The 57038-nt window shown below is 50.7% G+C and carries 57 protein-coding genes and 1 other RNA gene (2 of these 58 only partly in view); 36 read left to right on the top strand and 22 right to left on the bottom strand.

Annotation, left to right across the window (positions count from 1 at the left end; all coding sequences use genetic code 11):
- Together RNAN_RS11490 and RNAN_RS11485 are read right to left on the bottom strand one after the other, a co-directional pair.
- On the bottom strand, positions 1-96 hold the beginning of the coding sequence (locus RNAN_RS11490; protein WP_008221925.1) for a GGDEF domain-containing protein. The gene continues 804 nt to the left of window position 1, outside the view; only the first 96 of its 900 coding nucleotides appear in the window; it begins with the start codon at positions 94-96; its stop codon lies beyond the left edge, outside the window.
- Between the two features lie 136 nt (positions 97-232).
- Complete coding sequence (locus RNAN_RS11485) at positions 233-1372, bottom strand: patatin-like phospholipase family protein (RefSeq protein WP_040552040.1); 1140 nt, start codon at positions 1370-1372, stop codon at positions 233-235.
- A gap of 114 nt (positions 1373-1486) precedes the next feature.
- Here RNAN_RS11485 and RNAN_RS11480 point away from each other — a divergent pair, with 114 nt between their 5' ends.
- Both RNAN_RS11480 and ffs read left to right on the top strand, forming a co-directional pair.
- Positions 1487-2338, top strand: coding sequence for a DUF3014 domain-containing protein (locus RNAN_RS11480; protein WP_008221921.1), 852 nt, complete (start codon positions 1487-1489; stop codon positions 2336-2338).
- Positions 2339-2433: 95 nt separating this feature from the next.
- An RNA gene (ffs, locus tag RNAN_RS18940) (signal recognition particle sRNA small type) lies at positions 2434-2530 on the top strand.
- 13 nt (positions 2531-2543) lie between these two features.
- On the opposite strand, the gene RNAN_RS11475 is transcribed toward ffs, so the two are convergent.
- Both RNAN_RS11475 and RNAN_RS11470 read right to left on the bottom strand, forming a co-directional pair.
- Complete coding sequence (locus RNAN_RS11475) at positions 2544-2723, bottom strand: YbaM family protein (protein WP_040552039.1); 180 nt, start codon at positions 2721-2723, stop codon at positions 2544-2546.
- A gap of 17 nt (positions 2724-2740) precedes the next feature.
- Positions 2741-3001 carry a late competence development ComFB family protein gene (locus RNAN_RS11470; RefSeq protein ID WP_008221917.1) on the bottom strand — a complete coding sequence of 87 codons (261 nt, stop codon included), beginning with the start codon at positions 2999-3001 and terminating at the stop codon, positions 2741-2743.
- Positions 3002-3130: 129 nt separating this feature from the next.
- Between RNAN_RS11470 and RNAN_RS11465 the strand changes: the two genes are divergently transcribed.
- Complete coding sequence (locus RNAN_RS11465; protein WP_008221916.1) at positions 3131-4228, top strand: tryptophan 2,3-dioxygenase family protein; 1098 nt, start codon at positions 3131-3133, stop codon at positions 4226-4228.
- Here the strand turns inward: RNAN_RS11465 and RNAN_RS11460 are convergent.
- The 4 genes from RNAN_RS11460 to dinG are packed head-to-tail and all read right to left on the bottom strand — an operon-like array spanning position 4199 to position 8509.
- On the bottom strand, positions 4199-5140 hold the full coding sequence (locus RNAN_RS11460; RefSeq protein WP_008221914.1) for a histone deacetylase family protein: 942 nt from the start codon (positions 5138-5140) through the stop codon (positions 4199-4201). The genes RNAN_RS11465 and RNAN_RS11460 overlap by 30 nt on opposite strands.
- On the bottom strand, positions 5137-5676 hold the full coding sequence (priC, locus tag RNAN_RS11455; protein ID WP_008221912.1) for a primosomal replication protein PriC: 540 nt from the start codon (positions 5674-5676) through the stop codon (positions 5137-5139). The genes RNAN_RS11460 and priC overlap by 4 nt, the downstream gene beginning before the upstream one ends.
- Positions 5676-6458 (bottom strand): sulfite exporter TauE/SafE family protein, encoded by a 783-nt coding sequence (locus RNAN_RS11450; protein WP_008221910.1) that lies wholly within the window; start codon positions 6456-6458, stop codon positions 5676-5678. The genes priC and RNAN_RS11450 overlap by 1 nt, the downstream gene beginning before the upstream one ends.
- 11 nt (positions 6459-6469) lie before the next feature.
- Positions 6470-8509 carry an ATP-dependent DNA helicase DinG gene (gene dinG / locus RNAN_RS11445; RefSeq protein WP_008221908.1) on the bottom strand — a complete coding sequence of 680 codons (2040 nt, stop codon included), beginning with the start codon at positions 8507-8509 and terminating at the stop codon, positions 6470-6472.
- Between the two features lie 162 nt (positions 8510-8671).
- Here dinG and RNAN_RS11440 point away from each other — a divergent pair, with 162 nt between their 5' ends.
- From RNAN_RS11440 to RNAN_RS11350, 19 genes are all read left to right on the top strand, one after another.
- Positions 8672-9238: a 2OG-Fe(II) oxygenase gene (locus RNAN_RS11440; RefSeq protein WP_008221906.1), complete on the top strand. Its 567-nt coding sequence runs from the start codon at positions 8672-8674 to the stop codon at positions 9236-9238.
- A gap of 377 nt (positions 9239-9615) precedes the next feature.
- Positions 9616-12471 (top strand): TonB-dependent receptor plug domain-containing protein, encoded by a 2856-nt coding sequence (locus RNAN_RS11435; RefSeq protein WP_008221904.1) that lies wholly within the window; start codon positions 9616-9618, stop codon positions 12469-12471.
- 53 nt (positions 12472-12524) lie between these two features.
- Positions 12525-13202: a putative 2OG-Fe(II) oxygenase gene (locus RNAN_RS11430; RefSeq protein ID WP_008221901.1), complete on the top strand. Its 678-nt coding sequence runs from the start codon at positions 12525-12527 to the stop codon at positions 13200-13202.
- Between the two features lie 8 nt (positions 13203-13210).
- On the top strand, positions 13211-13939 hold the full coding sequence (locus RNAN_RS18725) for a 2OG-Fe(II) oxygenase (RefSeq protein WP_008221899.1): 729 nt from the start codon (positions 13211-13213) through the stop codon (positions 13937-13939).
- Positions 13940-13948: 9 nt separating this feature from the next.
- A complete protein-coding gene (locus RNAN_RS11420; RefSeq protein ID WP_008221896.1) occupies positions 13949-15226 on the top strand; it encodes a 2OG-Fe(II) oxygenase in 1278 nt (425 codons plus the stop codon).
- A gap of 158 nt (positions 15227-15384) precedes the next feature.
- The gene (locus tag RNAN_RS11415) at positions 15385-15843 is read left to right on the top strand and encodes an HvfA family oxazolone/thioamide-modified RiPP metallophore (RefSeq protein ID WP_008221894.1); all 459 of its coding nucleotides are present in this window, start codon (positions 15385-15387) and stop codon (positions 15841-15843) included.
- 54 nt (positions 15844-15897) lie between these two features.
- A complete protein-coding gene (locus RNAN_RS11410) occupies positions 15898-16749 on the top strand; it encodes an HvfB family MNIO-type RiPP peptide maturase (protein WP_008221893.1) in 852 nt (283 codons plus the stop codon).
- Positions 16750-16752: 3 nt separating this feature from the next.
- Entirely contained in the window at positions 16753-17514 is a 762-nt protein-coding gene (locus RNAN_RS11405) for an HvfC family RiPP maturation protein (protein ID WP_008221891.1), read from the top strand.
- A gap of 233 nt (positions 17515-17747) precedes the next feature.
- Positions 17748-18296: an adenine phosphoribosyltransferase gene (apt, locus tag RNAN_RS11400; protein WP_008221887.1), complete on the top strand. Its 549-nt coding sequence runs from the start codon at positions 17748-17750 to the stop codon at positions 18294-18296.
- A gap of 41 nt (positions 18297-18337) precedes the next feature.
- Positions 18338-20524, top strand: coding sequence for a DNA polymerase III subunit gamma/tau (gene dnaX, locus RNAN_RS11395; protein WP_008221886.1), 2187 nt, complete (start codon positions 18338-18340; stop codon positions 20522-20524).
- A 135-nt stretch (positions 20525-20659) separates the two neighbouring features.
- Positions 20660-20986 (top strand): YbaB/EbfC family nucleoid-associated protein, encoded by a 327-nt coding sequence (locus RNAN_RS11390; protein WP_008221884.1) that lies wholly within the window; start codon positions 20660-20662, stop codon positions 20984-20986.
- Positions 20986-21588, top strand: a complete 603-nt coding sequence (gene recR, locus RNAN_RS11385; protein ID WP_008221883.1) for a recombination mediator RecR — start codon at positions 20986-20988, stop codon at positions 21586-21588. Before RNAN_RS11390 ends, recR begins: the two co-directional genes overlap by 1 nt.
- Before the next feature lie 114 nt (positions 21589-21702).
- Positions 21703-23637 (top strand): molecular chaperone HtpG, encoded by a 1935-nt coding sequence (htpG, locus tag RNAN_RS11380; RefSeq protein WP_008221881.1) that lies wholly within the window; start codon positions 21703-21705, stop codon positions 23635-23637.
- 272 nt (positions 23638-23909) lie between these two features.
- Positions 23910-24554 carry an adenylate kinase gene (gene adk, locus RNAN_RS11375; RefSeq protein ID WP_008221877.1) on the top strand — a complete coding sequence of 215 codons (645 nt, stop codon included), beginning with the start codon at positions 23910-23912 and terminating at the stop codon, positions 24552-24554.
- 185 nt (positions 24555-24739) lie between these two features.
- On the top strand, positions 24740-25075 hold the full coding sequence (locus tag RNAN_RS11370) for a hypothetical protein (RefSeq protein WP_008221875.1): 336 nt from the start codon (positions 24740-24742) through the stop codon (positions 25073-25075).
- Between the two features lie 105 nt (positions 25076-25180).
- A complete protein-coding gene (locus tag RNAN_RS11365; protein ID WP_040552037.1) occupies positions 25181-25747 on the top strand; it encodes a hypothetical protein in 567 nt (188 codons plus the stop codon).
- Positions 25744-26868, top strand: a complete 1125-nt coding sequence (locus RNAN_RS11360; protein ID WP_040552036.1) for an efflux RND transporter periplasmic adaptor subunit — start codon at positions 25744-25746, stop codon at positions 26866-26868. Before RNAN_RS11365 ends, RNAN_RS11360 begins: the two co-directional genes overlap by 4 nt.
- A gap of 12 nt (positions 26869-26880) precedes the next feature.
- The gene (locus tag RNAN_RS11355) at positions 26881-29991 is read left to right on the top strand and encodes an efflux RND transporter permease subunit (RefSeq protein WP_008221871.1); all 3111 of its coding nucleotides are present in this window, start codon (positions 26881-26883) and stop codon (positions 29989-29991) included.
- A 65-nt stretch (positions 29992-30056) separates the two neighbouring features.
- Complete coding sequence (locus RNAN_RS11350; RefSeq protein WP_008221869.1) at positions 30057-30428, top strand: hypothetical protein; 372 nt, start codon at positions 30057-30059, stop codon at positions 30426-30428.
- Positions 30429-30506: 78 nt separating this feature from the next.
- Here the strand turns inward: RNAN_RS11350 and RNAN_RS11345 are convergent, their stop codons facing one another.
- Positions 30507-30974, bottom strand: a complete 468-nt coding sequence (locus RNAN_RS11345) for an Hsp20 family protein (RefSeq protein ID WP_008221867.1) — start codon at positions 30972-30974, stop codon at positions 30507-30509.
- Between the two features lie 193 nt (positions 30975-31167).
- Positions 31168-31800 (bottom strand): thiol peroxidase, encoded by a 633-nt coding sequence (gene tpx / locus RNAN_RS11340; RefSeq protein WP_008221865.1) that lies wholly within the window; start codon positions 31798-31800, stop codon positions 31168-31170.
- Between the two features lie 102 nt (positions 31801-31902).
- Here tpx and RNAN_RS11335 point away from each other — a divergent pair, with 102 nt between their 5' ends.
- On the top strand, positions 31903-32943 hold the full coding sequence (locus RNAN_RS11335) for a response regulator (RefSeq protein ID WP_237739913.1): 1041 nt from the start codon (positions 31903-31905) through the stop codon (positions 32941-32943).
- Positions 32944-32945: 2 nt separating this feature from the next.
- Complete coding sequence (locus RNAN_RS11330; RefSeq protein WP_008221861.1) at positions 32946-33920, top strand: sensor domain-containing diguanylate cyclase; 975 nt, start codon at positions 32946-32948, stop codon at positions 33918-33920.
- On the opposite strand, the gene RNAN_RS11325 is transcribed toward RNAN_RS11330, so the two are convergent.
- From RNAN_RS11325 to sodB, 4 genes are all read right to left on the bottom strand, one after another.
- A complete protein-coding gene (locus tag RNAN_RS11325) occupies positions 33915-35435 on the bottom strand; it encodes a SpoVR family protein (protein WP_008221859.1) in 1521 nt (506 codons plus the stop codon). The genes RNAN_RS11330 and RNAN_RS11325 overlap by 6 nt on opposite strands.
- 39 nt (positions 35436-35474) lie before the next feature.
- Positions 35475-36740 carry a YeaH/YhbH family protein gene (locus RNAN_RS11320; protein WP_008221858.1) on the bottom strand — a complete coding sequence of 422 codons (1266 nt, stop codon included), beginning with the start codon at positions 36738-36740 and terminating at the stop codon, positions 35475-35477.
- A gap of 21 nt (positions 36741-36761) precedes the next feature.
- Complete coding sequence (locus tag RNAN_RS11315) at positions 36762-38684, bottom strand: PrkA family serine protein kinase (protein WP_008221857.1); 1923 nt, start codon at positions 38682-38684, stop codon at positions 36762-36764.
- Between the two features lie 228 nt (positions 38685-38912).
- Entirely contained in the window at positions 38913-39497 is a 585-nt protein-coding gene (sodB, locus tag RNAN_RS11310) for a superoxide dismutase [Fe] (RefSeq protein WP_008221855.1), read from the bottom strand.
- Between the two features lie 239 nt (positions 39498-39736).
- Here sodB and RNAN_RS11305 point away from each other — a divergent pair, with 239 nt between their 5' ends.
- Positions 39737-40078 carry a Grx4 family monothiol glutaredoxin gene (locus RNAN_RS11305; protein WP_008221854.1) on the top strand — a complete coding sequence of 114 codons (342 nt, stop codon included), beginning with the start codon at positions 39737-39739 and terminating at the stop codon, positions 40076-40078.
- Positions 40079-40124: 46 nt separating this feature from the next.
- Here the strand turns inward: RNAN_RS11305 and rnt are convergent, their stop codons facing one another.
- Complete coding sequence (gene rnt / locus RNAN_RS11300) at positions 40125-40811, bottom strand: ribonuclease T (protein WP_008221853.1); 687 nt, start codon at positions 40809-40811, stop codon at positions 40125-40127.
- A 114-nt stretch (positions 40812-40925) separates the two neighbouring features.
- On the opposite strand from rnt, the gene RNAN_RS11295 reads away from it, so the two are divergent.
- Complete coding sequence (locus RNAN_RS11295; protein WP_008221852.1) at positions 40926-41813, top strand: flagellar protein MotY; 888 nt, start codon at positions 40926-40928, stop codon at positions 41811-41813.
- 7 nt (positions 41814-41820) lie between these two features.
- Here RNAN_RS11295 and RNAN_RS11290 read toward each other — a convergent pair whose 3' ends face one another.
- From RNAN_RS11290 to mnmC, 4 genes are all read right to left on the bottom strand, one after another.
- Positions 41821-42144 (bottom strand): hypothetical protein, encoded by a 324-nt coding sequence (locus tag RNAN_RS11290; protein ID WP_008221851.1) that lies wholly within the window; start codon positions 42142-42144, stop codon positions 41821-41823.
- Between the two features lie 68 nt (positions 42145-42212).
- Complete coding sequence (locus RNAN_RS11285; protein WP_008221850.1) at positions 42213-42638, bottom strand: response regulator; 426 nt, start codon at positions 42636-42638, stop codon at positions 42213-42215.
- The gene (locus tag RNAN_RS11280; protein ID WP_008221849.1) at positions 42625-43263 is read right to left on the bottom strand and encodes a response regulator; all 639 of its coding nucleotides are present in this window, start codon (positions 43261-43263) and stop codon (positions 42625-42627) included. Before RNAN_RS11280 ends, RNAN_RS11285 begins: the two co-directional genes overlap by 14 nt.
- 24 nt (positions 43264-43287) lie before the next feature.
- Positions 43288-45153, bottom strand: coding sequence for a bifunctional tRNA (5-methylaminomethyl-2-thiouridine)(34)-methyltransferase MnmC2/FAD-dependent 5-carboxymethylaminomethyl-2-thiouridine(34) oxidoreductase MnmC1 (gene mnmC / locus RNAN_RS11275; protein WP_008221848.1), 1866 nt, complete (start codon positions 45151-45153; stop codon positions 43288-43290).
- A 175-nt stretch (positions 45154-45328) separates the two neighbouring features.
- Between mnmC and fabB the strand changes: the two genes are divergently transcribed.
- The gene (gene fabB / locus RNAN_RS11270) at positions 45329-46543 is read left to right on the top strand and encodes a beta-ketoacyl-ACP synthase I (RefSeq protein ID WP_008221846.1); all 1215 of its coding nucleotides are present in this window, start codon (positions 45329-45331) and stop codon (positions 46541-46543) included.
- 52 nt (positions 46544-46595) lie between these two features.
- Here the strand turns inward: fabB and RNAN_RS11265 are convergent, their stop codons facing one another.
- Both RNAN_RS11265 and RNAN_RS11260 read right to left on the bottom strand, forming a co-directional pair.
- Positions 46596-46802 (bottom strand): PA3496 family putative envelope integrity protein, encoded by a 207-nt coding sequence (locus tag RNAN_RS11265; protein WP_008221845.1) that lies wholly within the window; start codon positions 46800-46802, stop codon positions 46596-46598.
- A gap of 86 nt (positions 46803-46888) precedes the next feature.
- Positions 46889-47929: a glutathione synthetase gene (locus RNAN_RS11260; protein ID WP_008221843.1), complete on the bottom strand. Its 1041-nt coding sequence runs from the start codon at positions 47927-47929 to the stop codon at positions 46889-46891.
- Positions 47930-48108: 179 nt separating this feature from the next.
- Between RNAN_RS11260 and RNAN_RS11255 the strand changes: the two genes are divergently transcribed.
- The 8 genes from RNAN_RS11255 to RNAN_RS11220 all read left to right on the top strand — a co-directional run bounded on the left by RNAN_RS11255 (position 48109) and on the right by RNAN_RS11220 (position 55891).
- Positions 48109-48663 (top strand): sigma-70 family RNA polymerase sigma factor, encoded by a 555-nt coding sequence (locus RNAN_RS11255; protein WP_008221841.1) that lies wholly within the window; start codon positions 48109-48111, stop codon positions 48661-48663.
- The gene (locus RNAN_RS11250; protein WP_008221840.1) at positions 48660-49337 is read left to right on the top strand and encodes an anti-sigma factor; all 678 of its coding nucleotides are present in this window, start codon (positions 48660-48662) and stop codon (positions 49335-49337) included. The genes RNAN_RS11255 and RNAN_RS11250 overlap by 4 nt, the downstream gene beginning before the upstream one ends.
- Positions 49338-49467: 130 nt before the next feature.
- Positions 49468-51048: a DUF4331 domain-containing protein gene (locus tag RNAN_RS11245; protein ID WP_008221837.1), complete on the top strand. Its 1581-nt coding sequence runs from the start codon at positions 49468-49470 to the stop codon at positions 51046-51048.
- A 10-nt stretch (positions 51049-51058) separates the two neighbouring features.
- Complete coding sequence (locus RNAN_RS11240) at positions 51059-51541, top strand: Ig-like domain-containing protein (RefSeq protein WP_008221836.1); 483 nt, start codon at positions 51059-51061, stop codon at positions 51539-51541.
- A 53-nt stretch (positions 51542-51594) separates the two neighbouring features.
- Positions 51595-52665, top strand: a complete 1071-nt coding sequence (locus RNAN_RS11235; protein WP_008221834.1) for a tetratricopeptide repeat protein — start codon at positions 51595-51597, stop codon at positions 52663-52665.
- A 17-nt stretch (positions 52666-52682) separates the two neighbouring features.
- Positions 52683-53165, top strand: coding sequence for a hypothetical protein (locus tag RNAN_RS11230; protein ID WP_148275716.1), 483 nt, complete (start codon positions 52683-52685; stop codon positions 53163-53165).
- A 141-nt stretch (positions 53166-53306) separates the two neighbouring features.
- A complete protein-coding gene (locus tag RNAN_RS11225) occupies positions 53307-55226 on the top strand; it encodes a TonB-dependent receptor (RefSeq protein WP_202802295.1) in 1920 nt (639 codons plus the stop codon).
- 80 nt (positions 55227-55306) lie between these two features.
- Entirely contained in the window at positions 55307-55891 is a 585-nt protein-coding gene (locus RNAN_RS11220; protein ID WP_008221828.1) for a glutathione peroxidase, read from the top strand.
- Positions 55892-55941: 50 nt separating this feature from the next.
- Here RNAN_RS11220 and rnhA read toward each other — a convergent pair whose 3' ends face one another.
- A complete protein-coding gene (rnhA, locus tag RNAN_RS11215) occupies positions 55942-56424 on the bottom strand; it encodes a ribonuclease HI (RefSeq protein ID WP_008221825.1) in 483 nt (160 codons plus the stop codon).
- Between the two features lie 65 nt (positions 56425-56489).
- Between rnhA and dnaQ the strand changes: the two genes are divergently transcribed.
- Positions 56490-57038, top strand: partial view of a DNA polymerase III subunit epsilon gene (gene dnaQ, locus RNAN_RS11210; protein ID WP_008221823.1) — the 5' portion only. The gene runs 153 nt beyond the window's last position; only the first 549 of its 702 coding nucleotides appear in the window; it begins with the start codon at positions 56490-56492; the stop codon falls past the right edge of the window.

Genomic DNA, 57038 nt, shown 5'->3' with positions numbered 1-57038 from the left:
GCATGGCGGCAGCTCAGGCCAGTGCTGGCGCTTGGTGACGCTGGCATAACAAGGCGTATTGCCAAGCGCCACTTCGTGTACTAACAGGTATTCCATACAGACATCCGTTAATGCTTTTCAGGCTATTAAGCAAATGCTGTGCCACTATAAAAACTGCTGTGTTGTCAGCGAGCTAAGGATTTAGCGTCAAGGTGTTGACAACCTAAGCCAGTGTGAAACGGTTAGCGCGGCCTTATTCGGCTAAAAACGCCATGATGGCGTCCATTTGTGCCATAGCGTCGTCATAACCCAGCTGGATCAGCCTACGGGTGTAATCTTGCTCAAACAACAGATAACTGGCCAGGCTGGAGTCAGAATGCTGGCGAATACCGGTAATCCGCAGCATGGTACGTACTGCCAACGGCAGCGATAAAAAGTGTTCACTGGCCAGTTGGCCAAAGTTCTGGCTGGGGTTGATCAGCAGGCTGTTGATTGGCTTTAAATTGGTCGGCACGCCATGCTCTGTCATGGTATTAATGGTGTTATTCACCCGCTGCATCCGCTCTAAGTCTGAGTTAAGCGTATCGGTAAAGACCGTATCGAGCAGATGACCGGCAATGGTTGCCAGATCCGGATGATGCAGCATACGCTGGCTCGGCTCGTTCTTGCGCGGATCGGCCACGCCGACAATCAAAATTTTGTCGGCGCCCAGATGAATAGGGGCGCTCAGCGGTGCCAGCTGATTAACCGAGCCATCGCCAAAATATTGCTGATGGATCCGTACTGACGGAAATACCAGCGGTATAGCGGCCGAAGCCATCAAATGATGCACGCCTAACAAAGTGCGCTGGCCGCAGCGTTTGGCGCGGCGCCACTCTTGCGCGCTGTCAGACTGAAAAAAGCTGATGGAGTCACCATTGTTATAACAAGATGCTGTCACTGACACGCTGGATAAATAGCCGCCCATAATATTGCGGTCGATACGTTTTAAGTCCAGCACCTTAGTCAGCAGCTGTTTTAGCGGTTTATTATCGAATAGGCTCACCGGTTGTTTATTGGCATAGTCAGCCTGAAAGGCACTAAAAATACCGCGCAGTAACTGACGGAACACGCGGATATAGTCGGAGTAATACACCTGGTTGGTATGAAAATTACGCCAGATCCATTCCAGCTTTTTTACCCCTAAGTGAAAGCAGGACGCGTAACAGGCCATGGCCGCGCCATTGATGGCGCCGGCAGAGGTGCCGCTAATAATCTGAAATGGCAGCTTGCTGCTGCGCGGATATTGTTGGGCAATGGCTTTCAGTACGCCAACCTGATAGGCCGCGCGCGCGCCACCGCCGGTTAGCAGCAGGGCTGTTTTTCTATTTGCAGAGGGTGTAGGTTCAGTCATAACGGGGGTTGAACTTTTTCCGGACAACAGGCTCATTGCTTAGTATATTGCTTTAACGCCAACAGAATGCAACGCTTAATCTCCTTGCTATGCTATTAGATGAAAGAGGTCCGTATGACAGAACAAAAAAGCAACAATCAGCAGCAGCTGTATTATGCCGGTATTGCCGCCGTTGTCGTGGTCGTGTTGCTGGCGCTGTGGTTGCTGTTTAGCAAAGAAGAAACGCCAGAGCCGTTAAAGTTATTGCCACCTGAGTTAAGTGAGCCAGTGCAACCGACAGCGCCGGCAACACCGGTTACTACCGAGCCTGAATCCGCTCAGGCGCCGGCAGAGCCTGAACCTGAGCCAGTGCCTGAACCTGAACCGGTAACAGCCCCCGAGCCGCCATTGCCGACGCTGGACCAGTCTGATGCCGAGGTAAAACAGCGTTTGTTGGCGCTAAACTGGCGCACCGGCCTGGCGGGGTTATTTGTCACCGAAGAGATGCTGCGTAATTTTGTGGTACAAACCGATAATATCGCCCAGGGGCAGCTGGCAGTGGGCCATCCGTTGCTGCAACCGCTGGAGCAAAAATTTGCTCTCTCTGACGGCGCCCCCATGCAGCTGGATCAGCAACATTTTGCCCGCTATGAGCCGTATATTCAGTTGTTAGAAAGCGTGAGCGCCGCGCAGTTAGTGCCGCTGTTTAACCGCTATGAGCCCTTGTTGCAGCAAGCGTATGCCGAGCTTGGATATCCGGACCAGCTATTTAAAAAGACCTTACTGACCGCCATTGATATGTTGTTGGCGACGCCTGACGTGAGCTACCCGTTGCAGCTGGAGCGCCCGGCGGTGATGTACGTGTTTGCCGATCCGGCCATCGAGCAGCTACCGCCGGCTCAAAAGCAGATGATCCGGCTGGGGCCGGATAACCAGCAACGTGTTAAAGCAGTATTACGCGAGTATAAGCAGGCATTACAACCTTAGTTTACCCGTCGTTTTAGCGCCGGCAGGCTTGCAACAACGCCTGCTTTTGCGCATAATGCGCGCCTGCTGAGGATTTGGCAGTTCAATGGTAGCCCCATTGGTCCTCTCGCAATACTAGTAAGCGAACCTGGTCAGGTCCGGAAGGAAGCAGCCACAGTTTATGACGTATGTGCCGGGATGTGGCTGGTGGGGTTGCCACCCAACGTTACTCACACCCGCTTTGTTGTTGCTGCCTTTGCTTGGCAATATAATCCTGCTTAACCAAGGCTAATGCTTTTAACACGATATCCGGCGGCAATTGATGCTGCTCCAGCAGCATAATCAAATCCACCGCCAGCTTGATGTGCTCGGGCGCTTGCTCAAGAGACGTCTTCGCGCTGCTCAACGGTTAAAGCGCCAAACTCACTGATTGCTGTCCAGGAACTGCCGGGCCCGGGCTACCGCTTCTTTTACTTTCATTTGCATTTCAAAGCGCTCGCTTTGTGGCAGATAAAACGCCATATCAACTTCATAGCGAATATAGCGTGGTGGTAGCAAATTTAACGAAATACAGCATAAATCGGCCAGGTATTCAGCGTCTTTTTCGCTGTCTAACCCCAACTCAACAATATGATCCAGTGTCAGCTTCTCATAATAGTTATGAATATCGTCGTCCAGCTTCATGTTGGCCCTGCCAGGTAATGTGTGTCACCAAAGCATAATCAGCTTTAACGCAAAACTCCACCGAAAGATTGAGTTAGTGCAGCCCCCTGCTACAATGCCGGCGTCAACGGCAAGATAAGAACACCGACCATGCAAAAGAACACCACCCCCTGTTACTACGGCGACTATTTACAGCTGGATAAAATTTTAACCGCCCAGGCGCCGGAGAGCGCTAAATATGCTGCTGAGGCACATGACGAAACGCTGTTTATCATAGTGCACCAGGTGTACGAATTGTGGTTTAAGCAAATTCTGCACGAGTTAAAAGCGGTCATGGCAGTATTTGCCGCCGATGAAGTAAAAGACGAGCAGCTGACCGGCATAGTACATAAGCTTAAGCGGGTGATTAGCATACAACAGCTGTTAAACCAGCAAATCGCCATTATCGAAACCATGACGCCGCAGGATTTTATGGCGTTTCGCGACTACCTGGTGCCAGCATCGGGCTTTCAGAGTATTCAGTTTAAGATGCTGGAAATTGGTTTGGGGTTAAAAAGTGATTTTCGCATCGACTTTGATAAAAACTCGTTTTACAGCCGCTTAAATGAAACAGACCGGTTGTTCTTACAGGGGCTAGAGCACCAGCCAAGCTTATTTGAACGTATTGAAAAATGGCTGGAGCGGATGCCATTTTTAGAGCAGGAAAATTTCAGTTTCTGGCAAATGTATCAGGACGCCACCCAAGCAATGCTGGCCAATGATAAGGCAACGGTTGAATCTATAGTGCAGATCGCCGAGCATGAGCGGCAGCTGCAACTGGCCGAGATTGGCCGCACAGCTGAGAAATTCGCTGCTCTGCTCGATAAAGATAAGTATCAGCAGCTGCAGCAAAACGGTGTATTTCGCTTAAGTCAGCGCGCTATGCTCTCGGCACTCTTTATCAGCCTGTACCAGGAAGAGCCGGTGTTTAACCTGCCGTTTCAGCTGCTAACCTGCCTGACCGAAATTGATGAGCAGCTGACAATATGGCGCTATAAGCATGCGATGATGGTGCAGCGCATGTTAGGCAGTAAAATTGGCACCGGCGGCTCGTCTGGCCATGACTACTTAAAACGCACCACTGAGAAAAACCGCATCTTTACTGATCTGTTTAATATGGCCACCTTCTTATTGCCCAAAAGCGATTTGCCGGTATTGCCGCCAGCAGTGAAAAAGCGTTTAGGTTTCTATTTTGCCGGCGAACTCTGAGCCATAAAGGCTAAAAGCGGCTTTAAACAGCTGCAAGTGCAGTTTTACCAGCGCAGCGACGTTGCGCTGGTAACCGCCACCAATCACTGCCGCCACCGGTATGCTACGCTGTTGGCACTGTTGCAGCACCTGCAAATCACGCTGATAAAGCGCGGCTGTCGAGATGTTGAGCAGGCCCAGTTCGTCGTCGCGGTGAATATCCACCCCGGCGTCATACAGCACTAAATCCGGCTGATGCCAGTTTAGCAGGCTGCTCAGGCTTTGCCCGACGGCGGTCAGGTATTCATCATCACTGCAGTCTTTAGCCAGTGCGATATCCCAGTCTGATTGTTGTTTGCGATAAGGAAAGTTTTTTTCACAGTGCACTGAGCAGCTGATAATACGCGGCTCGTCGGCAAGCAGTAGCGCACTGCCATCGCCCTGATGTACATCTAAATCAAGCAGTAAAATTTTATCCAGCCCCTGCTTTAGCAAGGTTTTTGCCGCTACCACTAAGTCATTAAACAGGCAAAAACCAGAGCCCTCGGCATAAAACGCGTGGTGATAGCCGCCACTTAAATGCAGTGCTATGCCGCCGGTATCAACTGCCGCCTGAGCGGTTTGCACTGTACCACCGACTGAACACAGTGAGCGTTGATATAGCTGTGCCGACCAGGGAAAGCCAATACGGCGCATAGCTTTGGCATCAATGCTGCCATCCTTAAGGCTTTGGATGTACGTTGGGCAATGCACCTGGCTTAGCGCGGCTTCGCTTACCGGCTCTGCTAACTGAAAAGCACCCTCAGGCACGCCAAGACTTAACAGCTGTTGGTGCAGGGCCCTATATTTCATAATCGGGTAGCGGTGCTGCGTGGGTAACTCAAGCGCACTGTAACAGGGGTGATACAGCATGGCAGGTAACTTGAGGCTCATGCGCCGCGCTGTTCCAGTTGCTGAATTTGTAGCTCTAAATCTGACAACGCTCTGCGGCAGCGACCCAGCCGCGCATGCAGCGCTAAAGTGCGCGCTACGGCCTCTGCAGAGTTGTCGCGACTGGCCAGTGCTATCATATCTAACAAGCGGCGCTCAAATTGCTGCACTTCACTAAGCTGCTGATACAGTTGCTGGCTGCTGGCGCTGACCCGTTGCACCAGTGCTTTTACTTTTGCTTTGCTGGTGGTTTTTTGTCGGGTATCCACATTACGAAAAGCACGGGTGAGCGCCGCGGTTTGCTCGCTTAAATGCCGTACCAGGCGCTGCTGTGCTGTTGTGGTTAAACGGTTTTGTTGTAAATGGGCCAGATTGCGCTGGGCTTCTGCGACATAATCGGACAATTCGGCCGAGCGGCAACTAAACAAAGCGCTGTCAAACCAGTGTTGTGGCTTGCCACTGTGCTGCTGCCGGTCTATCTGCTGTGCCCGGCGTTTAAGCTCTGCTAATTGCTGCGTCAGTGTGGCCAGTAAGTCCATCAGCTACTCCAGGCTTGCCAGGCTAACCTAAGCGCAATGGCAATAACGACGCAAATAAACACCGGGCGGATAAAGCGGCTGCCAAATTTAATTGCCGAATGGGCGCCCAGCCAGGCGCCCAGCATTAAGCACAGCCCCATCGCGATACCCAGGGCAAAATTAACATGGCCCAGTGCGATAAAAGCCACCAGCGAAAAGCCGTTACTGACAAAGTTCATTGTGCGGGCGACACCACTGGTAAGCAACAAATTAATGCGGTACAGCGCCATGGTTGACACCATCCAGAACGCGCCGGCGCCGGGGCCTGCAATGCCGTCATAAAAACCCAGTGTTAGCCCCTGGGCGCGCTGTTGCCAGAACAATTTGCGGTTTTGTGGCGGCAAGCTTAAGGCGTCATCGGGCTGCATGCGGTTAAATAAGGTATAGATAGCGGCTAATAAAATCAGCAGCGGCAAGACTTTTTCCAGCGTTTCGGTAGTTAAATGATCAACCACCAAAGTGCCCAGCACGGCGCCCAGAGCGGTATAGCCTAAACTGCGGCGCCAATACAGCGGGTTAAACAGTTTTTTGCGGTAATAAGTGAGTGAAGCGGTAAAAGAGCCGAAAGTTGCAGCCAGCTTGTTAGTGCCCAGCACCACGTGGGGCGGCAGGCCAGCAGTAAGCAGTGCCGGCACCGTTAGCAGGCCGCCGCCGCCGGCAATGGCATCAATAAAGCCGGCGCTGAAGGCTACCAGGCAAAGGATCAGTAAAACCGATGGCTCTACAGCCAAGTCAACAAACACAGCGCTTCCTATTAGTAATCAATCTGGCGGCGAAAAGGCGGCAAGGCGTTTAACATAGCGCTGCCATAGGTTTTCGTCACCAGGCGTCGGTCCAGAATCACTATCCGGCCCTCGTCCTGCTCCTGGCGCAGCAGTCTACCACAGGCTTGCACCAGTTTCTTCGCCGTGGCCGGAATAGTCAGCTGTACAAAGGCATTACCGCCTTTTTTACTGATCGCCTCCGCCAAAGCTTCTTCCAGTGGCGAGGTAGGCACGGCAAAGGGTAATTTGGTGATCACCAGATTCGTTAATAACTTGCCGGGTAAGTCCAGCCCTTCAGAAAAGCTCTGGGTGCCAAATAAAATACTGCTGCGGCCATGCTGACAATTTTCGCTATGTAATTGCAGCAAGGCCTGGCGTGACGCTTCGCCCTGTACCAGCAAAGAAAAGCCTTTCGCGCGCAACTGCTCTGCCACCTGCTGCATTTGCCAGTATGATGCAAACAGCACCAGACTGGCCTGGTTATCAGGCAAGTACTGTGGCAACACTCTTGCCAGCTCATCGGTAAAACGGGCTTCGGTAGGTTCAGCCTGCATTTTGGGCAAGAGGATCTGGCCTTTTTCCGCATAGGCAAAAGGCGAGGCTACCTGTAGCGTTTGTACGCCGTCAAACTGCGTAAGCCCCAAGTCATACTTAATGTAGTTAAACGAGTTCAGTGCTGTCAGCGTAGCCGAGCACAGCACCACGGCAAAGGCATCATCAAATAGCAGCTGGGCTAATTTGCCGGCCACGCCCAGTGGCGTGGCGTGCGCTATCACATACTGGCTGGTGCTGTGAAGCGCTACCCAGCGGGCTTGCTGTACGGTTTTATCCTGCGGCTGGGCATACAGCTGCCATAGGTTTTGTTGTTGCTCCAGCTTTTGGTACAGGTAACTGAGCTCCTGTAGCAGGGCCAGGCTTTGTTTGCTTGATAGTGACTGCTCACTGCTATGTTCCTGTAACTGCTGCTGTACTTTTTCCAGTTGCTGCAATGCTTTTTGGCTAGCCTGCGCTAATGGCTCGGCTTGCTGCTGCAATAATTTAGGCAGGGCGGCGTCGCTAAAACGATATTCAGTTTTATCGCTAAACCAGCGCGGTTTAAACTCCTCTATGCAGCGTTCCACCGGCTTTAGCAGGCTTTGCAGTTCATTACAGCTATCCTGCAACCGTATCAGATCTTTCATCACCGTGGCCGGTAGCAGTTGAATTAATTGCTGCAGCGTTTTGCCGCCTTTTTCCAGCCACTGGCTGTTATGGCTTAGCTGCGCCTGGGCAGCGAAAAATTCTCTGGCGCTGTCGGGCAAATGATGCGCTTCATCGATCACATAAATACAGTCGGCAGGCTTTGGCAGCACACTGTTACCGCTGGCCAGGTCGGCCAGCAACAGTGCGTGGTTTACTACCAGCACATCGGCGTGCTCAACCTCGGCACGGGCTAAATGAAATGGGCAATTTAAATGGCGCCGGTCAGCTTTGTGGCAGTGCAGTGGGTCGGCGACAATCTGTTGCCAACTCTGCTCGTCCAGGGTGATATTTAAGCTGTCTTTATCGCCCAGCCAGTAACGATTAGCCCAGCTGTCTAATAAGCCCTGCCAGTCAGTAGCGGCAGTGTTGGCGCTGGCAAACAGTTCAGGATGACGCTGCTGCTGGCGCAGCCGCTCGATACAGGCATAGCGTGCGCGGCCTTTTACCAGACTAAACTCAAACAGTAACTTACTATGCAGCTGAAAAAACGGCAGATCTTTATTCACCAGCTGCTCCTGCAGCGCCACAGTAGCGGTGGCAATCACCACTTTTTTCTTTTGCGCCAGCGCGTAAGGAATAACGCCCAGCATATAAGCCAACGACTTACCAGTACCGGTGCCAGCCTCAATCAAACCAATGCGCTCGTGGCGGTGATAACTGCCCGAGACAATTTTAGCGATTTCAGCCACCAGCTGGTTTTGCCCAGCGCGTGGTTGGTAATTGGGCAGGCTGTCTTTAATCCGGCCATGGATAGTGCGGATCTGACTTTTAATCTGGTCGCTTAGCATAAGGGTATGGGTTTTTATACAGTTGCTTTAGTTTACCTGCGGTAGTCAATTTAAACAAACTGGCGTAAGTCGATAGGACAAACATTTTTCACGCATTGCAAATACACCGCTTTAACGGTAAAACATTTGTCCTAAATAGTGCAGATTTCTGAGCGGGAGATTATGAAGTACCAACCAAAATATGAAACTTCAATTGAAGGCAGAAAAATATGGGTTTTTGATAATCTGTGCTCACCGGAAGAGTCCGGTGTGATTGCGATGAATCTGGAGAATAGCCCTTTCGTACGCAGTGAAGTCGCCAGGCCAGATACGGCCGCTTTTAGGCATTTTGTGCTTAATTTAAATGCGAACCAACTATCAGCGCTACCTGTTTATTATCGCAGTCTTGAAGCTGTTCTTGGTGTAACCGGCATTCGCTATAAAGCTTATCGTGCTTATTGTAATTTGGCCTCTTATGGCGACATGTTATTTACTCATACCGACTGCCTGCCTGAAAGCAAAGAGTTAACAGTTCTAATGTACGCCTGCCACAAATGGGATGTTGAATGGGGTGGCGAGACCATGTTTTATAACAGAGAAGATGACTGTGTTTACGCCTGCACACCCAAGCCTGGCAGGGTTGTTATTTTCGACGGTGCTATTAAGCATGTTGGCAGACCGCCAAACAGAGTGTGTTATGCCTCGCGCTTTACATTAGCGTTTAAATTAGAAGTTGATGCCAGTAATTAGTCGGTATAGTCAACATTGACACACACCCAGGTCAGCTGAAATTGATGCTCTGTAACTGAATCTTTACGATTTGGTTTGCTTGTCTCTGGCTGATTTAGCGTGCTTTTGACGCTAATTGGATAATAAAACGGTACTTTTTGTACTGTTCGCTGTCATTGCAGTGCCAATCTTCCCGAGTTAACAGCATCGGGGCTTGCCAGCGGACAATCTAAATTATCAAATGTTCCGCAAAAGCTGTTGACCCTGCCGAAAAATTGCGTTTATTATCAGCAGGCGACAAATCGGAGGTAATCCGAGATAAACGGAGTGCCAAGCGCCGTAAAAGGTTGGTAACTGTTAAAAATAGAATCACTAGATAGTGGTCCAGGGAGAAATACATGTATACGAATAATAAATTAAGCAAAGCCGTGCGCTTAGCGATTGCTTTCGGTGCTGCATCGGCAACCGCATTCACTGCCCAGGTTACAGCAGCTGAAGAAGAAACAGCCAAAGTTGAACGTATTGAAGTTACCGGTTCTCGTATCAAACGTACTGATATGGAAACGTCAAGCCCGGTGTTAGTGCTTGACCGTGCAGCAATTGATGCTTCTGGTCTGTTAAGTATCGGTGATATCCTACAAGATATTCCGGCTGCAGGTGCGGCGCTGAACACCGCGTTTAATAATGGCGGTAATGGTGCAACTAATATCGACTTACGTAACTTAGGCGCTCAGCGTCTTTTGGTATTGGTTAACGGCCGCCGTTGGATCTCTTCTTTAGGCTCGACAGTTGATTTAAACACTATCCCATCTGCTGCCGTTGAGCGTATTGAAGTTCTGAAAGACGGTGCATCAGCTGTATATGGTTCTGATGCGATTGCAGGTGTAGTCAACATTATTACCCGCAAAGATTTTGAAGGTGTTGAGCTGTCAGTTTATGGCGGTGAGAACGCCAGTGAGGGTGATGGCCGTCAATACTCAGCTGAGTTGACATTTGGTATTACCAGTGCCAAAGGTGGCTTACTGTTTAATATGAGCCATGTAACCCAGCAGCCAGTTTGGGCTGGTGACCGTGACATTTCGGCTTTCGGTAATAGTTCTACTACTGAAAAAGGCCGTATTCAGGTGTATAACAACCAGCTAAGTCAGGGGACAATCGATACGTTGCTAGACAATGGTTACACTAACCTGGGTACAACTAATACCAACCCAAATGATGACCGTTTTGATTTGGTTCCTCAAGCTGGTACAGGTGCGAGTGTAGGTTTAGACACTTGGGAAAACCGAAATGCCGCTGTAAACGGTTTGTATAACTACGCTCCAGATAACTACTTAATTACTCCGCAAAATCGTAACTCTTTCTACGTTCAGGGTTACTATGACCTGGCAGATGATTTACGTTTGGTGTCAGATTTCGTAATTACTAACCGTAAATCAGCCCAAGAGCTTGCTCCTATGCCGGTAACATTGGGTTCTGCGTTTGGCGCTGCGGCAAGCCGTGTAGACATCCATGCAAATAACATCTACAACCCATTCGGCACCACCTTGTATGGTGACGTGTCACGTGCAGCCGCTGCAGGTTTTGATCCGCAGGCTTACACGCCATACGCCGCTCAACGTCGTTTCGTAGAAGCAGGCCCGCGCCGTTATGAACAAAACGATACTACTTACCGTGCAATGATCGGTTTAGAAGGTTCACTGGGTGATGCTTGGACGTGGGATGCGCACTACATCTACGGTCAGAACAACCAGGATGAGATGACAACGGGTCTGTTGAACTTAACACGGATTAACCAGGCGCTGGGTGATAACTGTAACGCTACAACAAACTGCGTTCCATTAAACCTGTTTGGTGGTTTTGGTTCAATCACGCAAGAGATGATCGATTACGTGTCATTCGATAGCGTTGCCCGTTCAGGCTTAACACTGAAAGACTACGCGTTCAATGCTGGTGGTGACCTGTTCGAATTACCAGCAGGCATGGTGGGTATGGCCGTTGGTATCGAGCGCCGTGAAGAAACCGGTTATGATACTCCGGATCCATTAACCGTTACGGGCGAATCTTCTGGTAACCAGCGCGACGCAACAGAAGGCGGTTTCCGTTTGGATGAAGCTTATGTTGAATTCTCAATCCCTGTATTGGAAATGTTGACATTAACTCCAGCCATGCGCTTCTCTGACCACAGTACTTTCGGTAATGAGTCAACGGCTAAGGTGGGTCTGGAATTACGTCCAATGGATGACTTATTAATCCGTGGCACCTGGGCTCAAGGTTACCGTGCACCTTCGATCTCTAACTTATTTGCTGGTAACGCGGATTCATACCCGACGTTAACTGACCCCTGTAATACTGTTACCGCAACTGGTGCACAAATATTCATCGATGTGAATGGCGTGCCAACTCCAGTTCAACAAGCGTTACCGGGTTGTGCTGGTGTTCCACAAGGCTACCGTCAATCTAACACGCAGATCCGTATTACTCAGGTTTCTTCTCCTGACTTAAGCCCAGAAACCTCTACTTCTAACACTATCGGCTTTGTATATAACCCAAGCTGGGTGGAAGGCTTAGAGATGACTGTGGATTACTACAGCATCGAAGTTGAAGATTCAATCGGCCGTTATGGTGCGCCTCGTCTGTTAACTGAGTACGCGGCTGGCGATGCTTTCGCTGCTCAGTTTATTGACCGTGACCCTAACACTGGTTTTATAACTGATATTCGCAACTTCCTGCAAAACTCCGGTAAATACGAAGTTGAAGGTGTGGATGCTTACTTCGCATACCGCATGCCTGAGACTGAGTTTGGTACTTTCAAGTTCGCAGTTGATATTGCGCACGCCATCACTAACAAGTTTGATGGTGAAGAGCAATTAGGTGTTCAGTACGGTGATGCGGGTTACCCTGAATGGAAAGGTACTTTCTCTATCGACTGGATGATGGGTAACTGGGATGCTCACTGGGATACCCGTTGGGTTGATAAGATGGACAACTACTACACAGTTGCCTTCGGTCTGACTGCAGAAGACGGTGTAACAGAAGTATTACCATCATACTTTGTACATGATGTATCTGTTGGATACACCATGGACGAATACAATACTCGATTCACTTTCGGTATTGAGAACCTGTTCGCCAAGGAGCCAAGAGCTGAGTACTTGAATAACGACTTAGCTGTGTCTACCAACAACTTCTCGGTAACAGAATACGATCCGAACATGGACCGCTATGTGTACTTCCGTGCTACTGTGAAGTTCTAATAGTTGTAGAATGAACAAAGCCCCCTTATGGGGGCTTTTTTATAGGTAAATCTATGACAGAAAAAAAGCCGCTTGAGCCGGTGATTTATCCGGCCTTTTCCACACCTTTTGCTCAGATACTGTATCCTGATTGTGAGCAGTTAAACGCCGAGCTGGAACGTTTTTTTGATGTGTTGACGGCGCAGGGCGATAAGTATCGCAATCCACATTTACATAATTACGCCCAAGAGGCGTTGTTTGAAAGTAACTTCGATTTGTTCAAGTATGACAACCCAGCAGTGCAACGCTTACGTGGTTTTGTGTTGCAGTCGGTAGCATGGGTTATGGCCCGATTAAATGGTTATAGTCACGATGAGTTAAGTCGGCTGCAACTTAACGCGGATGCCTGGTTTCACATTACCGAGTTTGCTGGCTATTTTTATACACACAACCACCCAATGGCGTCATGGTCGGCTGTGTACTGCGTAAACCCGGGAACTTCGCCTGATAATAAACCCGACAGCGGTGTATTGCGTTTTCATGACCCAAGACCCCACGCTAATAGCTACCTGGATGCCGGTAATGTGCGGTTAAATGGTCAATATGGAGTTGGCAATCATAATTTTAAATTACAGGCTGGTCAGTTAGTCATTTTCCCTTCATACCTACAGCATGAAGTTGCGCCCTTTATGGGGCAGGACAGGCGGATTACCGTTGCGGTAAACTGCTGGTCAAACCGTTACGGCGGCTAGGAGTTTAGATGCAACAACATTTTTTTAATTTGCCAACCGATACGCAAGCGCTACGGCAACAGCTTGCAGCAAACGGAGTGGTCCAAGTTAACGATTTTCTTCGTGCTGAAATTGTTGCGCAAATGGAGGCTGAGCTCAGCGTATTACCGTGGGATATGGCTTATATCATTAATGGGAGAGGGGCTAAAAAGCCCATATCCGAAGTGATGGCCTTATCGGCGCAACAGCAGCAACAATTATTTGCTAGTATTACTCGGCAGGCGGCTGAAAACCAATATGCGTTCTGTTATGACAGTTATATGCTTGTTACGCATTACTTGCAGCAAACCAATCCAAGCAGCGTGTTTCACCACTACGTTGAACAAATTTGTCATCCACAAACAGTGGCTTTTATGCGCGCATTAACTGGAAATCAAACAATTGTAAAGGCAGACGGCCAAGTATCCCGATACTTGCCAGGGCATTTTTTAAGATCTCACGATGATAATGGTGCACCTGTTGGGCAGGTGCGTGCAGCAGCATATACTATTGGATTATCACGACATTGGCAGCCAGACTGGGGTGGTTTACTGCACCTGCAGGAGAATGATGGCCGTATCAGGCAATCTTTGTTACCTTCATTTAACACTCTGACCGTTTTTTCGGTGCCGCAACACCATTTTGTCTCTCAGGTAGCAAATTATTGTCCGGCAGCACGTTATAGCATTGTCGGCTGGTTCCGTTCAGATGCGCAGTAGGGGAAACATATGGAACAACCATTAGCACAATTAGAAAATTCAGCTAGGGCTGGCGATGCCCAGGCCATGTACCAACTGGGGTTGTATGCGCTACGCCACGGCGAGGTGAAAACGGCGTTTGACTGGCTACATAAAGCTGGCGAGAAGAAACACACGCGGGCAATTGAATTGTTGGGTGTATTAATCCTACAAGGACATGGAGTCAAAGCTGATCCTGCGTTGGCCTTCGAATATTTCCGCTCTGCGGCTATGACAGGCGATGCCCAAGCACTGATGCGCTGTGCTGAATTAATGTTTAGCGGTAAAGGAGTGAATAAAGATCAGGCGGGCGCACTTAGTTGCGTGGTGGAGTCAGCTAAACAAGGCTATCCAATAGCACTTCGAACACTCGGGTTTATTCTGCTCAGACAAGGTGATAGCTGCCGGGATGCCGCTAAAACAGCATTCAAAATAGCAGCATATGGTGGTGATCCACATTCTCAATATTATATGGCGCGCAACGCTTCGTCTGTAGCTGAGCAAAATGCTTGGATGGCACATGCTGCACAAAGTGGTTTATATCTGGCGAAGCAGCATTTCAAGTCTGAAAGTGCGCAGGCAAACCTTGTCGACCTCAAGGGAGATTTAAGAGCCTGTTTAGACGCACTGGTGCCGGTCTTAGATAGTTTTACAGACTTGGCTGCGGTTTCTGATAGCAAGGTTTTACTATCAGATATAGCCGACATATATGTGATGGATGAGTTGTTGTCGGTCGCAGAGGCTGAGTATCTAATTAATGCTGCTGCACCTATGTTACATCCGGCTAAAGTGGTACACGCTAACGATACAGTGGAAAATGAACAAGTTAGGACGGGTATGACGGCATCATTAGGCAAGGTCCTAGATGTTGTCGTAGATTGGCTGGTACTTCGCATTTCAGCGGTGACAGGCCAATGCCCGTTGCGTGCGGAAGTGCCATCAGTTATTTGCTACCGCCCAGGGCAAATGTATAAGCAGCATGGTGATTATCTGCCCGCTGGATCAGAACTCGCTGCTGAAGGCTATGGTGGTCAGCGAACTCATACTGCGTTGGTCTATCTAAATGATAACTTTATAGGCGGATCTACTACTTTTAATTTGCTTGGACTCAATGTTACCCCTCAGCAGGGTAAGCTGTTGACATTTACCAATGTGACAGATAAAGCTGAGCCATTAGAACTATCTCAGCATACTGGTGAGGCGGTTGAGTCGGGAGAGAAATGGTTATTGTCCATATGGTACAGGCAGATGCCGGCTAAAACACACTAGTGGTTAGAAGAACGCTTAGTGTTGTCTTGAATAGACATCGCATTTTGCTTAATGCGCTGTCGTTAGCTAAGTTAAGTCTGGTATTTTTAATCGGGTAATGAAAGCAAATTATGCTTATCCGGGTCTGTTAATCGGTAACTAACACAACAGGTGAAACCATGAAAACAGTAAAACAATCTAATGTAGCAGTTGCAGTAGGTGCTTTGGTATTAGGCTCTTTAGCCAGTGTTGCTACGACGGCGAATGCTAATCCCTTTACGGCCGTTGAGCTGGCCTCTGGCTATGAAATGGTGGCCAGTGAAGGCAAATGTGGTGAAGGTAAGTGCGGAGAAGATAAAGCGAAAAAAGCCAAGGAAAAGATGAAAGAGGGTAAATGTGGCGAGGGTAAATGCGGCGAAGAGATGATGAAAGACAAAGCCGCCAAGATGAAAGAGAAAGCCAAAGAGGGTAAGTGTGGCGAGGGCAAATGCGGCGAAGGCAAATGCGGTAGCGACATGGCCAAAGAAAAAATGAGCGATAAAGCCAAAGACGCCAAAGCCAAAATGCAGGAAAAAGCTAAAGAGGGCAAATGTGGCGAAGGTAAATGCGGTGAGGGTAAATGTGGTGGTAGCCACTAAGCACACTGTTGCCGGGGCCTGCTGCGGCAGGCCTGTTGTCTGGCAGAGTAATGTATGATGACGTCTGGTAACCCCTTAACCGGCTCTGGCCTTGGCCTTAGACGTGAAATGCTGCCACAGTTACTGCAGTCTGTGCCAGCTGATATCGATTTTTTCGAGGTGGCACCGGAGAACTGGATCCCCTTTGGCGGCAAGCTGCAAAAGCAATTTCGTCAGCTCACCGAGCAGCATCGTTTTATTTGTCATGGCTTGTCGTTATCCATCGGCAGCCCGGATCCGCTGGATGTTATTTTTCTTAAGCAGGTGAAGCAGTTTCTGCGCGAGCATAATATCCTGCTGTATAGCGAGCACTTAAGCTATTGCTCCGGTGGTGGCCATTTGTATGATTTAATGCCTATTCCGTTTACCCAGGAGGCAGTGCAGTATGTGGCAAAACGGATCCGCCAGGTGCAGGATATTCTGGAGCAACCGCTGATACTGGAAAATGTGTCTTACTATGCCGCGCCGGGCCAGCAGATGTCAGAGCAGGACTTTACCCTGGCGGTGCTCTCTGAGGCGGATTGTCAACTGCTGCTGGATGTTAACAATATCTATGTGAACTCGGTAAATCATGGTTATAACGCCGAAGCATTTTTGCGGGCAATGCCCGCCAACCGTATCGCCTATTACCATATTGCCGGCCACTTTAAACAAGCTGAGGATTTGCTGGTTGATACGCACGGTGCAGCCGTTATCGACCCGGTATGGCAGTTACTGACCAAGGCATATCAGCAACATGGTGTAAAACCGACTTTGCTGGAGCGTGATTTTAATATTCCAGAGTTAGCTGAGCTTGGCCGGGAGTTATCACAGATCAAAGTGTTACAGCACGCCGCGCAGCAGCAAACGCTGCCATTACGGGCTTAACGCATGCATTTTCAGCAAGTACAACAGGCCTTTGTTGCCCATATTAAAAACCCCGAGCTGCCAATGCCTGAGGGCATAGCTGAAGATCGGATGGCGGTGTATCGCGAGCTGTTTTTTAATAATGTGCAGGGCTTTGTCAGCAGCGCCTTCCCGGTATTAAAAAGCCTGTATCCGCAAGTACGTTGGCAGGCATTAGTGCGGCAGTTCTTTATCCACTTTGCCTGCACCAGCCCATACTTTTTGCATATTGCTGAGCATTTTCTGCATTTTTTACAGCAGGATTATCAGCCCCAAGCTGAAGATCCGCCTTTTTTACTGGATTTGGCCCATTACGAGTGGGCGGAACTTTATCTTGCGACTAAACAACTGCCGCAGCAAGAGCAGCCATTAGCCGCTGCGCAGTTAACTGAAGTGCCGCTGGCGCTGTCGGAGTTGACTATGCTGCTGGCTTATCCGTATCCGGTGCATCAGATCAGTAGTGAGTTTCAGCCACAAGCGGCTGGCGAGGTGCAGTGTTATCTGCTGTATCGTAACCGCGATGATGAGGTGAAGTTTGTGCTGATAAACCCGTTAACGGCAGCACTGCTGAATAACCTGCAACAGGCGCCTGGCAGTAGCCTTATGCAGTTAGTCAAGGCGCTTGCGCCTTTAGTGCCGCAGCTGGACAGCGACACCTTGCTAAGCGGTGCCAGCGCTATATTGCAAGACTTTGCCGCAAAAGGCCTGTTGGTGTCTTTTCAAGCAGAGCAAAATTCATTACCATAAGCGCCCTTAATTCCACTGATGTCAAAAGAGTAGTGCAATGGCTGACGAGAAGTTTAAAGAGTCGTTTAACCTGTGGCAGTTTCTGGCCCTGGTAGCAGTGTTTGTGTCATTGCTGTGTTTAGCGCCAATAGTGCGTTGGCTGCAAATTCTGGCGTAAGCTGGCAGTAGTGTCGAAGGCCGCCCAAGGGCGGCTTTTTTGTCCCGCCGGGACCCTAACTTAAAAGGTTTGTAACATGGATAAGCAGGCGTTAGCAGCTGAATTAAAACAGGTTATTAAAACGGTTGTCGACTACCCCAAGCCGGGCATAGTGTTTCGTGATGTCACCAGCTTAATGCAGGATGGCCCCAGTTTTAAAAAAGTGATTGATGCCTTTAGTCACTTCTATGCCGATAAAGGTATTACCAAAATTGTTGGTACTGAGTCGCGCGGCTTTATCTTTGGTGCGCCGCTGGCTTATGCCTTGGGCATCTCTTTTGTGCCGGTGCGCAAACCGGGTAAACTGCCACGTGAGCGTATTTCACAGCGTTACCAGCTGGAATACGGTGAAGATGCCTTAGAGCTGCACGCGGATGCGATTGCTCCGGGCGATAAAGTGTTACTGGTAGATGATTTGCTGGCCACTGGCGGCACTATTGATGCCACGGCTAAGTTAGTGCGTCAACTGGGTGGTGTGGTAGAAGATGCTGCCTTTGTTATCGCGCTGCCAGAGCTGGGCGGGGTAACGCGCCTTGAGCAAGCCGGGTTAAATATTTTAAGTCTGGTTGAGTATAGCGGCGAATAAGTTTAGTCTGTCAGCCTAATCCGAGAAAGACAGCAGCCGTTATGAGTTATCAGGTTTTAGCCCGCAAGTGGCGCCCGCAGCATTTTTCCCGTCTGGTCGGGCAGGACCATGTTAAAACCGCGCTGGGCAATGCGCTTAGCAATAACCGGCTGCATCATGCCTACTTGTTTACCGGCACCCGCGGTGTCGGTAAAACCACCATAGCGCGTATCTTTGCCAAAAGCTTAAACTGCGAGCAGGGGGTTACCGCTACCCCCTGCGGCCAGTGCTCGGCTTGCACTGAGATAGACGCCGGTAACTTTGTCGATTTACTGGAAATTGATGCGGCGTCGCGCACCAAGGTAGAAGACACCCGGGATTTACTCGATAACGTGCAGTATGCCCCCAGCCGTGGCCGCTTTAAGGTATATTTGATAGACGAAGTGCATATGCTGTCTAAACATAGCTTTAATGCGCTATTAAAAACGCTGGAAGAGCCACCGCCGCACGTCAAATTTTTACTGGCCACTACCGATCCGCAAAAGCTGCCGGTCACGGTATTATCCCGCTGCCTGCAGTTTAATTTGCTGGCGTTAAGCCCGGCCCAGATAGAGCAACATCTGACGTATGTGCTAAACGAAGAGCACATCAGTTTTGAGCAAGCTGCGCTGGCGCTGTTGTCGCGCGCCGCTAAAGGCAGTTTGCGCGACTCGTTAAGTTTAACCGATCAGGCCATCGCGCAGACCAACGGTAATATCACGTTGGATGCGGTGCGCACTATGCTGGGCTTGTTAGACCAAAGCTGGGCTCAGCAGTTACTGCAAGCGCTGATTGCCCGGGATATCACGCTGCTACAGCAGCAATTGGCGGCCTTAGTGCAGCAACAAAGTAATTTCGCCCAGGTGCTGGATGATATGCTGTCGCTGTTACATTTGGCGGCCTTAGCTCAGTTGAGCCAGCAAGCGGCCGCATTTTCCCAGCAGCAGGCTTTTGTTAAAACGCTGGCTGATAGCCTGGCACCGGCGCAAATACAGCTGTACTACCAGTTACTGATCAGTGGCAAAAAAGAATTGCCCTATGCGCCAGACCCACTCACCGGGCTGGAGATGGCGCTGTTACGCGCGATGGCGTTTGTGCCGGAAGGTAAAACCGCCGTCGCGGCACCAACGTCTGGTGTGGTAATGCCAGCCATGTCGTCGCTGACACCGCCTGCGCCGGCAGCACAGCATCAGCCAACGCAGGCTGTACAAGCCTTGGCTGCACAGCATGGCCCAGACACGGCTGAGTCTGGCATAGTTACCCAAAGCGAGGTTACCCAAAGCGAGGTTACCCAAAGCGAGGTTACCCAAAGCGAGGTTAGCCAAGGTGTTAACCAGACAAAAGCCGGGCAAAATACTGACACCAGCACAGCAGCGATAACGGCTAATGACGAGCTGCAACTGGATGCAGCCACCGCCCGCATTATGGCGCGTCGTGGTGTACAGTTAAACGCGCCAATTAGTGGCAAACCTGTCGTCGTTAACCCGACTGAGCCAAGCCAGTCAACGCCGAGCCAGCAAGGGCCGGACAGCATAGTGCCAGCAGCGCCGGAAGCGCCTGCGCCAAAAAAGTTTGAGCGCCCAGAGGCGCCTGAGCAACCAGCGTCTGAATACACACTGGCGCCTGAGCAAAACGATGCTGCTTATGACGATAGGCTCGTCGCTGAAGATACGGCCATTGCTGATGATACGGAGGATGCCGACAGCGCGGCTTACGCTGCAGTAAGCGATGCGCTATGGCAGCAGTATGAGCAGGACGCACCGGCTCAGACTGAGGCATTGTTGCCTTTTGATGGCAGTATTGACGAGCAGAATTTTTCGGTACGTTTTGCCGCTCAGGTTGATGCCTGGGCCGCCCGGGTGGAGACACTGGACACCGGTGGTTTAAGCCGGCTGTTTTTACTCAATGCGGCGGCCGAGCAGAACGGTAATCAGTTAACCCTTAGGGTAGCGCAAAGCCAGCAACATCTGGATAGTCCGGCGTTTCGTACTAAGTTACAGCAGGTGCTTGAAGCGAGCTTTAATCTGCCGCTTCAGGTGGTTATTCAGTATCAGCCCGAGGTGGCACAAAGCCCGTTGGCCATTCAGCAGCGTATAGTGCAAGAGCGGCTGGCTTACGTTAGCCGGTTGCTACAACAGGATGAAAAGGTGCAGCAACTGCAGCAATTGTTTAATGCCGAGTTGCTCACCGACACCATAGTAGTCAACTAAATAAATAATGGCGCACTAACAATCTGATGCCAGCAGAGCGGCTTGTAATTTGCCGGCGAAGTTATTATCTTAGCCGCCATTAATACCGGGTGTCGCAGTACACTTTTAACTCACTTTTACAGCAGGACACAGCTTATGTTTAAAGGCGGTATGGGCAATATCATGAAGCAGGCGCAAGCCATGCAGGAAAAGATGCAGAAAGTGCAGGCTGAAATTGCCGCAATGGAAGTCACTGGTGAAGCCGGTGCCGGCCTGGTTAAAGTCACCATGCTGGGCAACCATAATGTGCGCCGTGTCAGCATTGACGACAGCCTGATGCAGGACGATAAAGACATGCTGGAAGATTTAATTGCCGCCGCCATTAATGATGCGGTGCGCCGGGTTGAAGAAACCAGCAAAGAAAAAATGGCGGCCGTAACCGGCGGCTTGCAGTTACCTCCCGGCATGAAAATGCCATTTTGATGAACCGTTTAACGCCGCTGCTGCAGCAGCTGATTGACGCACTGCGTATTTTGCCGGGCGTTGGGCCAAAATCGGCCCAGCGTATGGCTTTTGCTTTGCTGGAGCGTAACCGCGAAGGTGGGCTGCAGCTGGGCGCTGCATTGCAGGCGGCGATGACGAAAGTTGGCCATTGTCAGCAGTGTCGTACTTTTTGTGAAACTGAGCTGTGCGCTATCTGTGCTGAGCCTGCACGCCGTGCCGATGGCCTGCTGTGTATCGTTGGCACCGCTGCCGATCAGCTGGCGATAGAGCAAACCGGCCAGTTTAATGGCCGTTATTTTGTGCTGCAGGGCTATTTGTCACCGTTAGACGGCATAGGCCCACAGGATTTGGGCCTGGATTTGCTGGCTAACCAACTGGGCGCCGGTGATATAAACGAAGTGATCCTGGCCACTAATCCGACGGTAGAGGGCGATGCCACGGCCTTTTACATTGCCGAGCTGTGCCATAAACAGCAGATAAAAGTATCGCGCATTGCCCAGGGCATTCCGGTGGGTGGCGAGCTGGAATTTGTCGATGGCACCACCTTGTCACATGCCTTTAGTGGCCGTAAGGCATTTTAAGCGCTAAAACCCTGCTTGAAATCCGGTTAATGCTCCCCATATTAGTTGTCATTACGCGGCTGCCGGTGCAGCCCTTTATGTAACTGCAACTTTTCATGTGTGAGGATAACCACAATGAGTGACACCACAGCCACCTCCAGCGGCCAGAAGCAAACCCACGGCTTTCAGGCAGAAGTAAAACAGCTGCTGCAGCTGATGATACATTCACTGTACTCCAATAAAGAAATTTTCCTGCGTGAGCTGGTGTCAAACGCCTCTGACGCGGCCGACAAACTGCGCTTTTTAGCTTTGTCGGATGGCAACCTGTACGGTGATGATGGCGAGCTGCGCGTACGCATCAGCCTGGATGAAAAAGCCCGTACCCTGACTGTCAGCGATAACGGCATTGGTATGACGCAGGAGGAAGTGATTAGCCATCTGGGTACTATTGCAAAGTCCGGCACCAAAGAGTTCTTCTCGCAGTTATCTGGCGATCAAAGCAAAGACTCCAAGCTGATTGGTCAGTTTGGTGTCGGTTTTTACTCAGCCTTTATCGTGGCGGACAAGGTGACGGTGCGTACCCGTAAAGCCGGCGCGGCTGCCAGTGCGGCGGTAGAGTGGGAGTCGGCCGGTGAGGGCGATTACAGCATTACGCCTATTACTAAAGACAGCCGTGGTACTGACATCATCCTGCACCTGCGTGAAGGCGAAGATGAGTTTTTAAGCCGCTGGAAAGTCGAAAGCATTGTCACCAAATACTCTGATTACATTAGTATTCCGGTTGAGCTGTGGCAGGAAGAGCAGCCAGAGCGCGACGGTGCGGATGGCGAGAAAATCGCTGCTGTGCCAGGCCACTGGCAGGCGGTGAATAAAGCCACAGCGCTGTGGACCCGCGATAAGTCTGATATTAAAGATGAAGAATATCAGGAGTTTTATAAGCATATTTCGCATGACTGGAATGAGCCGTTAAGCTGGAGCCATAACAAGGTAGAAGGTAACAACAACTACACCAGCTTGTTATATGTGCCGAAAAAAGCGCCGTTTGATTTATGGAACCGCGAAGCCCGCCATGGCCTGAAGTTATACGTGCAGCGCGTATTTATTATGGATGACGCTGAGCAATTTATGCCAAGCTACCTGCGCTTTATCAAAGGGGTACTGGACTCCAGCGATTTGCCGCTTAACGTGTCGCGTGAAATTCTGCAGGACACTAAGGTAACCCAGGCGCTGCGTAAAGGCTGTAGCAGCCGGGCACTGAAAATGCTGGAAAAGCTCAGCAAAGACGCTGAACAATATCAGGCCTTCTGGAATGAATTTGGCCAGGTGTTAAAAGAAGGTCCGGCAGAAGATTTTGCCAACAAAGAGCAAATTGCAGCCTTATTGCGCTTTGCTTCAACCCATAATGAAGACAGCACACAAAATGTGGCGCTGGCCGATTATGTCAGCCGGATGAAAGAAGGCCAGGACGAAATTTATTATATTGTTGCCGACAGCTACGCTGCCGCCAAACACAGCCCGCATCTAGAAGTGCTGCGTAAAAAAGGCCTGGAAGTGTTGTTGTTATCAGATCGGATCGACGAGTGGCTGGTGCAGCACCTGCCGGAGTTTGACGGCAAAAAGCTGCGCTCTGTCGCCAAAGGCAACCTGGATTTGTCTAAGCTGGATGATGATGAAACCAAAAAAGCGCAGCAAGAAACCGAAAAAGCCTTTGCTGATGTGATTAGCCGGGTGAAAACCGCGCTGGGCGAGCAGGTAAAAGAGGTGAAAGTCAGCCATCGTTTAACCGAGAGCCCGGCCTGTGTAGTAACCGATGAGTTTGATATGAGCACCCAGATGATCAAACTGATGGAGTCGGTCGGACAAAAAGTACCGGACGTGAAGCCCATTTTTGAGCTGAACCCTGAACACCCGTTAGTTAAGCGTGTCGCCGACGAGCAGGATGAAGAGCGCTTTAAGCAGTGGTCGCAGGTGCTGCTGGATCAGGCGCTGTTATCCGAGCGCGGCAGCTTAAAAGATCCTGCCAGCTTTGTCAGCCGCTTAAACGGCTTACTGTTGTCACTGGCGAAGTAATTCGCCGTCTTTGGCTATGGTTTAGTAAGGTGCTAAACCATAGCTTTGCCTTAAACTTTAGTCGTAGTTTCAGCTGACTAAACTGCTATTTTTAGCCGCTTGGCCAGCAAAAGCGTGGCCACACGGCATTTGTGCAAGCCTTCGACTAAACGCCAGTAAAATAGCCAGACCAGTTGGCGGTGGCCGACAAATTTCTTGTTTCAGCTGGCGCATTATGTAAAGATCCAGCCTTTAATATTAACGGATCAATCCCAAAACATGAGGGTGTTGCTATGCGCATAATTTTGTTGGGTGCCCCGGGTGCCGGTAAAGGAACCCAGGCTCAGTTCCTGATGAGTAAATATGGCATTCCACAAATTTCTACCGGTGACATGTTGCGTGCCGCCATTAAAGCCGGTACCGAACTGGGCCTGGCAGCAAAGCAGGTGATGGACGCCGGTCAGCTGGTATCTGACGATATCATTATTGGTCTGGTAAAAGAGCGCATTGCAGAGTCGGATTGTGCCAAAGGTTTCTTACTCGATGGCTTCCCGCGTACTATCCCGCAGGCAGACGCGATGAAAGAAAAAGGCATTAGCATTGATCACGTAATTGAATTTGACGTGCCGGACGATGTGATTGTTGAGCGTATGGCCGGCCGTAGGGTACACCCAGCGTCTGGTCGCGTTTACCATATCAGCTATAACCCGCCCAAAGTGGCTGGTAAAGATGATGTGACCGGTGAAGATTTAGTGATCCGCCCGGATGATGTAGAAGAAACCGTACGTAAGCGTCTGGCAATTTACCACGAGCAAACCAAACCGTTGGTAGGTTATTACCGCGCTGAGGCCGAAGCCGGCCGCACCCGCTATCACCATATCGACGGCACCCAGGCTGTAGAAGCAGTAACCGCCCGGTTAGTGGCTTTACTGAGCTAAGCTTACCGGCTTACACACAAAAGGAAGGCTGCTGCCTTCCTTTTTGCATTTATTAGCAATTAAACGCCGGTAAAGTTTGCCATCATCGGGCTGGCGGTTAAAACAATTACTGCGTTTGCGTTATTTTCCTGCTAAGCTCGCTGCTGTGTTTAGCAAAACTATTACTGCCGATGCTGCGAACAAGCGTGCTGTTACTGCTCTTACTCAGCCTGAGTTTACAGGCGCTGAGCCTGTCTGTACCGGCAGACGAAAGACATCTTTCTGCTTCCTCTTCGCATCAATTGCTGCACTTTTTGGCCGAACCTCATACCCACGATGAGGCAGACCCAACCGTTATTACGCTGGGGTTTAGTGCAGAAGCCAGAGAGCATGTAGCCTGTGATGCACACAGTTGTAGCCTGATGTTATTTCATGACAGCCCGTTAAGCTGCGATCTGCTGCACAGCGCGCCAGATTTTAGCTATTTACAGTTTTTGCCTGATCCTTTCCTGCAACGCACTACACCGCCACCCAGAGCCTGAGCAAACAGCCGTTAACAATACGCTGCTACCGGTATACCGGTTGGCATGTTTTGCCTATTCAACTCTGGAATTTATATGATATTGCATTACTGCAAGCCATTTTGTATGGCATTGATGTTACCTGCACGGCTAACGTGTCTGCTGTTTTTATTGGCGGCGCCGCTGAGCTCAGTCAAGGCGGCCCCGGGAGCTCACGGGCCAAATGGTGAACATTTAACTACCGACACTACTGCGCAAACCACACTGCTGCCACGTTTTGAAACTTTTAGCGAACAGTTTGAGCTGGTTGGCGAGCTGCAATCACAACAGCTGGTGCTGCATTTGCACCAATATCAGACTAATGCTGCGGTGATGCATGCTGAGATTGAGCTTGAGACGGCTAACCTTAGCAGCAAAGCACGCTTTATTGCTCAGCAGCAGCATTACCTGCTGCAAGATACTGCACTGCTGGAGCAGCTGCAGCAGCAAGGCCGGCATGAAATTATTATTACGGTGATAACCGACGACGCGGCCGATCTGCTGACGGCCAGCCTGGAGCATAAGGATGCGGATGACGAGCACGGCGATACCGCTCATCATCAGCAGCATGGCCATTTTCCCTGGTGGACCTTAGCTTTGCTACCAGCTTTTGCTGGTGGCATGTTGTTTCAGCATAAGAGGGCAGGCCAATGAGACGCCTATTGCTAGTAACCACAGTGTGTGTGGCCATGTTAAACAGTGGCAAAGGGCAGGCTGCGCCTGGGGCTCATGGCCCCAATGGCGAACACCTAACGGCTGGCGGACCAGTGCAAGGCCAGGTAACCGGCCGCCAGGCTGATGGTTCAGTACAGATGCCAATGGCGCAGCAACGTGCGCTGGGCATTATTACGCAATTGGCACAGCCCGGCAGCAGCGCCGCTTATGTACTGCTCGATGGCATAGTGCGGCATCACCCTGACGGCCGTGCTGTGGTGCAGCCCAGTAGTGATGGGCGTTTGGACAGCGGGCCAAACGGGTTACCGGTGTCCGGTCAGCGGGTAAAGGCTGGCGATGTGCTGGCTTATGTGCGTTATCAGGATACCGCTTATGAGCTGGCCAGCCAAAACAGTGAACTGATTGCGCTGCAAAGCAGTGCAGAGCAGGTATCACGCGATATTAAACGGCTTGAAGCATTGGGCAATTTAGCCGCGCAGCAACAGCTGGAGCAACTGCAAACCGAACTTAACCGGCTAACACAACAGCAACAGCAATTGCAGCAGGGACTGCAAAGCCCGGAGGTGCTGCTCTCGCCAATGTCTGGCATAGTGCATAGCGATAACCTCAGCCGGGGCCAGCGAGTTAAGGCCGGTGATACCTTATTTGAGATCATTGATCCGAGCCGGCTAATGGTAGAAGCACTCACCAGTGATGGTGCTGTGCTGTCACAGCTTGACAGTGCCAGTGCCCGCCAGGCTCCTGGCATTTCCCTGCAGTTTGTCGGTCACGCCGCCAGGTTAAAGCAGGGGCAAATTCCGCTGTATTTTGTGCCGCAGGCCGCTACGTCAGGTGCAGTGCCGTTATTGCTCAATCAGCCGGTGACCTTACACGCAAAGTTAAAGCAACAGGTTGAGGGCATAGTTTTGCCGGCGCAGGCGGTGGTGCCTAATAGCGCCAATTTGCCGGTGGTGTGGATTAAGCTGTCGGCCGAGCGCTTTTTACCGCAACTGGTGCAGTATAGCCAGCTGGACCCTGAACATGTGCTGATCCGGCACGGCCTGGGGGCAGATAACCGCGTCGTGGTGCAAGGCGCTTCTTTGCTCAATCAAGTACGCTAAGGAGCCAATACAGTGTTTACGACTTTGGTGCAAACCAGCCTGCGCCAGCGCATTTTGGTGCTGGCAGTGGCGGCTATTTTGCTATGTTATGGTCTGTGGCAGGCGCCACGATTACCGGTGGACGTGTTTCCCGATCTGAACAAACCTGTGGTAACGGTATTAACTGAAGCCGGCGGAATGGCGCCGGAAGAAGTTGAACAGCTGGTCAGTTTTCCACTGGAAAATCTGTTGAACGGTATTACCGGCGTAACACGGATCCGCTCCACCTCAGGTATCGGTTTGTCGATTTTATATATCGAGTTTGATTGGGATACCGACATTTACCGTAACCGGCAGTTGGTTGCTGAACGGTTAAGTCTCGCCCCCGGTCAATTGCCACCCGGAATAGCGCCTGTGATGGGGCCGGTATCGTCTATTATGGGCGAAATCATGTTACTGGCGCTGCCACTGCAAACCGACAGCGCGGCTACACCCATGCAAGCGCGTGAGTATGCCGACTTTGTGCTGCGACCACGTTTATTAGCGCTGCCTGGTATTTCGCAGGTGATAGCCATCGGTGGTGAAGTCCGCCAGCTGCGGGTTGAGCCTGATATGGTGAAACTGCAGCAGCTGGGCATTAGTCTGGCGCAGTTGCAACAGGCGTTAACGGATTTCGCCGCGAATCGCGGAGGGGGTTTTATTGATCTGGGTAACCGTGAGTACCTGATCCGGCATCTGGGCCGCACTCAGCAGCTGGAGGATCTAAGCCGGTTAGCGGTAGGCTGGCAGCAAGGGTTGCCGGTAACGCTGGCGCAGGTGGCCAAGGTCAGTTATGCCGCCGCGGTAAAGCGTGGTGATGGCGGCTTCAATGCTATGCCGGCAGTGATCCTTAATGTACAAAAGCAACCCGGAGCCGACACGGTACAGCTAACCGCTGCTATTGAACAGGCGCTGGCTGAGATGAGCACTGCTCTGCCGGCCGGGCTTAGTGCACCTAAAGTGCTGTTTCGCCAGGCCGATTTTATCAGCGCCTCAGTGGCGAATGTAACCGAGGCGCTGCGTGATGGCAGCATTATGGTGGTACTGGTGCTGTTGGCATTTTTACTGTCGGTGCGTACTACGCTGATTTCTCTGTTGGCTATTCCGTTGTCATTGGCGATAACAGTGCTGATATTTCAATGGCTGGGCTTGTCGATCAACGTGATGACACTGGGAGGGCTGGCCATAGCCATAGGCGAGTTAGTTGACGACTCGGTGGTTGATGTGGAAAACATATTGCGCCGGCTAAAACAGAATGTGCAGCTGACAACGCCGGCACCGGTGCTAAGCGTTATTCTGCGTGCCAGTGTTGAGGTGCGCTCAGGTATTGTGTACGCCACGGCCATTGTTATTCTGGTATTTGTTCCACTGTTTGCGTTGCCGGGTATTGAAGGGCGGCTGTTTACGCCACTGGGGATCGCCTACATTGTCGCTATTCTGGCCTCGCTGTTGGTGTCGATGACTCTAACGCCGGTGCTTTGTTACTACCTGCTGCCGAATATGCAGCAGCTGCAGCATGGAGACAGTGCGCTGCTGCGTGTGTTAAAGCGCTCACAAGGCCTCTGGCTTGACTGGGCGTTACCGCGCAGCCGGGCAATATTACTCAGTGCCGGCGGCTTAATGTTGTTAGTGGCTGCCACCGCTGTGTTGCTGCCCCGGGCTTTTCTACCGGCCTTTAATGAAGGCTCGCTGGTGCTGGGGGTGCTGTTTCAGCCCGGTACCTCTTTGCAGGAAACTAACCGCATGGGCGCGCTGGCAGAAAGCTTGTTATTGTCGGTGCCTGAGGTGCATCAGGTTGGCCGGCGAACCGGCCGCGCTGAGCTGGATGAACATGCCGAAGGGGTGCACTCATCGGAAATTGATGTGGATTTACTGCCCTCTGCGCGCACGCGCGAACAGGTACTGGCCGACATCCGGCAAAAGCTGGCAGTGTTACCGGCCCAGGTGGCGATAGGTCAGCCTATTTCACACCGGCTGGACCATTTGCTGTCTGGCGTCCGGGCACAACTGGCAGTGAAAATATTTGCCGATGATTTGGATAGTCTGCGCATCAGTGCAGAGTTAGTGCGCGAGCAACTGGTTAAGGTGCCTGGCCTGGTGGATGTGACAGTGGAAAAGCAGGTGCTTATTCCCCAGTTATCCCTGCGGCTTGATCAAAGCGCGCTGGCGCAGTATGGCTTAACACCCGGTGAAGCGCTGCGCCAGCTCAGCATGCTGACGGAAGGCACTCACATCACCGACATTATTGATGGCGTCAAGCGCTTCGGGTTGGTACTGCGCTTAGCGGAGCAACAACGTACGCCGGCTGAGCTTGGCAAAGCCCTGTTAAACAGCCCGGCTGGAGCTATACCGGTGTCTGCCATAGCTGATATCGCCTTACTGGATGGCCCAAACCAGATTAACCGTGAAAATGGTCAGCGCCGTATTGTACTGTATGCCAACAGCACAGCAGATGCCGATGTCAGTGCCTTACTGGCGCAGGTGCGCGCTATTGTTGCTGACACTAAACTGCCCGGTAGTAGCTTTGTCAGCATTGAGGGGCAGTTTCTGGCGCAGGAGCAAGCTATGCAGTTGTTACTGCTGCTGGCGGTTATCGCCTTTAGCTTAATTTTTATGGTGTTGTATCTGCGTTATCAGTCACTGGCCTTTGCCAGCATTATTATGGCCAGCCTGCCAATGGCATTAACCGGCGCAATACTGGCAATGTGGCTGACGCATACACCGCTGTCGGTAGCGTCTGTGGTGGGCTTTATAACCCTTACCGGCATTGCTGCCCGCAACGGTATTTTAAAAATCAGCCATTATTTGAATTTATGCCGGCATGAACATCAGCCATTTAACCGGGCATTAATTATACGGGGTGCACAGGAGCGTTTAGCACCGGTGTTGATGACGTCAATGGTGACGGCTTTTGCGCTGGTACCGCTGCTATTGGCTGCTGATCAGCCCGGTAAAGAAATACTGCATCCGGTAGCGGTAGTGATTTTTGCCGGCCTGGTAAGCTCAACCTTACTGGATACCTTACTGACACCGTTACTGTACTGGTGGTTTGGTGAAAAACCAACCCAAAAGTGGTTGCAGCAAGGTTCTGCTGAGTTGATGTAATTAACGCGACAGGTTTATTGACAACACCTGTGATAAGTTTGTCACAACATTCTAAGAGAGAAATAATGAAAAATTACCTGTTACTCTGGGTTGCTGCCGCCCTGCTACTGTTAAGCGCCAGTGTTGTGGCACACAGTGATGCCAAACCTCAACACGGTGGGCTATTGCAAAGCAAGTATGATCTGAACTTTGAGCTGGTACGCGCCGCTGACGGTGTACGCTTGTATGTGGATGATCACGGTGAGCCGGTGGCAACAGAGCCACTAAGTGGCAAAATTATGTTGCTGGCTAAAAGCGGCAAAACAGAAGCGCCGCTTACCTCTGCCGGCCCCGGTCAATGGTTTGCGCCAGGGCTTAATATCGCTGATGGGGCCAAAGTGGTTGTTACCCTGACCAACATCAATAATGACGTAATGACAGTACGCTTTAGCTTTTAACTGTCAGTGGTCGCCGTGGTAGTGTTGGCAACAAAAAGCCCTGAATAATCAGGGCTTTTTGTGTCAGCGTGATAGCGCTCAGGCGACTTTTTCGCTGTTCAGCAGCGGCGCAGTGGCCTGCGCTGTACTATTACCAATGCTGATTTTGCGCGGCTTTAATGCTTCAGGCACTTCGCGCACCAGTTCAATATGCAGCAAGCCGTTGGCCATGTGGGCGCCGGTGACTTTGATATAGTCAGATAACTGGAATTTACGCTCAAAGTTACGCTCGGCAATGCCCTGGTGCACAAAGCGGCGGCCTTCGTCCTTGCCGGCTTTTTGGCCTTTTACCAGCAAAGTATTATGTTCAGTTTCAATACTCAGTTCCTGCTCCTCAAAGCCGGCTACGGCCATAGTGATGCGGTACTGATCTTCGCCGGTAATTTCAATATTGTACGGCGGGTAAGCCGGCTGCTTTTCATTACGGGCGGCGGCGTCCATTAAATTGGCCAGATGATCAAAGCCAATAAATGAGCGGTAGAAAGGTGTTAAGTCGATATTTGTCATAACCAATTCCTCATTAGCAAACAGGTGTTGTGTTGCCCTTCGTTTGAACGGGCGTTAACGCTGACAGCACAGCGGCTGTCGTTATATTTCAGGTGCCGTATCCGGCCACCTGCACTGTTAATAAGGTCGGTTAACTAAGTTTCAAGCGGCGGCAGACAAAAAAATTATCTGCCATAGCTGATCAGGTGTGGGTTTATTTTTTCGCTACAAGTTGTTGTAGCGCAGTTAGCGCGGCAGCGTAATCCGGCTCTTTTGCCAGCTCGTCGACAAGTTGCTGATACACCAGCTTGCCTTTGGCATCGATAATCAGCACAGCCCTGGCCAGCAAGCCCATGTCTTTAATTAATAAGCCGTAGTTGCTGCCAAAATCGCGCCAGACGGCGTCTGATAACACCGGCATGCTGTTAATCTGCTCTTGCTGACAATAGCGTTTTTGCGCAAAAGGCAGGTCAGTACTGATAGTCAGCAGCACCACATCGTCGGTTAAGTTTGCTACCTCACTGTTAAAGCGTTTGGTTTGCAGTGAACAAATACCGGTGTCAATGCTGGGCACCACACTTAACATCACCGTTTTACCCCGGTAATCTGCCAGGCTAACGGTTTTAAAATTGCCGTCGACCACTTTAAAACCAGGGGCCTTGGCACCCAGCTCCACTTTATTGCCCAGCAACACTATCTGTTGGTTACCGGCTTTTACCTTGCTTAAACGCTCTGGTAATCTGGCCTGTAAGTCGATGGCGATACTACTGGCACTGAAGGTGGCAAACAGCACGGCCAGTATTGCCTGGCGGCGAAAACATGATTGGGCTGGCGATTTAGCAAACATGGTACAGCTCCTGTTAATAGTGAAAGCATTAATACTAATATGCTGGTGCAGCACATTTTTTTATACTTTATGCCCTAAGCGGGGATTTCAGTCTAGACTGAAATGAAGCCCGAATTGAGTGAGGCGCCGATGACCGTAGCGGTACTAATTTGTGACGACTCTAACCTGGCACGCAAACAGCTTGCCCGGATTCTACCACAGGAGTGGCAGAGCCAACTGTTTTTTGCCGGCCATGGCGCAGAGGCACTGGAAACCCTGTTAAAACACAACATTGACTGGTTGTTTCTCGATTTAAATATGCCGGTAATGGATGGCTATCAGGTGCTGGCTGAGCTAAAGCAGCGGCAAATGCAGCTGAATGTGGTGGTGGTATCGGGCGATGTGCAACCCGAGGCCATCGAGCGGGTGAAAAGCCTGGGCGCCCTCGATTTTATCCGCAAACCGGTGGATAGCGCCAAACTGGCGCAGCTGATGCAGCAACATGCAATAACAGTGCAGACACCGGCCAAAACGGCGCCGCTTAAAACAGCCACGGCTGCGGTTGAACTCAGCGCCGAGATGCGCGATGTGCTGCAGGAGCTGACCAACGTGGCGATGGGGCAGGCCGGTGATTTGCTGGCGCGGCTGTTAAACGTCTTCGTCAAACTGCCGATTCCAAATGTGAATTTAATTGAAGTCAGCGAATTGCATATGGCGCTGGCTTCGGTAGAACATGAGTCGACAACGTCTGCTGTGTGTCAGGGCTTTATTGGCGGCGGTGTCTCTGGCGAGGCGCTGCTGATTTTAACCGACTCCAGTTTTAAAGATATCGCCAGACTAATGAATTATCAGGGCGAGCTAACGGTAAAAGTTGAGCTGGAACTGCTAATGGACATTGCCAATATCTTAATCGGTGCGGTGTTAAAAGGCCTGGCCGAGCAAATTGATATGAGTTTTAGCCAGGGCCACCCTGTGGTGCTGGGCCAGCATGCTACCGTTAGCGAGCTGATTAAAGCTAACGCCAAACGCTGGAAGAAAACTCTGGCAATAGAGCTCAGTTATGGGATCGAGAACTACCATATCAGCTGCGATTTGCTGTTGCTGTTTACCGAAGACAGCCTGAAAACGCTGAACTACAAAGTTGCATTCTTGCTGGAGGGCTGAAGATGTCACAAGCGCAGGTGGAGGTATCAGAAGTACACTGGCTGATGGACATGTTTCAGACGGTCGATGTGGGGTTGGTGGTACTCAACTGTGATTACCGCATTCAGGTGTGGAATGGCTTTATGGAGAACCACAGCGGCTTAACACCGCGCCAGGTGCGTGACCGCTATTTATTTGATCTGTTCAGTGAAATTGATGAAGACTGGTTAAGGCGCAAATGTGACCCGGTTATTTTACTGAAAAATCGCGCCTTCACTATCTGGGAGCAGCGGCCGTATATTTTCAAATTCCGTAACTACCGGCCCATTACCGGCAGTGCCGAATATATGTACCAGAACAGCACCATTTTCCCGCTGACCGATGCGCGCGGCCAGGTGACACACCTGTGTTTTATTATTTATGACGTGACCGACGTTGCCGTAAGCCGGATTGAGCTGGAGTCGATGAATGGCCGCTTAAAGCAGCTGACCAAAACCGACTTTCTTACCCAGCTGTTTAACCGCGGCCATTGGGAAGAAAATTTAATTCAGGAATTTAAACGGCTGCAGCGCTATCAGCACAAAAGCACTTTGTTAATGTGTGATATTGACCACTTTAAGCGCATTAACGACACCTTTGGCCATGCCGCCGGCGATGTGGTGATCCAGGCTATTGCCGATGCGGTACGTAACAATTTGCGCGCCACCGATATTGCCGGCCGTTATGGTGGCGAGGAATATGCGGTGTTGTTGGTGGATACGCCATTAGCGCAAGCCGCGGTGTTGGCAGAGCGGCTGCGTAAATCTGTTGAGGCAATGTCCATTGCATATAACGGCCAACAGCTAAAAGTCACGCTTAGTCTGGGCCTGGCTGAGTACCATAGTGGTATGACAGAGCACCGGCAGTGGATTGAAGCGGCCGACAAGGGCTTATATCAGTCTAAAGCCAATGGCCGCAACCAGCTAACCTGCTACAGTGCAGACTCACCGCTGTTATAAATCGCCCTGCTCCGGGCAGCTGGCTAACAGCTCGGTACTACCATCGTCGTTTTGCTGCTCCAGATAAACAGTAAAACCCCACAGCCGGTGCAGGTGCTTAAGTACCTGCAGTTTGCTGTCTGCCAGCGGCACCCGGTTTTGCGGAATATAGCGCAGGGTTAGCGAACGATCGCCATTTAAGTCGACGTTGTACACCTGAATATTCGGCTCAATCTGGCTCAGGTTGTATTGCTGCGACAACATGGTGCGAATTTTCTGATAGCCCTCGGCATTGTGAATGGCCGCCACTTCCAGGCTGCTGTCCTCGTCATCGTCAATAATGGCAAACAGGTGAAAATCGCGGATCACCTTAGGCGATAAATACTGGCTGATAAAACTCTCGTCCTTAAAGTTTTGCATGGCAAAGTGCAGCGTTTCCAGCCAGTTACTGCCGGCCAAATCAGGAAACCACTCTTTATCCTCGGCAGTAGGCTGCTCACAGATGCGGCGAATATCACTGAACATGGCAAAACCCAGCGCATAGGGGTTAATGCCGGAATAATATTTACTGTTGTACTCCGGCTGCGCCACCACATTAGTATGGCTGTGCAGCACTTCCAGGATAAAGCGGTCGCTGACTAAACCTTCATCGTACAAATGCTGCAAAATGGTGTAATGCCAAAAAGTGGCCCAGCCCTCGTTCATCACCTGGGTTTGTTTTTGCGGATAAAAATACTGCGAGATTTTGCGCACTATGCGCACAATTTCACGTTGCCAGGGTTTAAGTAGCGGGGCATTTTTTTCAATAAAATACAGGATGTTTTCCTGTGGTTCAGCTGGGTAGCGGCTGCTTCGCTGCTCGGTGCTGGCGGCGCGGGTCGGTATAGTGCGCCATAAATCATTTACCTGTGACTGCAAATAACTCTCGCGCTCCTGCTGGCGGCGCTGCTCTTCATCTAACGAGATTTTCTGTGGTCTTTTATAGCGGTCAACACCATAGTTCATCAGCGCGTGGCAGGAGTCCAGTGTATCTTCTACTTCGCTGATGCCGTATTTTTCCTCGCACTGACTGATGTAGTTTTTTGCAAACATCAGATAATCAATAATGGAGCCGGCATCAGTCCAGGTTTTAAACAGGTAGTTGTTTTTAAAAAACGAGTTATGGCCGTAGCAGGCATGCGCCATCACCAGTGCCTGCATGGTGATGGTGTTCTCTTCCATCAGGTAAGCAATGCAGGGGTTGGAATTAATGACAATTTCATAGGCCAGCCCCATATAGCCACGCTTGTATTGCTGCTCGGTCTGGATAAATTTTTTCCCGTATGACCAATGGTGATACCCAATCGGCATGCCAATACTGGAATAAGCATCCATCATCTGCTCGGCGGTGATCACCTCAATCTGGTTGGGATAGGTATCTAATTTATAAAAGGCGGCCACCCGCGCAATTTCACGCTGATAAGCGTCCAGCAGGTCGAACGTCCAATCCGGGCCATCGGGTAAACACTGGCTGGTTTTGGCTTTTGCTTTGGCCATAGATGCACCTCACGACAAATTAGAAAAATCTTGCTTTAGCTAGGCGGCCTGCTTTTTAAATAGCTCGCGAAATACCGGGTATATATCACTGACATCTTTAATATGCTGGATAGCAAAGTTGTCAAAGCGCGACAGCAGTTTTTCATACTCCTGCCACAGGCTTTGATGCGATCTTGGCGTAATTTCAATGTAGGCGTAGTAGCGCAGCAGCGGCAACAGTTTAGTGGCCAGAAACTCGGCGCAGGGCGCACTGTCGTCAGTCCAGTTATCACCGTCAGAGGCCTGGGCGGCGTAGATATTCCACTGCGTGGGGTCGTAGCGCTGCTGTACTATGTCGTACATCAGTTTTATCGCACTGGAGACGATAGTACCGCCGGTTTCCTGCGAGTAGAAAAACTCCTGCTCATCCACTTCTTTGGCCTGCGTATGGTGACGGATATACACTACCTCGACATTTTTGTAGCTGCGGCTCAAAAATAAATACAGCAGGATATAAAAGCGTTTTGCCATGTCTTTAGTGGCCTGATCCATCGAGCCGGACACATCCATCAGGCAAAACATCACGGCTTTGCTGGTTGGCTCGGGCCGCTTTTGAAAATTGCGAAAACGCAAATCAAAGCTGTCAATAAAAGGCACGGCGGCAATACGCTGCTTTAACGCGCTGATATCCTCCTGCAGTTGCCGCAGTTGTTGCTGATCCGGTACCGGTTCACGCTCCAGGGCAGCCAATTGCTGCTCCAGTTCGCGCAGCTGCGCTTTTTTATCAGCCGTCATAGCAACACGGCGCGCCAGCGAGCCGCGCAAAGAGCGCACTATGTCAATATTGCTGGGCACGCCTTCTGAGCGATAACCGGCGCGCACGTTTTTGTACTGCACCAGTTTATCCAGCTGATTTTTGCGCAGGTTCGGCAGCTCCAGATCTTCAAACAATAAATCCAGATACTCGTCTTTTGAAATAGAAAACACAAAATCGTCAGTGCCTTCGCCATCATTACTGGCATCGCCCTGGCCACTGCCCCCACCGCCACCTTGCGGCCGCTTAATGCGATCGCCCGGGCTGAACTGATCGTTACCCGGATGTACTATCTGCCGGCGGCCGCCTTTACCCTGATGAAAAAACGGCTCGGTGATGTCTTTGCTGGGAATAGTCACGCTCTCGCCACTGCTGATATCAGTCACACTGCGTTTGCTAATGGCATCAGACACTGCTTTTTTAATTTGCTGCTTGTAGCGGCGAATAAAGCGCTGGCGGTTCACCGCGCTTTTATTCTTCCCGTTTAGCCGCCTGTCGATAAAATGCGCCATACTACCTCCGGCTCACGCCGTTTATTGCGATTTACGCACGCGCAGATACCACTCTGACAGCAACCTGACCTGCTTGCGGGTGTAGCCTTTTTCCATCATCCGATTGACAAAATCATCGTGTTTTTTCTGATCATCGGTTGAGGTTTTGGCATTAAACGAAATTACCGGCAGCAGCTCTTCGGTGCTGGAGAACATTTTTTTCTCAATCACGGTGCGCAGCTTCTCGTAGCTGGTCCAGGTCGGGTTTTTGCCGTTATTCTTCGCTTTGGCCCTTAGCACAAAGTTGACTATCTCATTACGGAAGTCTTTCGGGTTACTGATACCGGCCGGCTTTTCAATTTTCTCCAGCTCGGCATTGAGCGCCGCACGGTCAAACAGCTGGCCGGTTTCCGGATCGCGGTACTCCTGATCCTGGATCCAAAAGTCGGCATAAATTACATAACGGTCGAAGATATTCTGGCCGTACTCTGAGTATGACTCTAAATAGGCAGTTTGAATTTCCTTGCCAATAAACTCGATGTATTTGGGGATCAGGTAGCCTTTTAAGTGCTCCAGATAGCGCTCAGCCACATCACTGGGGAACTGCTCGCGCTCTATTTGTTGCTCTAACACATAAAACAGATGCACCGGGTTGGCCGCGACTTCAGTGCTGTCGAAGTTAAACACGCGGGATAATATTTTAAAGGCAAAGCGGGTAGACAAGCCGGTCATGCCTTCATCCACACCGGCGTAGTCACGGTATTCCTGATACGACTTCGCCTTAGGATCGGTATCTTTTAAACTTTCACCGTCATACACGCGCATTTTGGAGTAAATGCTGGAGTTATCCGGGTTTTTCAGCCTGGACAGCACAGCAAATTGCGCCAGCGATATTAAGGTGCCAGGCGCACAGGGGGCCGTATTCAGTTCGCTGTGTTCCAGCAGCTTCTGGTAAATGCGCATCTCTTCGCTCACCCGCAGGCAGTAAGGCACTTTGACAATGTAAACCCGGTCTAAAAACGCTTCGTTATTTTTGTTGTTGCGAAAGGTTTGCCACTCAGACTCGTTACTGTGCGCCAGAATAATGCCATCAAACGGCAGCGCCGCTAAGCCTTCGGTGCCGTTGTAGTTCCCCTCCTGAGTTGCCGTTAACAAGGGGTGCAGCACCTTAATCGGCGCCTTAAACATCTCGACAAATTCCATTAAGCCCTGGTTAGCGCGGCACAAAGCGCCGGAATAGCTGTAGGCATCGGGGTCGTTCTGGGCAAAATGCTCCAGTTTACGGATATCCACTTTACCCACTAAAGAGGCAATATCCTGGTTGTTCTCATCGCCCGGCTCAGTTTTGGCAATTGCCAGTTGATCCAAAATGGACGGGTATTTTTTCACCACTTTAAACTGGCTGATATCGCCGTTAAATTCATGCAGCCGTTTACTGGCCCAGGGCGACATAATATTACGCAGATAACGTTTGGGGATGCCGTACTCATCCTGCAGAATATTGCCATCTTCGTTCACATCAAACAGGCACAGCGGATGGTCATACACCGGCGAGCCTTTTAAGTAGTAAATCGGCACTTGCTGCATTAAATGCTTCAGCTTTTCTGCCAACGAGGATTTACCGCCACCCACCGGGCCGAGTAAATACAGAATTTGTTTGCGCTCTTCCAGCCCCTGCGCCGAGTGTTTCAGGTACGACACGATTTGCTCAATAGCATCTTCCATGCCGTAAAACTCGGCAAAGGCCGGGTAGCGGGCGATTACCCGGTTAGAAAATAACCGGCTGAGTTTCGGATCTTGCGCCGTGTCAATCAGCTCAGGCTGGCCAATAGCCAGCAGTAAACGCTCCGCCGCACTGGCGTAGCAGCTTTTGTCCTGTTTGCACAGCGCCAAGAATTCATCAATGGTATATTCTTCTTCTTTTGCCGCTTCGTAGCGCGATTTATAGTGCTCGAAAATACTCATATGCACCTCCAGCTTATAAACATCGAAAAAGGGTTGCAGCCAAGCTGTTATGTTTAAGGTTAGACAGTAAAGCGCGTTCCCGCCTGAGTAATTGACAGAAAAATCTACAAATTTCTTTAAGCTATACGCGCAGGAGCAGAAATAGTTTGCTGAAAAAAAGCGGGCAGGGTGTAAAGCAAGACGGACAAAAAACCCGGCCTAAGCCGGGTTTAACAGGGGCAGGCTTAATTAGCCGGCAAAGTTTTTGCTTGCGAAATCCCAGTTAACCAGGGCCCAGAAGGCATCCAGGTAGGCTGGACGGGCATTGCGGTAGTCAATGTAGTAGGCGTGTTCCCACAGATCTACCGTCATCACCGGAGTCAGGCTGGTGTCGGTTAATGGCGTACCGGCATTGCTGGTATTGACGATATCCAGGCTGCCGTCAGCTTTTTTCACTAACCAGGTCCAGCTTGAACCAAAGTTATTTACCGCTTTGTCGTTAAAGGCGGTTTTAAAGGCAGCAAAAGAGCCCCACTTGGCATTGATGGCTGCCGCTAAGGCGCCCGTTGGCTCGCCACCACCATTTGGTGATAAACAGTGCCAGTAGAAGGTATGGTTCCATACCTGGGCTGCATTGTTAAAAATGCCGCCTTCAGAGGTACGCACGATCTCTTCTAAGCTTTTGCCGGCAAACGGTGTACCTTCGATCAGGCCGTTTAACTTCACCACATAGGTATTGTGGTGCTTGCCATAGTGGTATTCCAGCGTTTCGGCAGAGATATGGGGGGCTAACGCATCTTTTGCATAAGGTAAGGCGGGTAATTCAAAGGCCATAGTCGTTCTCCGTTGGCGTTGTTAATCATGTCTGCATGGCGTAGACTACAAAACCTGACTAAAATACTCAAGTTTTACAGTGCGGTTATACGCGTGGTGTAGCGTGCTGGTTTTTACTACCAGCCTTGTTGTGATCAGCAACAGAGGTGGGGGTTTTTTTCGTAAAACTCAAGTGCCAGTAACAAAAGAACCGCGTAAAATAGCCGCCATTATCACGATGCTTGCTCAAAGAGGTAGTAATGGAAACGCTAGATAAAATTAAACAGCAAATTGCTGACAATCCTATTCTGTTATTTATGAAAGGTTCACCGAAATTCCCCAGCTGCGGCTTTTCGGCACAGGCCTCACAGGCACTGATTGCTTGTGGCGAGCAGTTTGCTTATGTCGATATTTTACAAAACCCGGACATTCGCGCTGAATTACCCAAATACGCTAACTGGCCAACGTTTCCGCAGTTATGGGTAGAGGGCGAGTTGATTGGCGGCTGTGACATTATGCTGGAAATGTTTCAGCGTGGTGAGTTACAGCCACTGATCAAAGCAACTGCGGCGAAATACAAAACCGAAGACGCCAGCGAATAAGCCGGCTGGATACTGATCCGCTACAAGGCCGCCTGCGCGGCCTTTTTTATGCCTGTTGTTCAGCAGCGCTTTCAGTGCACTCGGCACTGTCTGAGTCGGCTGCAGCCAAAGCCAGTGGCCAGCCGCCCAATTGTTGCCAGCGGTTGACAATATAACAAAATAGCTCGGCGGTGCGCTCGGTGTCGTACAGCGCACTGTGGGCATCTTTATTATTAAAGGCGATACCGGCAGCCTGACAGGCTTTGGCCAGCACGGTTTGCCCCAGCGCCAGAGCCGACAGGCTGGTGGTATCAAACGAGACAAAGGCATGAAACGGCGAGCGTTTAAAGTTAAGCCGCTCAACCGCGGCATTAAAAAAGCCCTGATCAAAGGCCGCATTGTGCGCCACTATCACACTGCGCTGACAGCCGGCGTCTTTTTGTGCTTTACGCACCGCTTTACAAATTTCGGTAATGGCTTCGCGCTCGCTTACCGCACCGCGCAGCGGGTTAAAGGGGTCGATACCGTTAAACGCCAATGAGCTGGCGTCCAGGTTGGCGCCTGCAAAAGGCTCCACATGAAAATGCAGGGTTTGGGTCGGCACCAGCTGGCCATTTTCATCCATACCCAGCAAGGTGGCGGCAATTTCCAGCAAAGCGTCGGTTTTAGCGTTAAAGCCTGCGGTTTCCACGTCGATAACTACAGGGTAGTAGCCGCGAAAACGTTGAGCCAGAGCGGATTTTACTTCAGTCATACAGTCGCCATTTGTGTTATCAGCGGCTATTATGCCAAAGAATCGGCTCAGCGTCTTGTTGCGGCACAGTGTTTGCTTAACATTTGATGTTATCGATGGCGAAGGACTTACAGTGTGGTGAAAAGCTTAACCTTATCCCTTTTGCTGGCTGCAGGCAGCCTTTGGATTAGCCCCGGTGCTGTTGCTCAGCCACAATTGCGTCAATATTCTGCCGCTATTGAGCAGTCGGTATGGCAACTGAGCAAGAGCACGCCGCTGGAGTGTCAGCTGCAGCATGAAATCCCGCAGTTCGGTGCTGCGGTGTTTCGCAGTGTTGCCAGTAAAGGGCTGAACCTGGATTTTGAACTGCAGATGCTGCGCCTGCCCGATCACTACGCGCTGGCTGAGGTGATATCGATGCCGCCAAGCTGGCGCCCCGGGGTACCGGCCAAGGCCGTGGCCAATATGCAGCTGCTAAAACAGTTTAACGGCGAGTTGCCGAAAAAAGCGGCCTGGACCTTACTGACCGAGCTGGAGCAGGGCTTTAGCCCGACCTTTTATTTCAGTGACTGGTACAGCCCTTACGATAAAGTGGTAGCGTCGATGAACCCGGTGCAGTTTCCGGCGCAATATCAACAGTTTATGCAATGCGTATCACGCCTGCTGCCCTATGGTTTTGATGATATTGCCTTTACCGTATTAAGTTATGAGAGTGGCGGCGATGAGCTGACACGTGAGTCACAGCGGCGCCTGGCGCAGATTGCTGAATATCTTAAATACGATCAGGACATCGATTTCGTTGAAATTCAGGGGTATACCGATAGCTATGGTGGCCGCTGGATCAACGAGCAGTTATCGGTAAAGCGGGCGGAGAAAGTGAAAAGCTTTTTTATCGCCGCCGGCCTGTCGGAAGATAAAGTGCAGGTAGAGGGCTTTGGTGAGCGCCGTCATGTGGCGCCCAATGACACTGCGCTGGAGCGTAAGCTTAACCGGCGGGTGGTGCTGCAGCTGACTAAGCCCTGAGCCGGGCTTAGTTTTGCACCATGATATCAACCTGACGCCAATCGTTCTGGCTGGAGATTAAAATGCGCACCTGGTTATTGTTGACACGAAAATACAGGTGTAAGCGCCCATACAGGGTTTGTTCATTGTCAGGCTGACCTAACTGCTGAACGTAATAATCGCGCAGGGCGCTGTCAGTTTGCTGGCTGAAATAGCTCAGCACCGCGGGCATTTTGCTGTCCAGGCGGGCAAACTCCCGGGCATCAGCTGGGATCGGCACCTGATAAAAATCGTCGGCGGCCGCTATGCCACTGAAGGTTAACGCAACACTGAATAACACTGCTAAGCGCATGATATTTCCTTACTTAAATCCGTTTTAACGCCACTACCTTAACAAATTTTTTTCTGTTTTGCTCACTATTATGGCGTATCTAACGCAATAGGCCGCACCGTCAGGCGCTTTTCAAATAAACGCATGGCCGCCAGAATTTTATCACCGCTAAACGGCTTAACGATAAAGGTTGCCGCGCCCTTGGCAATGCTTTGCTGCACGTTTTGCAGCGTGCTCTGGCCACTTATCATGCTAATGAAGCAATCAGGCCGCTCTTGTTTAAAGCGACTCAGTAGCTCCAGCCCTGAGCTGTCGGGCAGCTCGATATCTAAAAACACTAAGTCGGGTCTTTGCTGATTAAACAACGACACGGCCGCCGACGCCGTACCGGCATTGAAAAAATTAAAGGTGTTGTGCTGCAATAACCGGCTGTGAGTCAGTGCCATGATATTGTTACGCAGTAACTGGCGGCTGTAATCGACATCATCCACCAGCAGAATTTTAGGTTCGCGCATTGGAACCTCCGAACTGTTGCAGCAGCTGGGCAAAATACTGACAGCTTTGCTGTAATTCATCTAGCGGGGTGTCTGATAGCAGCTCATGCTGCAGTTTGTCGGCCAGTTTGGCTAAGTCAGCCTCACCAAAACTGGCAGCGCCGCCTTTTACTTTGTGGCAGATCTGGCGCAGGGTATCGCGCTGAGCCAGTTGCAGCGCGCGGGCAAATTCGCTGCTAAGTTGCTGTAAGTTGGTGTAAAACAGGGCGATCAGCTCGTCATCCAACTGTAGGGCAACTGAGTCTTGTGCCGGTGTTTGCTGCAGCAACTGCGCCAGCTGGCGCATGTCGATGGGTTTTGCCAGGATCTGATCAAAGCCGGTCTCGTGCACCTCATCAGCCGACATCGCTATTATAGGTCTGTCGTAACCTAGCCGGCGCAGGATGCGGGTTGCGGCTATGCCGTCACAGACCGGCATTTGGATATCGGTAAGGATAATATCGTACTGATAACTCAGCGCTTCGCTGACTAAATGCTCGCCATTGGCAACTGCATGCGTTTTCATCCCCAGGCTCTGGCACTGGGTTAGCAACAAGGTGCGCAAAAAGCTGTCATCCTCGGCAATCAGTATCTGTTTTGCAGTCATATGGCTCCCGGGCGTTATATGGGCTTAAAACCGGCTAGCGCTGATTTTTTGCCGTAGCGTTAGCGATAACGGTAGAGGCTCGGCGCAAATTTGGCAAGCAATGAGCTCTGCCAGCAGTGGCGATAGCATAATGCCTCTGGCGCCCAAACCGCCCAGCAGATAAAGTGCAGGCTGCTCTGGCACAGGCCCGGCTACCGGCAGATGATCGGGCAGGGTAGCGCGAAATGCCGCTGCCGCGCTTTTAACCCGGCTTTGGGCAAACCAGGCCGGTTGGTGTAGCTGTGCCTGTACCAGCGCCAGGTTTTCGCTATTGTCAGCCTCGGTCACAACGGCTTCTGTACCTTGCCGGTCAAAGGTTGCGCCAACACTGTGCAGGCCCTGCCACTGAGGCGTGATGTAACCCTTATGGCACAGTACGGTTTTTAATGGCGCCATTGCTGTATTTTCCACGTGGCTGACCTGGCCACGAATTTTATTCAGCGCTAAGCCGGCAGTTTGCGCAAACTGGTTTAATGCACTGCCACAAGCCAGCAGCAAGGTGCTGCACTGATAGGCTTGCTGGTTACTGCTAATATGCCAAAGCCCGTCGTTTTTGCGAATAGCGCTGACTTTACAGTTAAATTGCACACTAAAATGGCTCAGCTTTGTTAGATAGGCCAGCGCCTGACGGCAAAATTGCTGCGGGTTTAGCCAGCCGGCCAGCGGAAAATAAATACCGCCTTGTGCCAACGGCAGGCCGGCCAGCTCAGTGGCGGCATGCGGGTCAACTTGCTGTACTAGCTGCTCTGGCCAAAAGCCATTGGCGATAAGCTTGTGCTGGCGCTGCTGCAACTGGCTGTTGCTGGCAATATGCAGCAAACCGCACCAGTCCATGGCAAAGTCGAGGCCTTGCTGTTGCCAGTGTTGATAAAAACGGCGGGCATATAAAAATGCCTGCACATGCAGCTGGCTGTCGTCGGTAAGATTAGCGTGTAAATTAGGGTAAACCGCGCCCTGGCGGTTTTGCGAGGCCTGACAGGCCACGTCGGCATCTTCACACAACAGGGTTACGGTAATACCACGCTGGGTCAGTGCCAGCGCGCTGCATAGCGATGCAATGCCGCCGCCAATAATGGTTACAGCGCCATCCAGCGGCGCGCTTTGTTCCGGTGCTGTCACAGCCGTGGGTGTATCAGACAGGCAGGCAGTTAACATCTCACGCTTGCGGCCAAAGCCTTTTACTTTAGTTACGCTAAAACCGGCCTGTAACAGGCCGCGCTTAACCAGGCCGGCAGCGGTAAAGGTTGACAACTGGGTGCCGGGGCGGCTTAGCCGGTAAAGCTGGCTAAACAGGCTGTCCTGCCACATATCGGGGTTTTTACTCGGGGCAAAACCATCGAGATAAATAGCATCTGCCGGCGTATCAAGCTGTGGCAGCACTGTGCTGACATCGCCAAACCACAGATCTAACATTACAGTGCCATGGTCGAAACTTAACCGGTGGCAGCCACTGACGGCCAGTGGGTAGGCGTTTAGCAACTGCTGGCACAGCTCGCTCAGTTCGCTATGCACGGTTAATGCACGGGTTAAATCGGCATGGCTTAACGGGAACTTCTCGACACTGCTAAAGTACAAACGCTGACAGCAGGCCTTGGGGTGCTGCGCGCGAAACTGGCGAAAGCGCAGCCAGCTAAGTAAAAAGTTAGCGCCGGTGCCAAAGCCGGTTTCAATAATATGAAAGGCGCTGCGGGGATGCGCCTGCCAGCGCTTTGGTAAACCGTTGTGCTGCAAAAAAACGTAGTCGGTTTCGGCCAGGCCACCGTCGTTAGAAAAATACACATCGTCGAAGTCGGCAGCAACCGGCGTGCCCTGGTCATTAAAGTGTATTTTTGCGTGGCTAAGCTTAGACATACTGCGGCAGTTCCGGCATAAAATTCGGCTTGTAGTTTACCTTAAGCTACCGCAGAATTGAAAACAGAGTACAGCTGTGCGCTGAAAGCTGACCACTTTAACGACTAAAGTCCGTACAATAACACGCAGCATTAAGGTTAATCTTGCCGGCAGCAGCCGGTGTTTTGGAGCAAGCATGAAAAGAGCGGTAATTACAGGCATTGGTATCGTATCCAGTATTGGCAATAACAAAAATGAGGTGCTCTCAGCGTTACAGGCCGGGCGTTCCGGTATTACCCGGGCCGAAGAGTTTGCTGAGCTGGGCTTGCGCTCTCAGGTGTGGGGCAATATCAAGCTGGACCCAAGTGAGCTGATTGATCGCAAGGCCATGCGTTTTATGGGCGACGCCGCGGCTTATGCCTATCTGGCGATGCAGGAAGCGATGCAAGACGCCGGTTTTACCGAAGAGCAAATCTCCAGCCCACGCATTGGTCTGGTTGCCGGCTCTGGTGGCGCTTCCTCTAAGGTGCAGGTTGAAGCCGCCGACACCCTGCGTGAAAAAGGCGTAAAGCGGGTTGGCCCTTATGCGGTGCCCAAAACCATGTCCAGCACCTGTTCCGCCTGTTTAGCGACACCGTTTAAAATTAAAGGTGTTAACTACTCTATCAGTTCGGCCTGCGCTACCAGCGCGCACTGTATCGGTCATGCGGTAGAGCTTATTCAGCTGGGTAAGCAGGACGTCGTATTTGCCGGTGGCGGTGAAGAGGTGCACTGGACCCTGGCGATGGAGTTTGATGCCATGGGCGCGCTGTCGACCAAATACAACGATACACCCGAGTTGGCGTCACGTACCTATGATGCCAACCGTGATGGCTTTGTCATTAGCGGCGGTGGCGGCATGGTGGTGGTAGAAGAGCTGGAGCATGCCTTAGCGCGCGGCGCGACCATCTATGCCGAGATTGTCGGTTATGGTGCCACCTCTGATGGTTTTGACATGGTAGCCCCAAGCGGTGAAGGCGCGGTGCGCTGCATGCAAATGGCGATGCAAAACGTAAAAGGTGATGTGGATTACGTTAACACCCACGGCACCAGCACGCCGGTGGGCGATGTAAAAGAACTGGGCGCTATTCAGCAGGTGTTCGCCGGTAAGTCGCCTGCGATCAGTGCCACTAAAGCCATGACCGGCCACGCGCTGGGCGCAGCGGGTGTGCATGAAGCCATTTACTCACTGCTGATGATGCAGCATAACTTTATTGCCCCATCCATTAACATCAGCGAGCTGGATGAAGCGGCTAAAGGCCTGAATATCATCACTAAAACCACTGCGGCTGAGCTGAATACTGTAATGTCGAACAGCTTTGGCTTTGGTGGCACTAATGCTACGTTAGTGATGCAGAAATACCGCGGTTAATGCAACAGCGATACTGAACAAGCAAAAACGGGCGCTACACAGCGCCCGTTTTTTATGCATCATTTAATGCATCATCGTCATCTAAGTCCCAATCATCTAACAGCTGGCGTAGTCGTTTTTGCTCCAGCAGCTCGTCAATGCGTCGCCGCGCTTCTAATTTTTGCTTGGCTTTACTGTCTTTGGGGGATATTTCTTTGATGATCTCAACGTCGTCAGTAAGGTCATCCAGTTCAAACTCGTTGCTTTCTACCTGTGACATAAGCGCACCTCAGCTATTTTTTTGCCTATTTACCGAGATTTAATGGTTTTAAACAGTGAATTATTTTGTTTAATACGATAAAAAAATTAAATAATCAGTTCGGCATCACTCAGCAGCTGGCGAAAGCCTTGTTTGCGTGGTGATAACTGCTGCTTGCTCTTAACCATGAATTCAATAAAATCAATCACTTTTTCTTGCAGGCGCACGCCATTTAAGCGGTTAATACGGGCGATGCCGCCAGGGCTCATCACATTGACTTCAATCAGCTTGCCGTTAATCACATCGATGCCGGCAAAAAACAAACCGTCACGGGCTAATTTAGGGCCTATATGGGCACAGAGCCGCTTTTCCTGTTCGCTTAGCTGATGCTTCATTACGGTGCCGCCGGCATGCACGTTGGAGCGCACATCATCTATTGGAGGTATACGGCGCATGGCACCGATAGGTTTGCCGTTTAGCATCAAAATACGGATATCCCCCAGCTCGGCGCCCTCAACATATTGCTGCAAAATAACGTAATTGCCGCGGTCGGCATCGCCGATGTAAAAGTCCAATAATGAACGGGCGCTTTGTGCAGCCGATTTCTCCAGCACAATCACACCTTTGCCGCCATAACCATTCAGGGGCTTTAATATCATCTTGTCGCTGGGCGACTCTGCCAGCACCCGGGCTAAATAATCTTTATTCTTCGAGACATGGGTTATCGGAATAAACTCGTTGTCGGGGTCATGCAAGGAGGCGGTATACATTTTGTTGTTGGCAATACGGATACCGTCTAAATCGTTCATGATAAACGTATCTTCGCGCACCGAATCGAGAAAGTTCAGCACTATCGGATCCAGCGGTGGGTTTAAGCGGATAAAAATGGCGTCAAAGGCGGCCAGCGGTAATTTTTGCTGGTTAAAGCTGGCATGACGATAAAAACTGGCAATATTGCTGGAGATTTTCTGACCTTTGACAAACACTTTGCAAAACGCCTGGGCAATACTGTCACGTACTGTCAGGTTGTTGGCATGGGTAATGGCCACGCTGTGGCCACGGCTTACCGCTTCGTGGATCATGCGGATGGTGCTGTCACCATCGGGTTGCACTTTTTCCCACGGATACATTAAAAAGCAAATACGCATAATAATTCCGGCGCAGAGGACTCTGGCTTAGCATACGAGAGCCAGTAAAAAAAGGAAGCGGATGATAGCGGATAGCGAAAAAAACACACGTGAAATTTGCTTATGGCAATGTAAAGCCTGCATCTGTTTCATGCAGTGTGTCGTATCTGTAGGTGAAGATTAATTAAACAGAGGCACCGATGGAACAATCACAACAGCATTTATTGCAACTGCTATATGCTACAGCACAGGGCAATAAGCAGGCATTTGAACAACTCTATCAGGTGACATCTGGTAAGTTGTTTTCGGTCAGTTTGCATCTGCTCCGTCGCACAGACTGGGCAGAGGACGTGTTACAGGATGCCTATGTGCGGATCTGGCATAACGCTGCTGATTATCATGCTGAGAAAGGCAGTGTCATGAGCTGGATGATCAGCATTACCCGCTATCGGGCGCTGGACTTACTCAAATCGCGCCGTGTAAAAGCAGAGCATCTGGATATTTCTGAGCCGGTCAATGATCTGTGTGGTGACGAAATACAGCCGGGGGAGGCCATCGGCTTGGTTCGGGAAAAAGTTAAACTGGATGATTGTATGCAAGGCTTAACCGAAGAGCACCGTCAGTCTATTCAGCTAGCCTATTTTAACGGACTGAGCCATCAGGAAATTACTCAACACACAGGCTCTGCGCTGGGGACGGTAAAAAGCTGGATCCGTCGCGGTCTGACGCAACTTAAAAGGTGCCTGGAAGCATGAAATATCAGGATCAAGATTTGCTTGATGCGCTGGCGGTTGATTTTATTCTCGGTGCGATGAAAGGCTCTGCACGAAAAAGGTTTCAGCGGCTAATGATGGTTAATACTAATGCCAGAAAGACGGTTTGGCGCTGGGAGCAACATTTAAACCCGCTGGCTGAAAGCTTGCCTGCCACCATGCCCGACAAGACATTGTGGTTGCGCATTCAGCAGCGTCTGGGTTGGGTGGCTCCGGTTATGCCAAGTAAACCGGCCAGCACGACCCGATACTGGCTGACACTGGCTACTGCCGCGTCCTTGTTACTCACTGTGGTGATGCTAAGGCCAATGCTGCATCAACCGGCCTCGCAGGATATTGCGGTGATCCAGACCGCTGATGCTAAAGCCTGGTGGCTGGTAAGCAAGGTACAACATCAGTTGCAGGTAAAAGCAACCGCAGCGGTAACCCTGGATGGTCAACACGATTATGAGCTGTGGATGCTGCCAGCCGATGGTCAGGCACCGATTTCACTAGGATTGCTGCCTCAGCAAGGAGAGCGGTTAATGCCATGGCCTGTCGCCGCTGATGGCATCGCTATTGCGGCCCTGGCGGTTAGTCGGGAACCATTAGGTGGTTCAACCACCGGTGCGCCGACCGGGCCGGTGTTATTCACGGCTGAGGTCGTCACCTTGTAATAACACTCAGAATAAAAAAACCGCTGCGGCGGTTTTTTTTATGTTTTTTTCGGCGTTGCTGCATCTGGCTGCATCCAATAGCACAAGTCAGTCGTTACTAGGTTGCAACTTAATCTGAAGGAACATAACAATGAAACTAACAGCAACATTTTTGGCAGTAACAGCGGCAATAACCGCTTTAAGCTTGATCAGTGAGGTAAACGCATCAAGTCATCGTGAAGCGCCGAATATCACCCGCACGCCGACAGTAGATGCGACAGATTTTTATCTGTTTAACAGTTATGAAGCTGGCCGGGAGAATTACGTAACCCTGATTGCCAACTACATCCCATTACAGGATGCGTATGGTGGGCCAAACTATTTTGCCATGGACCCTCAAGCGGTTTACAGCATTCACATTGATAATAATGGTGATGCGATGCCGGACGTAAGTTTTAATTTTCGTTTTAGCAACAGCCTGGTGAATGACGGCGCCGGTGTGCAATTGCCCATAGGGCCACAGGGTAATCAGAAAATGGTGGCGGTACCGCTAAAAAATGTTGGTGGGATCAGTGCCGACAGCTCAGCAGCGCTGAACTTTATTGAAAATTATACGCTGGAGCTGGTAACGGGTAACGCCAGCACGTTGCTTGTGCCCACAGGCGCCAGCCAATTTACCAAGCCTTATGACTATGTCGGTAATAAAACCTTTGGTGATGCGGCTGCTTATCAGGCATATGCCGACCAATACCTGTACGATGTGAGCATACCAGGTTGTGACGCCATGGCTCGAGTCTTTGTTGGTCAGCGTAAAGACCCCTTCGTAGTCAACCTGGGTGAAACCTTTGACTTAGTTAACTATGTGCCAGTTGAGGGTGACAGCGCACCTGGCGCCGGTGATGCCGGCGGCTTTCCTGGCGGTATCACTCAAAGTAACGCAAATGATGATTTGAACGACAAGAATGTCACTACGCTGGCTATAGAGGTGCCAAAAGCCTGTGTTACCGGCAGTGGTAATGGCGTTATTGGTGCCTGGACCACAGCAAGCCTGCCACAAGCGCGCATTTTAAACCCTAATGCCAATTTTGCCCGGCCAGAAGTCAGTGGTGGCGCCTTAGTGCAGGTATCGCGTTTAAGTAACCCCCTGGTAAATGAGCTGGTGATTGGCTTGGCAGATAAAGATAAGTTTAATAGCAGCAAACCGGCAGATGATGGCCAATTTGCTGATTATGTGACGCACCCAAGTTTGCCGGCACTGCTGAATATCCTGTTTAAAGATGCGGTGAATGCCACACTTGGCACCGATATCAGTGACCTGGCACCATCGAACTTTCCACGCACTGACTTAGTCGCCGCATTTTTAACTGGTGTGGCAGGCGTCAACCAATTGGCTACGGTAACACCATCAGAAATGCTGCGGTTAAACCCCGCTATTCCCGCCACGCCTGCTGCTATGCAATCTGCTTTAGGTGTTGCAGGTAATGATTTGGCTGGCTTTCCTAACGGCCGTCGTCCGGGTGATGATGTGGTAGATATTGCACTACGGGTGGTGATGGGCGCTTTGTGTCATGACATTCCGGTAGCGGGTGAACCAACCAATTTAGGCTTTTGCGCACCTGAAGATGCGCCGGTGGGTAATGTTCCCTTTACTGATGGTGCACCACTGAACGCCAGCATGCTGGATACAAGCTTTCCGTATCTGCTGACGCCGCTGGCTGGCTCGCCAAATTAAGGAGTGCATGATGATTAAGCTAAATCTTATGTTCCCGCTGGCTCTGGCAGCGTTGGTTGCAGGATGTAATGATTCTGACCAGCCAAATGTTGCACCGCTATTAGGTGCTAACAGCTTTGTCACGGAAACTGACGTTGTCATCATGGACCGGCTAATTGCTACCGACAAAAACGGCGACAGCTTAGTGTTTAGCCTCAACGGCTCTGCGCAAAACGGCAGTGTGACGCTGGCTGCTGATGGTAGTTTTTCTTACACACCGGCACCGGAGTTTACCGGCAGCGATAGTTTTACCGTGCAGGTATCCGACGGTGAATTAAGCACCACAGGTCAGGTAAGTATTACGGTGAATGTCGCTGTGGTGTCTTTTCTTGATTACAGCCGCACGGCGTTTAGTCAGAACGAGGGGGCAACACCGCTTGCGATAAATGGCCGTGACTTTACACAAGATGCTATGAGTGAAGCGGATTACGCTGATTTACTCACGGGTCAGTAAAGGTAGCTACAGCAGAGCCTGCAAAGGCTCTGCTGGTTATCCCAGGAGGTGTTATGCGTAATGTTTTACTGCTTATCTGCGTATTTTGGCTGGCGCAGCCAGGTGCTACCGAGTATCGCCCCGACGGTAACGAGCGATGGGTGTTGCACACCGGGCTGCCGCTGACGGATGACATGATCCTGCTGCACCAAGAGATGGACAAAGGCGGCAACGATGCCGCCAGGCTGCAACTGGCTAGGGCGTATTTACACGGTGCACGCCGCCCGGGCTTTGATGACTGGTTTCACCAGGCTGAGCAACTGCTGCAAGGTGTCAGTGCGAACGGGCGCACTACAACCGACTACTTTTTGCTGGTAGCGGACATTCAGCAGCAGCAGCATCAGTTTGTTGCTGCACTGGAAAGCCTGGCCAAGGTATTTCAACTGCATAGTACCCATGTTCAGGCCAGTTTAATGGCTGCCAGAGTGTATCTGGCTTTAGATCAGTTAGATAACGCACAACGTGCTTGCGGCCGGTTGTGGCAACAGGATTTATTTTTATTTTCGGTGTGCCAATACGAGGTGGCTGGCCGGCGGGGGCAGTGGCAACAAAGCTACAGTGCCTTACAGCAATTGTGGCAACGACAACCCAATTTACCTGTCGCGCTCGATATCTGGCTTAGGGGCATTCTGGCAGAACAAGCTGAACAGTTAGGGCTTAACGTCATCGCGATACAGTGGTTGGAACCAGTGTTAGCGCAAGCGCCAACCAGTATCTGGTTGAAATGGGCAGACTTAAGTCTGTCGTTGGGGCAGGGGCGAGCAGTTTATCAACTTTTGTCTGAGCTACCACTGTCGCAGCTGGCAGACAGTTTACTTGTGCGTCTGGCGCGCGCAGAAATACAACTGGGCAAGCCAGGCAGTTATACCGAGACGCTGCATGATCGTATGCAGGTGCGCCTGGCGCGCGGTGACTCTGAGCACGCTGCCGACGTTGCCCATTACTTTTTTTACATCGTTGATGATGCAAAAGCCGCGTTACAGTGGGCTGAGCGCAATTACCACACGGCGAAAGAGCCTGATGACAAACACTTGTTAACTCTGAGTCTACGGGCACTAGAGGCTAATTCGGAGGTATTGGAATGAAGCACAGGTTATTTTTTGTGTTGTTAGTTTTATGGGCGGCAGGTTTACCCGCTCATGCCCATAAGTTCAGCACAGCGTATATGGACGTCATGCAACAGCAAGACCAGCCGCTATTGGTTTGGCGAGTATCGTTACATGACCTGACTCAGGCCGGAGCGCTGGGTTCCTCACATAATGCTGAGCTTAGCTGGCAGCAAGTGCTTAACAGCGAAACCTTACTGCGCAGCTATATAAACAATCGTATCCACTTTACCAGTGCAGCCGGCGCTTGTCGGATTACAACCAATACTTCTGATTGGCGGGTAAAGCAACAACAGCAGCTGTTTTTGGTGCTGCCGCTTCAGGTGTATTGTGGCAGCCTTTCAGGCTGGCAGCTGAGTTATCAAGCCTTATTTGATAACCAGCATAACCATAAATTGTTGTTAAATTGGAAGATTAAACCAGCAGCGGCCAACCTGGTGTTATCGCCGGACAAACATTTTTACCCTGACGTTATCTAACCCTGAGGCCAAGCGATGGGATGTTATTTTGCTGTTGTAGCCGGTGTGGCGGGTGTTTTAGCGTGTTATGCGGTTAAATCTGATCCCTTATCAGCACATTTGCTTGAACATATTAGTGTTAAAGGACGACAAACAAACTTATTGGGGCAGGCAAGCTCTGCTTCTGAGGGGGTAATTGGCGATGCTGAAATTGCTGATCGTCCACTATTAAGAGCCGGTGAAATTCTTGAATTTATTCCAGGTATGGTGGTTACCCAGCATAGTGGCAGTGGCAAGGCTAACCAATATTTTTTACGTGGTTTTAATTTGGATCACGGTACTGATTTTGCCAGCTATGTCGATGGTATGCCGGTTAACATGCGCAGCCACGGTCATGGCCAGGGCTATACGGATTTAAGCTTTATTATCCCCGAGCTGGTTTCTCAGATTGATTATCAAAAAGGCGCTTATCATGCCAACAGTGGTGATTTCTCTGCAGTTGGCAGTGCCCGGTTTGGTCTGCAAAACTCCACGATGAATGAAGCCAAACTTACCCTGGGACATGATAACTATCAGCGTCTGCTTGCAAAGGGTAGCCGCCGTCAAGGCAACGGCGATATGTTAGTGGCTACCGAGCTACAGCGCTATGATGGCCCCTGGCGCGATATTAACGAGGATATCGACAAAATCAATGTGTTAGCGCGTTACAGTGAATTGTATGGTGACGGCCAACTTGGCCTGACCTTGATGGCCTATGACAACAGCTGGCAAGCTGCAGATCAGGTGCCGCAGCGCGCTGTGCTTCAGGGGCTTATTGATGCGCTGGGTTCACTTGATACTACGGTGGGCGGTGAAAGTAGCCGTTACAGTCTGTCAGGTAGCTGGTATAGCGATGCCTGGCGAGGACATTTGTATGCGATTAAAAGCAAACTGGATTTGTGGTCAAATTTTACCTACTTTCTGAACAATCCGTTAAATGGCGATCAATTTGAGCAGGTTGATGACCGCAGTATCTATGGTGCTGAGCTAAGTCGTCACTGGCACCAGCAGTTGGCTGGAGTTGCGCTTGAACACGTGGTTGGTGTGCAGTGGCGTTACGACAATATTGCCGAAGTGGGCTTGTATAATACGCAGGCCAGGCGGCGTTTAAGTACGGTAAGGCAAGACAGCATCGACCAAAGATCGGCTGCATTATTCAGCCAAAGTGGCATTCAGCTGACTGATGCTTGGTATGCGCATATCGGGTTACGTTATGATTATTTTATCGCTAAGGTAACTAGTGATACTGCAAGTAACAGTGGTGCGGAGAGCGACGGCATCATGTCCGTCAAAGCGGGCATAAGTTACCAATTTGCGCCAGACTGGCAGGCTTATTTTAATGCCGGGCAAGGCTTTCACTCCAATGATGCGCGTGGTACAACCACGCAAACAGACCCACAAACCGGCGAGATGGTGTCAGCGGTCAATTTACTGGTGGCCAGTCAGGGGGCAGAGCTGGGTTTACGCTATTTCGATTACAGTGCGCTTAATGTGTCGTTAGCGCTCTGGTATTTAGCATTGGACTCCGAGCTGCTGTACGTCGGCGATGCAGGTACAAACGAACCTAGCAGAGCGTCACAGCGTTTTGGCATTGAGTTAGCGGCCTATTATTGGTTGAACAGTAACTGGAGTATCGATACCGAGCTTGCATTAACTCGTTCGCGTTTTACTGAATCAGCGGTAGATGAGGGCAACTATGTAGATGGTGCCTTGCCTTTGGTGCTAAGCATGGGGCTAATTTACAACGCCGATAGCCCCTGGCAACTCAGTGTGCGTCTGCGACATTTGGGTAAACGCACGTTAGATAGTTTTAACCAGCAACGTTCTGCTGCAAGTACCACGGTCAACGCCGGTTATCGCTATCAGTGGGCGCGGTGGCAGCTGGCGCTCGAAATCCTTAACCTGCTTGATAGTGACGACAGTGACATTGATTATTTTTATGCGTCGCGTTTAGCCGGCGAGCCTGCCGAAGGTATTGAAGACCGCCACTCACACCCGCTAGAACCGCGTACACTAAGATTTACGATGGCTTATCGCTTTTAATCTCAGTGCTGGCGTATAGATCGGCTTAGCCTTATGCTGCGTATCAGACCCGGACAACATGTTCCCTACAGGAGAATAAGATGAAAGTGTTAATCAGTGCAGTAGCGTTGGCAGCGTCACTAATGGCTGCACCCGCGTTGGCCAATCAGTGTGGCGAAATACTTGGCCATTCAATGCAACAGTTAAACACCCGTGAAAGTGTCGATTTATGTGACAGCTTTAAAGGTAAAACCCTGTTGGTGGTGAACACTGCCAGCAAATGCGGTTTTACCAAGCAGTTTGAAGGCTTGGAAGCGCTGTATCAGCAGTATAAAGACAAGGGCTTGGTGGTGCTGGGTTTCCCGTCAGACAGCTTTATGCAGGAATATGACGAGGCTGAGAAGACCGCTGAAGTCTGTTATTTAACCTATGGTGTTAAATTCCCGATGTTTGCCAGCTCTAAGGTACGTGGCGATGAGGCCAACCCGGTATTTAAAGCGCTGATTGCCAAAACCGGCGAGTCACCCAGCTGGAACTTTAATAAGTATCTGGTAAGTAGCGACGAGCAAACGGTGAAACACTTTGGCAGCCGCACCGCGCCGGATGATAAAGGCTTTATTGCTGAGCTGGAGAAAATGCTCTCAGCCAACGCTGCTGCCGCGACTGACAGCAAAGCTGGCGAGTAACATCTGCACCTGAGTAGTCAACTGCGGCCGGAACCTCGAATTGGTTAACGCTAATTTCCGGCTTGTTGACTTTGTTCAAACGCGGTATCAACCGCCGTAGGCTTCGCCTCTGCAGCGCTACGGGCTAATACATCGCAGCGCTCATTCTCAGGGTGGCCGGCATGGCCTTTTACCCAATGCCAGTTCACTTTGTGCTTCGCGGCCGCCGCATCCAGCCGTTGCCACAAGTCCTGATTTTTCACCGGCTGCTTTTGGCTGGTTTTCCAGTTGTTACGCTTCCAGCCAGCAAGCCATTGGGTAATGCCCAAGCGTACATACTGGCTGTCTGTGGTTAGCTCGACATCACAGCTGTCTTTTAAACTCTCCAGCGCCACTATGGCTGCCAGCAACTCCATGCGGTTATTGGTGGTGAGTTTAAAGCCGCCGCTTAATTCCTTGCGATGCTGTTTATAGGTGAGTACCACACCATAACCGCCGGGCCCGGGGTTACCCAGACAAGAGCCATCAGTGTAGATCGCAACTGTTTTGCGCATTAAGCCTTTCCTCAAACCAAAACGGCGTATAATCTAACCCAAATGCGCAGCAAAACGAAATCAGCATGGCAAAAAGACAAATTATTCTCGATACCGAAACTACCGGTATTAACCCGAAAGATGGCCACCGTATCATCGAAATTGGCTGTGTCGAGCTTATTAACCGCCGTTTTACCGGCAATAACTTTCATGTTTATATTAACCCGCAGCGTATTATTGACGCTGAAGCAGTAGCGGTGCACGGTATTACCAATGAGCGGCTGAAAGATGAGCCGGTATTTGCCCAGGTTGCAAAAGCCTTTTTTGACTATATTCAGGGCGCTGAGTTGGTTATTCATAACGCGGCCTTTGACGTTGGCTTTATAAACCATGAGTTTTCCATGCTGCGGCCCGCGTTGCCGCCGGTCGAACAATACTGCACGATTTTAGATACCCTATTGCTGGCGCGGGAAATGCATCCTGGCCAGAAGAATAACCTTGATGCGCTGTGTCGCCGTTACGACATTAACAACAGCCACCGCACATTACACGGTGCTTTGCTCGATGCCGAGATCCTGGCTGATGTATATCTGATGATGACCGGCGGTCAGGTCAGTTTAAACCTGGCTAATGAG

This window comes from Rheinheimera nanhaiensis E407-8, from assembly GCF_000296695.1.
In the GTDB taxonomy this organism is placed as follows: domain Bacteria; phylum Pseudomonadota; class Gammaproteobacteria; order Enterobacterales; family Alteromonadaceae; genus Alishewanella; species Alishewanella nanhaiensis.
The sequence above is the reverse complement of the archived record's forward strand: the minus strand, read 5'-3'. Positions and strand labels throughout refer to the sequence as shown.

Bases quoted from the DNA above. Each gene is read 5' to 3' on its own strand.
- RNAN_RS11485 (WP_040552040.1), bottom strand. From the start codon at position 1,372: ATGACTGAACCTACACCCTCTGCAAATAGAAAAACAGCCCTGCTGCTA.
- RNAN_RS11480 (WP_008221921.1), top strand. From the start codon at position 1,487: ATGACAGAACAAAAAAGCAACAATCAGCAGCAGCTGTATTATGCCGGT.
- RNAN_RS11470 (WP_008221917.1), bottom strand. From the start codon at position 3,001: ATGAAGCTGGACGACGATATTCATAACTATTATGAGAAGCTGACACTG.
- RNAN_RS11465 (WP_008221916.1), top strand. From the start codon at position 3,131: ATGCAAAAGAACACCACCCCCTGTTACTACGGCGACTATTTACAGCTG.
- RNAN_RS11460 (WP_008221914.1), bottom strand. From the start codon at position 5,140: ATGAGCCTCAAGTTACCTGCCATGCTGTATCACCCCTGTTACAGTGCG.
- priC (WP_008221912.1), bottom strand. From the start codon at position 5,676: ATGGACTTACTGGCCACACTGACGCAGCAATTAGCAGAGCTTAAACGC.
- dinG (WP_008221908.1), bottom strand. From the start codon at position 8,509: ATGCTAAGCGACCAGATTAAAAGTCAGATCCGCACTATCCATGGCCGG.
- RNAN_RS11440 (WP_008221906.1), top strand. From the start codon at position 8,672: ATGAAGTACCAACCAAAATATGAAACTTCAATTGAAGGCAGAAAAATA.
- RNAN_RS11435 (WP_008221904.1), top strand. From the start codon at position 9,616: ATGTATACGAATAATAAATTAAGCAAAGCCGTGCGCTTAGCGATTGCT.
- RNAN_RS11430 (WP_008221901.1), top strand. From the start codon at position 12,525: ATGACAGAAAAAAAGCCGCTTGAGCCGGTGATTTATCCGGCCTTTTCC.
- RNAN_RS18725 (WP_008221899.1), top strand. From the start codon at position 13,211: ATGCAACAACATTTTTTTAATTTGCCAACCGATACGCAAGCGCTACGG.
- RNAN_RS11420 (WP_008221896.1), top strand. From the start codon at position 13,949: ATGGAACAACCATTAGCACAATTAGAAAATTCAGCTAGGGCTGGCGAT.
- RNAN_RS11415 (WP_008221894.1), top strand. From the start codon at position 15,385: ATGAAAACAGTAAAACAATCTAATGTAGCAGTTGCAGTAGGTGCTTTG.
- RNAN_RS11410 (WP_008221893.1), top strand. From the start codon at position 15,898: ATGATGACGTCTGGTAACCCCTTAACCGGCTCTGGCCTTGGCCTTAGA.
- RNAN_RS11405 (WP_008221891.1), top strand. From the start codon at position 16,753: ATGCATTTTCAGCAAGTACAACAGGCCTTTGTTGCCCATATTAAAAAC.
- apt (WP_008221887.1), top strand. From the start codon at position 17,748: ATGGATAAGCAGGCGTTAGCAGCTGAATTAAAACAGGTTATTAAAACG.
- dnaX (WP_008221886.1), top strand. From the start codon at position 18,338: ATGAGTTATCAGGTTTTAGCCCGCAAGTGGCGCCCGCAGCATTTTTCC.
- RNAN_RS11390 (WP_008221884.1), top strand. From the start codon at position 20,660: ATGTTTAAAGGCGGTATGGGCAATATCATGAAGCAGGCGCAAGCCATG.
- recR (WP_008221883.1), top strand. From the start codon at position 20,986: ATGAACCGTTTAACGCCGCTGCTGCAGCAGCTGATTGACGCACTGCGT.
- htpG (WP_008221881.1), top strand. From the start codon at position 21,703: ATGAGTGACACCACAGCCACCTCCAGCGGCCAGAAGCAAACCCACGGC.
- adk (WP_008221877.1), top strand. From the start codon at position 23,910: ATGCGCATAATTTTGTTGGGTGCCCCGGGTGCCGGTAAAGGAACCCAG.
- RNAN_RS11365 (WP_040552037.1), top strand. From the start codon at position 25,181: ATGGCATTGATGTTACCTGCACGGCTAACGTGTCTGCTGTTTTTATTG.
- RNAN_RS11360 (WP_040552036.1), top strand. From the start codon at position 25,744: ATGAGACGCCTATTGCTAGTAACCACAGTGTGTGTGGCCATGTTAAAC.
- RNAN_RS11350 (WP_008221869.1), top strand. From the start codon at position 30,057: ATGAAAAATTACCTGTTACTCTGGGTTGCTGCCGCCCTGCTACTGTTA.
- RNAN_RS11345 (WP_008221867.1), bottom strand. From the start codon at position 30,974: ATGACAAATATCGACTTAACACCTTTCTACCGCTCATTTATTGGCTTT.
- tpx (WP_008221865.1), bottom strand. From the start codon at position 31,800: ATGTTTGCTAAATCGCCAGCCCAATCATGTTTTCGCCGCCAGGCAATA.
- RNAN_RS11335 (WP_237739913.1), top strand. From the start codon at position 31,903: ATGAAGCCCGAATTGAGTGAGGCGCCGATGACCGTAGCGGTACTAATT.
- RNAN_RS11330 (WP_008221861.1), top strand. From the start codon at position 32,946: ATGTCACAAGCGCAGGTGGAGGTATCAGAAGTACACTGGCTGATGGAC.
- RNAN_RS11325 (WP_008221859.1), bottom strand. From the start codon at position 35,435: ATGGCCAAAGCAAAAGCCAAAACCAGCCAGTGTTTACCCGATGGCCCG.
- RNAN_RS11320 (WP_008221858.1), bottom strand. From the start codon at position 36,740: ATGGCGCATTTTATCGACAGGCGGCTAAACGGGAAGAATAAAAGCGCG.
- RNAN_RS11315 (WP_008221857.1), bottom strand. From the start codon at position 38,684: ATGAGTATTTTCGAGCACTATAAATCGCGCTACGAAGCGGCAAAAGAA.
- sodB (WP_008221855.1), bottom strand. From the start codon at position 39,497: ATGGCCTTTGAATTACCCGCCTTACCTTATGCAAAAGATGCGTTAGCC.
- RNAN_RS11305 (WP_008221854.1), top strand. From the start codon at position 39,737: ATGGAAACGCTAGATAAAATTAAACAGCAAATTGCTGACAATCCTATT.
- rnt (WP_008221853.1), bottom strand. From the start codon at position 40,811: ATGACTGAAGTAAAATCCGCTCTGGCTCAACGTTTTCGCGGCTACTAC.
- RNAN_RS11290 (WP_008221851.1), bottom strand. From the start codon at position 42,144: ATGCGCTTAGCAGTGTTATTCAGTGTTGCGTTAACCTTCAGTGGCATA.
- RNAN_RS11285 (WP_008221850.1), bottom strand. From the start codon at position 42,638: ATGCGCGAACCTAAAATTCTGCTGGTGGATGATGTCGATTACAGCCGC.
- RNAN_RS11280 (WP_008221849.1), bottom strand. From the start codon at position 43,263: ATGACTGCAAAACAGATACTGATTGCCGAGGATGACAGCTTTTTGCGC.
- mnmC (WP_008221848.1), bottom strand. From the start codon at position 45,153: ATGTCTAAGCTTAGCCACGCAAAAATACACTTTAATGACCAGGGCACG.
- fabB (WP_008221846.1), top strand. From the start codon at position 45,329: ATGAAAAGAGCGGTAATTACAGGCATTGGTATCGTATCCAGTATTGGC.
- RNAN_RS11265 (WP_008221845.1), bottom strand. From the start codon at position 46,802: ATGTCACAGGTAGAAAGCAACGAGTTTGAACTGGATGACCTTACTGAC.
- RNAN_RS11260 (WP_008221843.1), bottom strand. From the start codon at position 47,929: ATGCGTATTTGCTTTTTAATGTATCCGTGGGAAAAAGTGCAACCCGAT.
- RNAN_RS11255 (WP_008221841.1), top strand. From the start codon at position 48,109: ATGGAACAATCACAACAGCATTTATTGCAACTGCTATATGCTACAGCA.
- RNAN_RS11250 (WP_008221840.1), top strand. From the start codon at position 48,660: ATGAAATATCAGGATCAAGATTTGCTTGATGCGCTGGCGGTTGATTTT.
- RNAN_RS11245 (WP_008221837.1), top strand. From the start codon at position 49,468: ATGAAACTAACAGCAACATTTTTGGCAGTAACAGCGGCAATAACCGCT.
- RNAN_RS11240 (WP_008221836.1), top strand. From the start codon at position 51,059: ATGATTAAGCTAAATCTTATGTTCCCGCTGGCTCTGGCAGCGTTGGTT.
- RNAN_RS11235 (WP_008221834.1), top strand. From the start codon at position 51,595: ATGCGTAATGTTTTACTGCTTATCTGCGTATTTTGGCTGGCGCAGCCA.
- RNAN_RS11220 (WP_008221828.1), top strand. From the start codon at position 55,307: ATGAAAGTGTTAATCAGTGCAGTAGCGTTGGCAGCGTCACTAATGGCT.
- rnhA (WP_008221825.1), bottom strand. From the start codon at position 56,424: ATGCGCAAAACAGTTGCGATCTACACTGATGGCTCTTGTCTGGGTAAC.